Annotated in this window: 59 protein-coding genes and 1 riboswitch (1 of these 60 running past the window's edge); of the genes, 2 read left to right on the forward strand and 57 right to left on the reverse strand. The window is 45.5% G+C overall.

The genetic code is table 11. The annotated features are described in order from the left end of the window. Window positions 1-246 precede the first annotated feature (246 nt). The 36 genes from lysS to pth all read right to left on the reverse strand — a co-directional run bounded on the left by lysS (window position 247) and on the right by pth (window position 38,491). A complete protein-coding gene (lysS, locus tag MKY14_RS30430) occupies window positions 247-1,764 on the reverse strand; it encodes a lysine--tRNA ligase (protein WP_076309074.1) in 1,518 nt (505 codons plus the stop codon). 248 nt (window positions 1,765-2,012) lie between these two features. Continuing rightward, window positions 2,013-2,492, reverse strand: coding sequence for a transcription elongation factor GreA (gene greA / locus MKY14_RS30435; protein WP_036678719.1), 480 nt, complete (start codon window positions 2,490-2,492; stop codon window positions 2,013-2,015). 201 nt (window positions 2,493-2,693) lie between these two features. Beyond that, window positions 2,694-3,710: a tRNA dihydrouridine synthase DusB gene (dusB, locus tag MKY14_RS30440; protein ID WP_076130084.1), complete on the reverse strand. Its 1,017-nt coding sequence runs from the start codon at window positions 3,708-3,710 to the stop codon at window positions 2,694-2,696. 33 nt (window positions 3,711-3,743) lie between these two features. Next, window positions 3,744-3,953 carry a helix-turn-helix domain-containing protein gene (locus tag MKY14_RS30445; protein ID WP_076309069.1) on the reverse strand — a complete coding sequence of 70 codons (210 nt, stop codon included), beginning with the start codon at window positions 3,951-3,953 and terminating at the stop codon, window positions 3,744-3,746. Then, window positions 3,905-4,456: a 2-amino-4-hydroxy-6-hydroxymethyldihydropteridine diphosphokinase gene (gene folK, locus MKY14_RS30450; RefSeq protein ID WP_076186832.1), complete on the reverse strand. Its 552-nt coding sequence runs from the start codon at window positions 4,454-4,456 to the stop codon at window positions 3,905-3,907. The genes MKY14_RS30445 and folK overlap by 49 nt, the downstream gene beginning before the upstream one ends. An 11-nt stretch (window positions 4,457-4,467) precedes the next feature. Continuing rightward, window positions 4,468-4,830 (reverse strand): dihydroneopterin aldolase, encoded by a 363-nt coding sequence (folB, locus tag MKY14_RS30455; RefSeq protein WP_076138480.1) that lies wholly within the window; start codon window positions 4,828-4,830, stop codon window positions 4,468-4,470. A gap of 30 nt (window positions 4,831-4,860) precedes the next feature. Next, the gene (gene folP, locus MKY14_RS30460) at window positions 4,861-5,718 is read right to left on the reverse strand and encodes a dihydropteroate synthase (protein WP_076186830.1); all 858 of its coding nucleotides are present in this window, start codon (window positions 5,716-5,718) and stop codon (window positions 4,861-4,863) included. Further along, a complete protein-coding gene (locus MKY14_RS30465) occupies window positions 5,715-6,596 on the reverse strand; it encodes an aminotransferase class IV (RefSeq protein WP_076130082.1) in 882 nt (293 codons plus the stop codon). Before MKY14_RS30465 ends, folP begins: the two co-directional genes overlap by 4 nt. Next, entirely contained in the window at window positions 6,593-7,174 is a 582-nt protein-coding gene (gene pabA, locus MKY14_RS30470) for an aminodeoxychorismate/anthranilate synthase component II (RefSeq protein ID WP_036678733.1), read from the reverse strand. The genes MKY14_RS30465 and pabA overlap by 4 nt, the downstream gene beginning before the upstream one ends. Beyond that, window positions 7,171-8,784, reverse strand: a complete 1,614-nt coding sequence (locus MKY14_RS30475; protein ID WP_340978083.1) for an anthranilate synthase component I family protein — start codon at window positions 8,782-8,784, stop codon at window positions 7,171-7,173. The genes pabA and MKY14_RS30475 overlap by 4 nt, the downstream gene beginning before the upstream one ends. A gap of 490 nt (window positions 8,785-9,274) precedes the next feature. Continuing rightward, window positions 9,275-10,213 carry a cysteine synthase A gene (gene cysK, locus MKY14_RS30480; RefSeq protein ID WP_036678737.1) on the reverse strand — a complete coding sequence of 313 codons (939 nt, stop codon included), beginning with the start codon at window positions 10,211-10,213 and terminating at the stop codon, window positions 9,275-9,277. A gap of 141 nt (window positions 10,214-10,354) precedes the next feature. Further along, window positions 10,355-11,299: a peptidylprolyl isomerase gene (locus MKY14_RS30485; protein ID WP_081383501.1), complete on the reverse strand. Its 945-nt coding sequence runs from the start codon at window positions 11,297-11,299 to the stop codon at window positions 10,355-10,357. A gap of 9 nt (window positions 11,300-11,308) precedes the next feature. Further along, a complete protein-coding gene (hslO, locus tag MKY14_RS30490; RefSeq protein ID WP_036678742.1) occupies window positions 11,309-12,193 on the reverse strand; it encodes an Hsp33 family molecular chaperone HslO in 885 nt (294 codons plus the stop codon). Window positions 12,194-12,240: 47 nt separating this feature from the next. Next, window positions 12,241-13,008 carry a type III pantothenate kinase gene (locus tag MKY14_RS30495; RefSeq protein WP_036678745.1) on the reverse strand — a complete coding sequence of 256 codons (768 nt, stop codon included), beginning with the start codon at window positions 13,006-13,008 and terminating at the stop codon, window positions 12,241-12,243. Next, window positions 13,005-13,880, reverse strand: coding sequence for a carboxylating nicotinate-nucleotide diphosphorylase (gene nadC / locus MKY14_RS30500; protein ID WP_076220479.1), 876 nt, complete (start codon window positions 13,878-13,880; stop codon window positions 13,005-13,007). Before nadC ends, MKY14_RS30495 begins: the two co-directional genes overlap by 4 nt. Then, complete coding sequence (gene nadB / locus MKY14_RS30505; protein ID WP_076305371.1) at window positions 13,870-15,486, reverse strand: L-aspartate oxidase; 1,617 nt, start codon at window positions 15,484-15,486, stop codon at window positions 13,870-13,872. The genes nadC and nadB overlap by 11 nt, the downstream gene beginning before the upstream one ends. A 39-nt stretch (window positions 15,487-15,525) precedes the next feature. Beyond that, window positions 15,526-16,464, reverse strand: a complete 939-nt coding sequence (gene nadA, locus MKY14_RS30510) for a quinolinate synthase NadA (protein ID WP_036678753.1) — start codon at window positions 16,462-16,464, stop codon at window positions 15,526-15,528. 259 nt (window positions 16,465-16,723) lie between these two features. Continuing rightward, window positions 16,724-18,778 (reverse strand): ATP-dependent zinc metalloprotease FtsH, encoded by a 2,055-nt coding sequence (ftsH, locus tag MKY14_RS30515; protein WP_036678755.1) that lies wholly within the window; start codon window positions 18,776-18,778, stop codon window positions 16,724-16,726. A gap of 109 nt (window positions 18,779-18,887) precedes the next feature. Then, complete coding sequence (gene hpt, locus MKY14_RS30520) at window positions 18,888-19,427, reverse strand: hypoxanthine phosphoribosyltransferase (RefSeq protein WP_036678757.1); 540 nt, start codon at window positions 19,425-19,427, stop codon at window positions 18,888-18,890. A 46-nt stretch (window positions 19,428-19,473) separates the two neighbouring features. Then, a complete protein-coding gene (gene tilS / locus MKY14_RS30525; RefSeq protein WP_340978086.1) occupies window positions 19,474-20,916 on the reverse strand; it encodes a tRNA lysidine(34) synthetase TilS in 1,443 nt (480 codons plus the stop codon). Between the two features lie 36 nt (window positions 20,917-20,952). Then, window positions 20,953-21,891, reverse strand: a complete 939-nt coding sequence (locus MKY14_RS30530; protein ID WP_036678862.1) for a serine/threonine protein kinase — start codon at window positions 21,889-21,891, stop codon at window positions 20,953-20,955. Further along, the gene (locus MKY14_RS30535) at window positions 21,881-22,627 is read right to left on the reverse strand and encodes a VWA domain-containing protein (RefSeq protein WP_038568031.1); all 747 of its coding nucleotides are present in this window, start codon (window positions 22,625-22,627) and stop codon (window positions 21,881-21,883) included. Before MKY14_RS30535 ends, MKY14_RS30530 begins: the two co-directional genes overlap by 11 nt. Window positions 22,628-23,096: 469 nt before the next feature. Beyond that, window positions 23,097-25,604, reverse strand: a complete 2,508-nt coding sequence (spoIIE, locus tag MKY14_RS30540) for a stage II sporulation protein E (RefSeq protein WP_340978088.1) — start codon at window positions 25,602-25,604, stop codon at window positions 23,097-23,099. A gap of 343 nt (window positions 25,605-25,947) precedes the next feature. Continuing rightward, the gene (locus tag MKY14_RS30545; RefSeq protein ID WP_036678766.1) at window positions 25,948-26,448 is read right to left on the reverse strand and encodes a S1 domain-containing RNA-binding protein; all 501 of its coding nucleotides are present in this window, start codon (window positions 26,446-26,448) and stop codon (window positions 25,948-25,950) included. A gap of 124 nt (window positions 26,449-26,572) precedes the next feature. Further along, the gene (locus MKY14_RS30550; protein ID WP_076130075.1) at window positions 26,573-26,908 is read right to left on the reverse strand and encodes an FtsB family cell division protein; all 336 of its coding nucleotides are present in this window, start codon (window positions 26,906-26,908) and stop codon (window positions 26,573-26,575) included. Window positions 26,909-26,932: 24 nt separating this feature from the next. Then, window positions 26,933-27,496 carry a spore cortex biosynthesis protein YabQ gene (yabQ, locus tag MKY14_RS30555; RefSeq protein WP_076186815.1) on the reverse strand — a complete coding sequence of 188 codons (564 nt, stop codon included), beginning with the start codon at window positions 27,494-27,496 and terminating at the stop codon, window positions 26,933-26,935. Continuing rightward, on the reverse strand, window positions 27,493-27,777 hold the full coding sequence (yabP, locus tag MKY14_RS30560; RefSeq protein WP_036678773.1) for a sporulation protein YabP: 285 nt from the start codon (window positions 27,775-27,777) through the stop codon (window positions 27,493-27,495). Before yabP ends, yabQ begins: the two co-directional genes overlap by 4 nt. Before the next feature lie 159 nt (window positions 27,778-27,936). Further along, window positions 27,937-28,215 carry an RNA-binding S4 domain-containing protein gene (locus MKY14_RS30565; protein WP_076130073.1) on the reverse strand — a complete coding sequence of 93 codons (279 nt, stop codon included), beginning with the start codon at window positions 28,213-28,215 and terminating at the stop codon, window positions 27,937-27,939. Next, complete coding sequence (locus MKY14_RS30570) at window positions 28,215-28,487, reverse strand: HU family DNA-binding protein (protein WP_036678778.1); 273 nt, start codon at window positions 28,485-28,487, stop codon at window positions 28,215-28,217. Before MKY14_RS30570 ends, MKY14_RS30565 begins: the two co-directional genes overlap by 1 nt. Window positions 28,488-28,776: 289 nt before the next feature. Continuing rightward, window positions 28,777-30,276, reverse strand: a complete 1,500-nt coding sequence (gene mazG / locus MKY14_RS30575) for a nucleoside triphosphate pyrophosphohydrolase (protein WP_076307262.1) — start codon at window positions 30,274-30,276, stop codon at window positions 28,777-28,779. Between the two features lie 27 nt (window positions 30,277-30,303). Further along, complete coding sequence (locus tag MKY14_RS30580; RefSeq protein ID WP_076280241.1) at window positions 30,304-31,986, reverse strand: putative polysaccharide biosynthesis protein; 1,683 nt, start codon at window positions 31,984-31,986, stop codon at window positions 30,304-30,306. Window positions 31,987-32,134: 148 nt separating this feature from the next. After that, window positions 32,135-32,677 carry a stage V sporulation protein T gene (gene spoVT, locus MKY14_RS30585; RefSeq protein WP_036678783.1) on the reverse strand — a complete coding sequence of 181 codons (543 nt, stop codon included), beginning with the start codon at window positions 32,675-32,677 and terminating at the stop codon, window positions 32,135-32,137. 255 nt (window positions 32,678-32,932) lie between these two features. Continuing rightward, window positions 32,933-33,973: a peptidylprolyl isomerase gene (locus MKY14_RS30590; RefSeq protein WP_340978090.1), complete on the reverse strand. Its 1,041-nt coding sequence runs from the start codon at window positions 33,971-33,973 to the stop codon at window positions 32,933-32,935. After that, complete coding sequence (gene mfd, locus MKY14_RS30595) at window positions 33,960-37,484, reverse strand: transcription-repair coupling factor (RefSeq protein ID WP_038568019.1); 3,525 nt, start codon at window positions 37,482-37,484, stop codon at window positions 33,960-33,962. Before mfd ends, MKY14_RS30590 begins: the two co-directional genes overlap by 14 nt. Window positions 37,485-37,615: 131 nt before the next feature. Next, a complete protein-coding gene (locus tag MKY14_RS30600) occupies window positions 37,616-37,846 on the reverse strand; it encodes an anti-sigma-F factor Fin family protein (RefSeq protein ID WP_036678789.1) in 231 nt (76 codons plus the stop codon). Between the two features lie 84 nt (window positions 37,847-37,930). Further along, window positions 37,931-38,491, reverse strand: a complete 561-nt coding sequence (gene pth / locus MKY14_RS30605) for an aminoacyl-tRNA hydrolase (protein ID WP_340978091.1) — start codon at window positions 38,489-38,491, stop codon at window positions 37,931-37,933. 125 nt (window positions 38,492-38,616) lie between these two features. Between pth and MKY14_RS30610 the strand changes: the two genes are divergently transcribed. Beyond that, the gene (locus MKY14_RS30610) at window positions 38,617-38,817 is read left to right on the forward strand and encodes a hypothetical protein (RefSeq protein ID WP_036678792.1); all 201 of its coding nucleotides are present in this window, start codon (window positions 38,617-38,619) and stop codon (window positions 38,815-38,817) included. A gap of 88 nt (window positions 38,818-38,905) precedes the next feature. Here the strand turns inward: MKY14_RS30610 and MKY14_RS30615 are convergent, their stop codons facing one another. The 13 genes from MKY14_RS30615 to MKY14_RS30675 form a co-directional block, all read right to left on the reverse strand. Continuing rightward, a complete protein-coding gene (locus MKY14_RS30615) occupies window positions 38,906-39,859 on the reverse strand; it encodes a ribose-phosphate diphosphokinase (protein ID WP_036678796.1) in 954 nt (317 codons plus the stop codon). Window positions 39,860-39,946: 87 nt separating this feature from the next. Further along, a complete protein-coding gene (gene glmU, locus MKY14_RS30620) occupies window positions 39,947-41,347 on the reverse strand; it encodes a bifunctional UDP-N-acetylglucosamine diphosphorylase/glucosamine-1-phosphate N-acetyltransferase GlmU (RefSeq protein WP_076138495.1) in 1,401 nt (466 codons plus the stop codon). A gap of 272 nt (window positions 41,348-41,619) precedes the next feature. Further along, window positions 41,620-41,907 carry a septation regulator SpoVG gene (gene spoVG / locus MKY14_RS30625; RefSeq protein ID WP_020425826.1) on the reverse strand — a complete coding sequence of 96 codons (288 nt, stop codon included), beginning with the start codon at window positions 41,905-41,907 and terminating at the stop codon, window positions 41,620-41,622. Window positions 41,908-42,116: 209 nt separating this feature from the next. Beyond that, entirely contained in the window at window positions 42,117-42,944 is an 828-nt protein-coding gene (gene purR / locus MKY14_RS30630; RefSeq protein WP_036678807.1) for a pur operon repressor, read from the reverse strand. A 75-nt stretch (window positions 42,945-43,019) separates the two neighbouring features. Then, window positions 43,020-43,874, reverse strand: a complete 855-nt coding sequence (gene ispE / locus MKY14_RS30635) for a 4-(cytidine 5'-diphospho)-2-C-methyl-D-erythritol kinase (protein WP_076194958.1) — start codon at window positions 43,872-43,874, stop codon at window positions 43,020-43,022. A 140-nt stretch (window positions 43,875-44,014) separates the two neighbouring features. Then, window positions 44,015-44,191: a small, acid-soluble spore protein, alpha/beta type gene (locus MKY14_RS30640; protein ID WP_036678812.1), complete on the reverse strand. Its 177-nt coding sequence runs from the start codon at window positions 44,189-44,191 to the stop codon at window positions 44,015-44,017. A gap of 143 nt (window positions 44,192-44,334) precedes the next feature. Continuing rightward, window positions 44,335-44,610 carry a biofilm formation stimulator Veg gene (gene veg / locus MKY14_RS30645; RefSeq protein WP_019914493.1) on the reverse strand — a complete coding sequence of 92 codons (276 nt, stop codon included), beginning with the start codon at window positions 44,608-44,610 and terminating at the stop codon, window positions 44,335-44,337. A gap of 276 nt (window positions 44,611-44,886) precedes the next feature. Then, entirely contained in the window at window positions 44,887-45,789 is a 903-nt protein-coding gene (yabG, locus tag MKY14_RS30650) for a sporulation peptidase YabG (protein WP_036678813.1), read from the reverse strand. 164 nt (window positions 45,790-45,953) lie between these two features. Next, entirely contained in the window at window positions 45,954-46,838 is an 885-nt protein-coding gene (gene rsmA / locus MKY14_RS30655) for a 16S rRNA (adenine(1518)-N(6)/adenine(1519)-N(6))-dimethyltransferase RsmA (RefSeq protein WP_036678815.1), read from the reverse strand. Continuing rightward, window positions 46,835-47,386, reverse strand: coding sequence for a ribonuclease M5 (gene rnmV / locus MKY14_RS30660; protein WP_036678817.1), 552 nt, complete (start codon window positions 47,384-47,386; stop codon window positions 46,835-46,837). The genes rsmA and rnmV overlap by 4 nt, the downstream gene beginning before the upstream one ends. A gap of 176 nt (window positions 47,387-47,562) precedes the next feature. Continuing rightward, window positions 47,563-48,729: a 3D domain-containing protein gene (locus MKY14_RS30665; RefSeq protein ID WP_076105834.1), complete on the reverse strand. Its 1,167-nt coding sequence runs from the start codon at window positions 48,727-48,729 to the stop codon at window positions 47,563-47,565. Window positions 48,730-49,014: 285 nt separating this feature from the next. Next, window positions 49,015-49,244, reverse strand: a riboswitch (cyclic di-AMP (ydaO/yuaA leader). 198 nt (window positions 49,245-49,442) lie between these two features. Further along, a complete protein-coding gene (locus tag MKY14_RS30670; RefSeq protein WP_036678823.1) occupies window positions 49,443-50,213 on the reverse strand; it encodes a TatD family hydrolase in 771 nt (256 codons plus the stop codon). Between the two features lie 51 nt (window positions 50,214-50,264). Continuing rightward, entirely contained in the window at window positions 50,265-51,548 is a 1,284-nt protein-coding gene (locus MKY14_RS30675; protein WP_076130066.1) for an HD domain-containing protein, read from the reverse strand. A 295-nt stretch (window positions 51,549-51,843) separates the two neighbouring features. Here MKY14_RS30675 and MKY14_RS30680 point away from each other — a divergent pair, with 295 nt between their 5' ends. After that, window positions 51,844-52,098, forward strand: a complete 255-nt coding sequence (locus MKY14_RS30680; RefSeq protein WP_036678829.1) for an AbrB/MazE/SpoVT family DNA-binding domain-containing protein — start codon at window positions 51,844-51,846, stop codon at window positions 52,096-52,098. Window positions 52,099-52,517: 419 nt separating this feature from the next. Here the strand turns inward: MKY14_RS30680 and rsmI are convergent, their stop codons facing one another. The 8 genes from rsmI to tmk all read right to left on the reverse strand — a co-directional run. Then, window positions 52,518-53,429: a 16S rRNA (cytidine(1402)-2'-O)-methyltransferase gene (gene rsmI / locus MKY14_RS30685; RefSeq protein ID WP_036678832.1), complete on the reverse strand. Its 912-nt coding sequence runs from the start codon at window positions 53,427-53,429 to the stop codon at window positions 52,518-52,520. Then, complete coding sequence (locus MKY14_RS30690) at window positions 53,426-54,199, reverse strand: tRNA1(Val) (adenine(37)-N6)-methyltransferase (protein WP_036678833.1); 774 nt, start codon at window positions 54,197-54,199, stop codon at window positions 53,426-53,428. The genes rsmI and MKY14_RS30690 overlap by 4 nt, the downstream gene beginning before the upstream one ends. Window positions 54,200-54,308: 109 nt before the next feature. Continuing rightward, window positions 54,309-54,674 carry a DNA replication initiation control protein YabA gene (yabA, locus tag MKY14_RS30695; protein ID WP_036678835.1) on the reverse strand — a complete coding sequence of 122 codons (366 nt, stop codon included), beginning with the start codon at window positions 54,672-54,674 and terminating at the stop codon, window positions 54,309-54,311. A gap of 30 nt (window positions 54,675-54,704) precedes the next feature. Then, complete coding sequence (locus MKY14_RS30700; protein ID WP_036678838.1) at window positions 54,705-55,505, reverse strand: PSP1 domain-containing protein; 801 nt, start codon at window positions 55,503-55,505, stop codon at window positions 54,705-54,707. A 139-nt stretch (window positions 55,506-55,644) separates the two neighbouring features. Continuing rightward, window positions 55,645-56,619, reverse strand: coding sequence for a DNA polymerase III subunit delta' (gene holB / locus MKY14_RS30705; RefSeq protein ID WP_076099912.1), 975 nt, complete (start codon window positions 56,617-56,619; stop codon window positions 55,645-55,647). 17 nt (window positions 56,620-56,636) lie between these two features. Beyond that, complete coding sequence (locus tag MKY14_RS30710; RefSeq protein ID WP_036678842.1) at window positions 56,637-57,080, reverse strand: YaaR family protein; 444 nt, start codon at window positions 57,078-57,080, stop codon at window positions 56,637-56,639. 51 nt (window positions 57,081-57,131) lie between these two features. Beyond that, window positions 57,132-57,461 (reverse strand): cyclic-di-AMP receptor, encoded by a 330-nt coding sequence (locus tag MKY14_RS30715; RefSeq protein WP_036678844.1) that lies wholly within the window; start codon window positions 57,459-57,461, stop codon window positions 57,132-57,134. Between the two features lie 126 nt (window positions 57,462-57,587). Then, window positions 57,588-57,671: the end of a dTMP kinase gene (tmk, locus tag MKY14_RS30720; RefSeq protein ID WP_036678846.1), read on the reverse strand. Its footprint extends 558 nt past the window's final position; 84 of the gene's 642 nt are visible here — the last part of the coding sequence; its start codon lies off the right edge, out of view — the gene reads right to left on this strand; the stop codon is at window positions 57,588-57,590.

Raw genomic sequence — 57,671 nt, forward strand, 5'->3', positions numbered from 1 at the left:
CTATATCATGTTCGGCTATTTAATGTCAAGCTCTTTTTTCAACTTCTTTTTCGAGCTCGGCATGTGTACTTCTTGGCCGGACTTAGAATATATCATGTATGGAGATGCATTGCAAGAGTTTTTTTGAAACTAATATTAAATCTCTACATTCTATAGGAGCAATTAAGTGAAAGCACCGCTTCTAATCAACAGTAGCTGAGAGAACTGCCCTTAGACAGCTCCCTTAAGCCCTGTGTTCTATAGATACTATTCAGTACGGTTACGCATATGTGGAAACAGCAATACATCGCGAATCGATGCAGAATTGGTAAGCAGCATGATCAAACGGTCTACGCCGATTCCCAGTCCGCCAGTAGGTGGCATACCATATTCCAGGGCGCGGATGAAATCATCATCCATCTCATGAGCTTCGTCATTACCTTGCTCTTTCTCCTGGATCTGTGCCTCAAAGCGTTGACGTTGGTCAATCGGATCATTCAATTCACTAAATGCATTAGCGTGCTCACGACCCACAATAAACAGCTCAAAACGATCGGTAAAGCGTGGATCCTCATCGTTTTTCTTCGCAAGTGGTGAAATCTCAACTGGGTGTCCCATTACAAAGGTTGGCTGAATTAGAGTTTCCTCTACAAATTGCTCGAAGAAAGCGTTAAGGATATGACCGAACGTCATATGTTTCTCAACAGGCACACGATGTTCTTTTGCCAAAGCTTGTGCTTCGTCATCTGTCATGTGAACGCTGAAATCAACACCGGTTACTTCTTTAACAGCATCAACCATAGTTACACGACGCCATCCTGGAGACAGATTTACCTCTTTGCCTTGGTAATCCAGCAGTTGTGTACCTAATACCTCTTGGGCAATATGTGCAATCATATTCTCCGTAAGATTCATGATGTCCTTGTAGTCAGCATATGCTTCGTACAACTCAATCATAGTGAACTCTGGATTATGACGAGTCGACATTCCCTCGTTACGGTAGACACGGCCGATTTCGTACACTTTTTCCAAACCGCCAACGATAAGGCGTTTCAAGTGAAGCTCGATAGCAATCCGCATATACAGCTGCATTTCAAGTGTGTTGTGGTAAGTAATAAATGGACGTGCAGCTGCTCCACCGGCGATCGTATGAAGTGTAGGTGTTTCAACTTCAAGATAACCAAGTGAATCCAAATAACGACGCATCGATTGAATAATTCTTGAACGGGCAATAAAGGTCTGTTGAACTTCCGGATTAATAATCAAATCAACATAGCGCTGGCGATAACGCAGTTCTACATCTTTAAGACCATGATATTTTTCAGGAAGTGGCAGCAGGGATTTGGACAAGACTTCGAGATTATGCACTTTGATGGAGGTCTCGCCTGTTTTGGTTTTGAATACTGTTCCACGAACGCCGATAATATCTCCCAGATCGAGAACATTAAACGCCGCGTATTGAGTTTCAGGAATGCTGTCTTGACGAACATAAAGCTGAATTCTTCCGCTAAGGTCCTGGATATGCGCAAAGCTGGCTTTACCCATAACGCGTTTTCCCATAATACGCCCAGCAATGCTCACTTCAACAGAAAGCTCGTCCAATTCCTCTTTGGAAAGTCCATCATACTTAGCTACGATATCGCCAGCGTTAGCTGTGCGCTCGTATTTTTTGCCAAAAGGATCAATACCAAGTCCTCTTAGCTCGTCCAGTTTGGCACGGCGGATCTGCAAAAGCTCACTAAGTTCGTTCTCTGCATTGTCCACATTGTTCATTTCCTCGGTCATGCGATTCATCCCCTTATAACTCAGTAATATCATATACACAAGAAGAAACGGCTCCGTCTCCATAGTTAGAGGACAGTCCCGTTCCAGCTCAAAATATAAGCAGTTTGTTTTACCTATCGTTTCTGGATGATTTGAAAAAAGCTTCCCTAAGGAAGCTTTCCCAAACATGTTCCCTTATCTACCTATGTACAGTGAAATGACTAATACATATGGCAGCACATCTATTTACAGACATTAAGGTCTGTATATTACTTCATTCTGATATCGAGAATTTTATATTGAATAACTCCTGCAGGTGTAGAAACATCAACTACCGTACCTATTTTTTTTCCGATAATAGCTTTGCCTACCGGACTTTCGTTGGAAATCTTGTTATTCAGTGGATCAGACTCTGCTGTACCTACGATCGTATACTCCATAGTGTCCCCATATTCCAAATCCTCGACACTTACAGTAACACCAATACTTACTACGTCAGTAACGATCTCGTCGCTATTGATGATACGCGCGTTGCGAAGCATCTTCTCCAAAGTGAGAACGCGTCCTTCGATAAAAGCTTGCTCATTCTTCGCGTCTTCATACTCCGAGTTCTCACTGATATCTCCGTAGCCAATCGCTACCTTAATCCGTTCAGCAACCTCACGGCGTTTTACGGATTTGAGGGTCTCCAGCTCATCTTCCAGACGTTTTAGCCCGTCCGGCGTAAGGATGACTTCTTTATCGCTCATCTCAACCGATTCTCCTGTCGTATACAATTATTGAAAACACCATACTATATGCTAATCTAGAAGGATAAGAACCCTCCCTGCTGCATTGCTCTTACTGTAACGGCGATTTTATACTGTGAAATTATATTGGAACCGCTACAAAATGTCAATGACACCACATATAAAGTCAGATGTGTTCAAATATCAGCAGAAAAAAGGCGATTATACAGCAGAAGAAGACATTTCAATGCCCTTGCTCTCTTCTTCATGCTTTAATTGAACGACAAAATCATTCAATATCCTCACCATTCCATCGCGTTTTGTTTCTGTCATAAGGACATCCTTCACTCTAGCGGCAGCCTTCAAGCCTTTTAAATACCAAGCCATATGCTTACGCATCTCACGGACAGCTACAGCTTCTCCCTTAAGAGCTACCAGACGATCCATATGAAGAATAGCAACCTTAATCTTCTCATCCAAACCAGGTTCAGGCATAAGCTCGCCGGTGCTCAAATATTGAATCGTACGATACAACATCCAAGGATTACCTAGTGCTCCACGCCCGATCATTACGCCATCGCAGCCAGTCTGATCCAACATAGCCCGAGCATCTTCAGGTGTATTAACATCCCCGTTGCCAATAACGGGAATGGAAACTGCTTCTTTTGCCATCTTGATGTAGTTCCAGTCCGCATGGCCTGTGTAAAGCTGCTCGCGGGTACGACCGTGTACGCTGACAGCCTTACCCCCGGCACGTTCAACCGCACGCGCATTATCTTCGACAAAAATATGCTCGCTATCCCAGCCAATCCGCATTTTCACGGTTACCGGTTTATCGACAACATCGACAACCGCAGAGACCATTTCATAGATTTTGTCGGGATTCAAAAGCCAGCGGGCTCCCGCATCACATTTAGTCACTTTTGGTACTGGGCATCCCATATTGATATCGATAATATCAGCATTGGTTTCTTTATCAACGACTTTAGCTGCTTGCACCAGTGATGCTCTATCCCCGCCAAAAATCTGCAAACTAAGCGGTTTCTCCCGTTCATCTACAAACAACATTTCGCGAGTACGTGTATTTCCGTGAATAATGGCCTTATCGCTTACCATTTCCGCACAGACCAGACCTGTACCAAATTCCTTAGCGATCAGACGAAAAGCCGGATTGCACACGCCAGCCATAGGTGCCAGAACAACCTGATTTTTCATCTCGATATCGCCAATCTTCAGCATTCGTATCACTTCCTGCCTTTTAATTCTTGGAAATTATGAGTTGGGATCCATAAGCTCTTCTGTTGTAACCCCGAGAACATTCGCAATTTTATCTAAAATTTGATCTTCTAATCGTCTGTTACCCCTCTCGACTGCACCAAGCACAGCCAAGGAAATTCCGGCAAGATCCGCAAGATCCTGTTGAGTATACCCTTTTAGCTTACGGAATGCCCTGACCCTCCGTCCCAAACGCTTGTTGTCCACAACCGAATTCCTTCCTTCCCGTCTATGTCTTGAAGCGCTGCTGTAATCAGCTTGCGAAGTCCGGAAGATTGTTCATTCTGTGGAACGATGTCACTGAGCGGAAACAATACAAAAGCACGCTCTAACATGCGTGGATGCGGTAACGTTAAATGTGGTGTATCGAGCATCTGACCCTCAACCCACAACAAATCCAAATCTACCGTTCTCGGTCCATAGCGGATATCCCGGATACGACCCAACTGCGTTTCAATCCCCAACATCACTTCCAGCAAGGACTCGGGCGCAAGTGTCGTTCGCAAAGCTGCTGCCATATTGAGAAACTGCGGCTGATCTAAATAACCAACTGGCTCTGTCTCGTAAACTTTGGAGCAGCGGACCACCGATATTTCATCATGAGCGTCCAGTCTGTTCAAAGCCTCTGACAGTGTGCCCTCGCGGTCACCCAAATTAGCCCCTAAAGCAATATAAGCCTCTGATTCTTCAGAGGTGGAATGTATATTCATGGACCTTGTTCTCACTTTCTAGTTCTGCGCAGCTCTACAGTCACTCCCTGAAAATGAATGTCGAAAGGCGGATGAGGTTTAGTTACCTTAACCGTTACTGCATTGATAACAGTATAAGTGTCCAGTACGGAGGATGCAATATATTCTGCCAAAGCTTCAATCAACTTAAAAGACTTTATTTCGACAATATTTTTGACTAATTCATGAACTTCAGCATAATTCACAGTTTGATTCAAATCATCATTCAAGCCCGCACCCTGCAAATCAAGCTCAAGCTCTAAATCAATGTAAAAACGTTGTCCCAGCTTACGCTCTTCCTCAAATACACCGTGGTATCCGTAATATTCCATGCGATGCATTGTCATTTTATCCATGATTAATCCGCCCTTTTTCGTAAAATATAGCTATTCACGCACCACTGGAGGTGCAGCATACAACATCGCATCACACATCTTAACCGTTCGTTTAATTAGAGATACATCATGTACACGGACGATCTGGCAACCCTGAGCAATACCAAAAGCTACTGTAGCTGCGGTGCCTTCCACAACATCATCAGACGGCAAATCAAGTACCGTGCGGATGAATTTTTTGCGGGACGTCGCCAGTAACAACGGATAGCCTAACTCAGTCAACCCGTCTAAAAGCATCATTGCCTGCAGGTTTTCATTATAATCTTTAGCAAAGCCGATACCTGGATCCAATATGATATTGGCCGGCTTAACACCTGCGGCTAACGCAAGATCAATACTTTCCTTAAGGTCAGCCGACATATCCGCACTCAGATTCGTATAATTACGGTCCTGCCGGTTATGCATCAAAATAATAGGACAGTCAGCAGCAGCGGCCACTGCCGCCATTTCCGGATCAGCCTTACAACCCCATATATCATTAATGATATGGGCACCCGCAGCCATAGCTTGGCGGGCTACTTCAGCTTTATAGGTATCGATGGATAACGGAAGATGAGGTGCCGCCTTATGAATACTCTCGATCACAGGCAATACACGGGCTAACTCCTCTTCAAGTCCCACCGGTTGATGACCAGGACGAGTAGATTCACCGCCGATATCAATAATATCAGCACCCTCTGCAGCCATACGCAGCGCATGCTCAACGGCTTTGTCCGGATGATCCCAAAGTCCTCCATCTGAAAAAGAATCAGGGGTAACATTAAGGATGCCCATAATCAATGTTCGATTTCCTAACTCCAAGTCTGTATTTCCACAACGGTATGTCCGCTTAAAGAGGACTGGTCTCATTTCGCAATCGCCGTCCTATCTCTATATAATGAAATCAAGCCAGCAGTAATTGTTCCACACTGGCCAGTACCTATAGTAAATCTTGCATCTCCGTGCCACACCCCGGTAACAGGAACAATTTCTTGTACGGAATTGGTAAGAAACACTTCATCAGCAGCTTTCAACTGCTCCCAGTGATATGTTCCTTCTTCAACACTAAGGCCTGCACTAAGAGCCAGCTCCAGCACCATTTCCCGGGTAATTCCCGGAAGAATGCCTGTGGTGAGATCTGGGGTATAGAGCCTGTTGTTTTTAATAAAAAAGATGTTGCTGACAATGCCCTCCGCAATAAATTCTTCTGCCGTCAGCATTAGTCCTTCAGCACCATTTGCCGCAGAAGCATACCCTCTAAGCTCACGCTTAGCCAGAATGTTATTCATATAATGCAGCGACTTGAATCGCACTGTTCCCTCAGGAGTATTACGCCGCAAGGACAACAGCTGCAGCTCTTTGCCTTCACTGTTAAGCTTATCTGGTACTTTCGGCAGCGCTTTGATGTACAACAAATGATTGGGCTTTTGATAATCACCAGCAGGTAATCCGAGAATATCCTCACCGGCTGTTACGGTATAGCGTATATAAGCTTCTTTTAATTCATTTTTGTCCATGACGCGCTTAATCCAGTCAAGTAGATGTGCCGCTTCTGCCTCAAATGGAATGCCCAGTTCCTTGCACCCCTCTGCCATACGCTTCAAATGACGCTCCAGCAAAAAGGGAACTCCCCCATAGGTCCGAAAGGTTTCGAACAAGCCAATGCCGTACAAAAAGCCGTGATCCAAGGCAGAAACCACGGCTTCTCGGGCGTCAATGACACCATTGTTAAATCCTATATATTTCATGCCGTTTCTCCGGCTCTCCGTTTCAAGAAATTACGCAGCATCGTATGACCATGATCCGTAATAATAGATTCCGGGTGGAACTGCACACCTTCAATAGGGTATTCTTTATGGCGCAATGCCATAATCTCCCCCTCTTCAGTCTCAGCCGTAATCTCCAAGCAATCTGGGAGACTCTCCCGCTCTACAATCAGTGAATGATATCGGGTAGCTGTAAATGGAGACTCCAGACCTTCAAAAACTGAGGTCCCGTTATGGTAAATAGGCGATGTCTTCCCATGCATCAAACGCTCAGCACGGATGACATTGCCACCAAATGCTTGTCCAATCGCTTGATGTCCAAGGCATACGCCGAAGATCGGAATGATCCCCTTGAAATGATGCAACAATTCCAGACTAATTCCCGCTTCATTTGGTGTACATGGGCCTGGTGAAATTAGAATATGGTCAGGTGCCAGCTTTTCAATCTCTTCGATGGTAATTTCATCATTGCGGTGCACTTTAACCTCTTCCCCAAGCTCACCTAAATACTGTACGAGGTTATACGTAAAGGAATCATAATTATCGATGACCAAGATCACAGTGCTACTCCCCCTTCGGCTTCGCTGGTAGCTGGCAATTCCTGCTGCAGTTCACTACAGAGTACTGCCTTCACTACCGCTTTGGCTTTATTATGGCATTCACGGTATTCACGGTAGGGATCGGAATCGATCACTATGCCGGCACCTGTCTGAATATATCCGACCCCGTCTTTTACAGCCAGCGTTCTTATAATAATATTTAATTCCATATTGCCGTTATAGTCAATAAAACCCATCGAACCTGTATAGGGTCCACGTCGAACCGGCTCCAGTTCTTCGATAATCTCCATTGTCCTTACCTTGGGAGCCCCTGTGATGGTTCCCCCCGGGAATAAAGCTGCGATAACCGCATAAGCGTCTTTATCCGGCGCAATCTGGCCCTCTACCTGCGAAACGAGATGCATCACATGAGAGTAGCGCTCCACCGTCATCAGCTCCGGCACGCTGACGGAACCGTATGCAGCGACACGTCCGATGTCGTTGCGTTCCAGATCGACAAGCATGATATGCTCGGCGATCTCTTTTTCGCTCCCGCGAAGCTCCGCCTCCATGGCGGCATCCTCCGCGGGAGTGAGTCCCCGGCGCCGGGTGCCGGCGATGGGCCGGGCGCTCACTTTGTCCCCATGCAGCTTGACGAGCAGCTCTGGTGAGGCGCTGGACAGCGCGAAGCCGGGCGACCGCAAGAGCCCCATGTACGGGGACGGGTTGAGCTTGCGCAGCCACTCGTAAACATCCTCCGGCGAGGACTTCAGCTGCGCCTCCTGGCGCAGCGAGAGGTTCACTTGGAAGACATCGCCTTGGCGGATGTATTCCTGAACGTCCACCACTGCCTGCTGAAACTTTTCAGGCGAGAAAGCCGAGGCCATGCCCGGCCACTCTCCTGATGAAACTGTAAGGGCCTCAATGCTGCCCACGGCCTCATCATCCAATCCTGCAGCTGAAGATATCAGCTGCCACTGCTCTACCATTTGTCCAGCCTGTTCTATACTGCCAAGATAGAGATTTTGCAGATCCTCCAGCCCACAGTCTGCTGGAACTGGAACGTGGACAGCACAATACAGCACATGCTCTTCGTGATCATAAATCCATATCTCGTCAAACCTCATAAAAAGATAATCAGGAAAACCAGGATCATCTTGGGCAAGAGACGGCAATCGTTCCAAAGAACGAACCACATCATAACCAAGGAATCCAATACATCCACCAGAGAAAGGAGGAACATCTTCATCCTTTAACTTAGGCGACGTAAAATCCGACATCCATTGCTGCAGTAGCTCCAGCGGTTGTCCATGCAGTGTTGTTGCCTCAGGTGTCCTCTCCTCGTCCACTGATGCTGATTCCAAAGATTCAGTAGGGAAGCTAAATACTTCCGCGTTATCCTCCTTGCCTTTCAATATCGAAACAGGATTTAAGCCCAAGTACGTATAACGGCCACCCTTACCACTTTCTAAAACTACAGAATACTGGGAAGCTAACTCCCAGGCTTGCTCCCAGGACGCGGGTAATTCGTTGGTGCACCGGGGTGATTTTATAATCAAGGGAAACATGCTCCAGTCTTCAGCAGCCCATTGTTCCCACTCGTTCCAGGTTGTTATGATTTCCAAAGCCATCCTCCTAAAAGTTTTATGAAGCCATTACTTCGTAGAAATCACTTCGCAATAAAACTTGCTTCGTAAGCATTTGCTTAAGTTTTGTCTAGCATCATCTTACAGTTTAATCATCGAGACAAAACTCGCTTCGTAAGCATTTGCTTAGTTTTATGAAGCCATTACTTCGTAGACATCACTTCGCAATAAAACTCGCTTCGTAAGCATTTGCTTAGTTTTGTCCAGACTTTAATTATTTTAAATCGTCAGTAGTATATTGCCTGTCAGTATACTGTACTTAAGGCATTATTGAAAAGCCCTCAGCGATAGGAAATTATTATGATTTTTTCGTTTTCTGCAAAAACCAGAGCTTTTTTCAACAATAATAAAATTACCACGTCTAGCCTGCCATATATGCAAAGTACCAAATGCCTTTTAAATCAACGAAAAGAGTCTCCATCACCACCAAAAAAGTGGTATGAAGACTCTTATAGATTTACGTTATTGCAAACAATTACGCTTCGAAATTGTAAAGTGGTGTGCTCAGGTAACGTTCGCCGTTACTTGGGATAATGACTACTACTTTTTTGCCAGGGCCTAAATCTTTAGCTACTTTAAGAGCGGCAAATACAGCAGCACCTGAAGAAATACCAGACAAGACGCCTTCTTCTTTAGCTACACGACGTGCAGTTTCGAAAGCTTCATCATTCTCAACGTGGATGATTTCATCATAGATATCTTGGTTCAAAATCTCAGGGATGAAGTTAGCTCCGATACCCTGGATTTTGTGAGGGCCTGGTTTGCCTCCAGCCAAGATTGGGGAAGCAGCAGGTTCTACAGCATAGATCTTAATATCAGGATATTGGCTTTTCAGCACTTCACCCGCACCAGTGATCGTTCCGCCTGTTCCGATACCCGCAATAAAAGCATCCAAAGGACCGCCGATGGATTCAATAGCGTCAATAATTTCAGGTCCAGTAGTCTCACGGTGAATCTTCACGTTCGCTTTATTCTTGAATTGCTCGGACGGGAAATAGCTTGGGTTCTCTTTCAGAATTTCGTCTGCTTTCTTAACCGCACCATTCATACCTTCCGATCCTGGGGTCAGCACCAATTCCGCTCCATATGCGCGAAGGAGATTACGGCGCTCCAAGCTCATTGTTTCCGGCATTACGATAACTGCTTTATAACCTTTAGCAGCAGCTACAAGTGCCAGGCCGATACCAGTGTTACCACTAGTAGCTTCTACAATCGTACCTCCCGGTTTCAGTAGACCTTCACGCTCAGCTTCTTCCACGATGCTGATTGCAATCCGGTCTTTTACGCTTGATCCCGGGTTCTGATATTCCAATTTCAAATAAATATCTGCGGAGCCTTCCTGTGCCAGACGATTCAAACGAACGAGCGGAGTACCTCCGATCAATTCTGTTACGTTGTTAACGACTTTAGCCATGAGCAAAAACCTCCTTAGAATGATAAATGCGATATAAGAACGTAAATTATGACTTTATGCTTCTGTGTATGGAGTTTAAATTGTTGACCACCGTCAGTTATTTCCGACTAAAACGGTAGGGTTTACGTTAATATCATATTATCAATCTTGCAGGCTGTTGTCAATATTTATTGATACCTCATATTTATTGCGTAAATCGCTTTCCACCTGCTGCAAGGGAGGGGCTTGCTCCAAAGCCAGCTCTTGACGTACAAGCGCCCGAATTTCTTTCTGATCCGGCATTTCTGGAGAGTGAATACTCTCCAAGCGGATAATGGCGAAGTCTTCCCCTGTCTCGATTGGACCGGCTATATCACCCACATCCAATCCAGCGGCAGTCTTTAACATTCCCTCTGGCCAAAAAGGGTCATCTTCCTCTACTTTGCCTAAGCTGCCTCCGTGCTGCCGACTCTCATCATCAATAGACACTTCCCTAGCCAAATCAGCGAAATCCTCACCCTGTTCCAAGCGATCCATTACCTGCTGGCCTTTCTCATAGGATGAGACCTTGATCATAGAAAGCTGCATTTCCTTTTTTGGAATGAAGCGCTCGGCATTTTGCTCTAAATAAGCATCTATATCGGCATCACTGATTGTAATGCCCACCGTGGCTATCGCTTGTAAGGACAGACGATAAGCTGTCTCTGCGAACACTTCCTGACGAGATAATCCGAGCTGAGATTGCATTTGAGCATAATATTGCGCTTCTGATTCGTACCCAACTATAGTGCGTGCCAGTTCCTGCTTAACCTCATCGTCTGTCACGGTAATTCCTAATGCCTTAGCTTCCATGTTCACGACAATATGGTTAAGCATACTGATTAACACTTCTTCTCCATGCTTTTTTTTGAGCTCATCCATCCACTGCTGATCCGTTATCGGTTGTCCGCCTGCAGTCGCTACATCCGGTGATTCATTGTCTGTTGTATCTCCTTTAAGAAGGGCCATGGCGCGCAAACTCCAGAATAATAGACCCCCGAGCATTAAAGTTGCAACAGCTAGAATAATAACCGTATTGCGAAGTGCACGTTCCTGTCTCGTCATCATCCCAATACCCTACGAATTCGCTTGTTCTAAAATGACCTGTAAATCGTCCTTATTGAAAACATAAGCCTCATTGCAAAAATGGCATACGACTTCAGCCTGTTCATCTTCTGCAATTAATCTCTCCAGTTCATCCCGTCCTAAGCTAACCAATGTCTGCTCTACCCGCTCACGCGAACACTGACAAGCAAAGTTAATATCCAGTTCATCCATAACCACTGCATCCGGCAACAGGTAGCGCAGCATTTCTTCTGGCTCCAGCCCCTGATCGAGAAGCGCTGTTACAGAAGGCATCGCCCCTACAGCTTTTTCAATCTCTGTGATCTCCGCATCAGTCAGACCAGGAAGAAGCTGAACAATAAATCCTCCAGCCACAATTACTGACTCATCGGTATCTACCAGTACACCTAGGCCGACCGCAGCTGGAGTTTGCTCAGAAACCGCAAAATAATAGGTAAAATCATCGCCAAGCTCCCCGGAGATAATAGGAATACTACCTCTGTACGGCTCTTTCATACCTAAATCTTTTATAACATCAATGAACCCTTCAGTTCCCACCGCTCCAGCTACATCCAGCTTCCCCATGCTATTGCTCGGTAAATGAATGTGAGGATTATGCACATAACCACGCACTTCTCCCAATGCATTGGATTCTGCAACGATTTGTCCGATCGGTCCATTCCCTTTAACCATAATACTCAGCTTCTCACTACCCTTGAGCATAGCGCCCATCATGGCTGCAGCGGTAACTGTACGTCCCATTGCGGCTGTAGCCGTTGGATACGTATCGTGTCTGCGTCTTAGTTCTTCAACCAATTCAGTTGTGCGGACAGCAAACGCTCTCACTTTACCATTAAGAGCCGTGCCGCGGATTAGTCGATCCTTCTTTTTTTCCATTGGGTGCATAGCCCTCCTATCTCTTCGCCTTTTAGGCTTCTTTATCTTTATTGGTTACGATCGTAAATAATTCTTAATCCTTCTAGCGTTAACATAGGATTTACTTCATCGATACAGTCCGTTTCACCCGCAATTAGCGAGGCAAGGCCTCCGGTCGAAATAACCTTCAGTTCGGGAGCGTTCATCTCGACTTTAATTCGTTTAACAATGCCCTCAACCTGACCCGCATAGCCAAAAATAATCCCGGCCTGCATCGCGTGCACCGTATTACGCCCGATGACCTTTTTAGGCTTCTCCAATTCAATTCGCGGCAGCTTAGATGCCCGCTGGTATAATGCCTCCGTTGAAATGCCTAGACCGGGGACAATCGCGCCACCAAGATAATTAGCACCTGCATCAATGCAATCAAAAGTCGTAGCCGTACCAAAATCAACAACGACAAGTGGACATTTGTATTGTTCAATCGCAGCAACTGCATTAACAATCCGGTCTGCGCCAATTTCACGCGGATTCTCATAACGTAAGTTAAGCCCCGTCTTAATCCCTGGTCCAACAATCAATGGGTCTTTCCCTATATATTTAATACACATATCCTCAATAGTCTTAACTAGTGGCGGAACAACCGAAGATATAATTACACCTTCAACGTCTTTGACAGATATACCTGACATGTGAAAAAGATTGTGTATCATTACTCCATATTCATCCACGGTCGATTGACGCGCAGTACTTAGCCGAAAATGATGCAGCAATTCGCGTTTTCTATATACACCGAGAACAATATTGGTATTACCGATATCGACAGCAAGCATCATGACAAAGGCCCTTCCTTCTTGGCATTAAGGTCTAGACTGATATCCAGACTGGAGAAGGAGTACGTAAGGCGCCCGACAGAAATCACATCCACACCCGTTTCAGCAATCCCGCGTAAGGTTTCTAACGATACATTGCCAGAAGCCTCTGTCTTAACATGCGGAGCTTTCGATTTAATCCTAGCCACGGCTTGCTTCATCATATCGTTAGACATGTTATCGAGCATTATAATATCAGCACCTGCTGCCAGCGCCTCTTCGACTTGCTCTAAATTCTCGGTCTCCACTTCGATGCTCATCGTATGCGGGATGTTCTTCCGGGCACGACCTACAGCCTGCCGAATACCACCTGCGCCTTTGATATGATTATCCTTGATCATAACTGCATCATATAACCCAAAACGGTGATTAAAGCCTCCACCAATACGAACAGCATATTTCTCCAGCATCCGGTGACCTGGTGTTGTCTTACGTGTGTCCACTAGACGAGTTGGTAATCCCTCCAACACCTGCACGAAAGAAGCTGTACGTGATGCCACACCCGAAAGACGCTGCATCAAGTTAAGCGCAAGCCGCTCACCTGTTAGAATCGCATGTGTGCTGCCCTCAACCTCAATAATTACTGTCCCTTTAGTTACAGCTTGGCCTTCTTCGACAAGGGCTGTAAAACTAAGTGCCGGATCCACAATTTCAAAGACCAGCTCTGCAATTGGAATGCCACAAATTATACCGTCTTCCTTGGCATGAATAATCCCTTTGGACTCATGGCCCACTGGAATCGTCATCTGCGTGGTTACATCTCCGGAACCAACATCTTCCCGCAACCAAGCCTTGATAGATTGTACTAGTTCTTCATTGTAACCATTAAACATCATCGCTTAATTCCTCCACTATTCCCAGTTCGCGAATTTGAAGCAGGTGCTTACGCCACTGATCATCATCCCGCTGCGGATAATCCTCACGGTAATGCGCCCCACGGCTCTCTTCCCGTGCCAGAGCAGACTCTGTCACAAGCAAACAGCAGGTCAGCATATTAGCAAATTCATATTCCTCACGTTTGGACAAAGCTGATCCAAAGATTGGCAGCTGTCGTTTTAATTCATCTAGTCCTTTAAGTAACATCTCTTCGTTACGACGCAGTCCAGCATATCGAACCATAATCTTCTGTAGCTTCAAACGACGTTCCACAATGGCTTGAGTTGGCGAATCTACACGTCCCTCGTTACTGTTAACCGATAAAACATCACGGTCCAGCGGGGAAAGCTCATGAATCCGATCAATAATACGCTGTCCGAATACAATGGCCTCAGATAATGAATTACTAGCTAAACGGTTAGCGCCATGCAGGCCTGTGGAGGAAACCTCTCCGCAAGCAAACAGACGTGGGATGGTGCTCTCTCCATTCAGATCGGTCTTAATCCCCCCCATCATATAATGCGCAGCGGGAGCCACTGGGATCCAATCACTTGTAATATCCAGTCCATAGCCCATACATGTCTCATATATTGTGGGAAACCGATGCTTCACCATCTCTGGAGATTCATGTGTAATATCCAAATAAACGAACGTTGATTTAGTATGTTCCATTTCACTTACAATAGCTCGTGCTACAATATCCCGCGGAGCTAGCTCAAGCAGGTCATGATAACGTTCCATGAACCGTTCTCCATTAATATTGCGCAAGACTGCTCCTTCCCCACGCACAGCTTCGGAGATTAAAAATCTAGGAGCTCCCGGGTAACTAAGTGCTGTAGGATGAAATTGAATAAATTCCATATCTCGTATATGAGCCCCAGCGCGATAGGCGATTGCTACTCCATCTCCTGTAGCTACTTCTGGGTTGGTAGTGTATCGATATAATTGTCCTGCTCCACCAGAGCACAGAATGGTCGCATCCCCTTGCAGGAACAACCTTCCACCACCGGGCCGTTGCAATAATGCGCCTACACATTCTCCACCTTCAGTGATGAGATCGATAACATAATGATCATCCCAGACCTCAATATTCTCATGTTCGGCTACCTGTTCCGCCAATGCACGAACAATCTCATAACCTGTAGCATCCCCATTAGCATGTAAAATACGGCGGTGGCTGTGCGCACCTTCCTGAGTCAAAGCCAGTACCCCATCTTCCTTATCAAACAGAGTTCCTAAGCGAATTAACTCATGAACGCCTTCCGGCCCTTCATTAACAAGTGCATCGACAGCTGTTGAGGAGCAAAGACCTGCTCCGGCCATTAAGGTATCCTGCCGGTGGTAAGCAGGGGAATCATCCTCAGCTATAACAGCTGCGATCCCCCCCTGTGCATAGCGAGTATTACTTTCCATTACTGATTTCTTTGTGATCATTATGACACGCCGATCTTCACTGGCTTTAATAGCTGTGAATAACCCGGCAATCCCTGAACCAATAACAATACAATCTGTCTTTACCGTAGGAATATCCCGAAGATCAAAATCAACCAAATATTGTGGAATCATGACCGCTTTTCACCTGTTTCAACGAAAGAGTAGCGCATGCTACCGGACTTGTAGCATGCGCTCTAGGGATGTTCTGGCTTTGTCGGCGACAGCAGGCGGTACATAGATTTGTGGCTTCATCGTCTCCAGGCATTTCACCAGTTTTTTTAGATTATTAACTTTCATATTAGGACAAACAAGAAATTTGGTAGCAAAATGGAATTCTTTATCTGGACTATCCTTACGAAGCTGATATCCGGTACCATCTTCCGTTCCAACGATAAATTGCTTACGATCCGATTTCCGGCAATACTCCAGAATTGATGTAGTGCTGCCTACATAGTCACCCATGGCGACTACTTCAGGACGACACTCTGGATGAACTACAAATTCCGCATCTGGATATTTTGCTCTCATTTCTACTACATCTTTGACGGTCAACATGTCGTGAGTGTTGCAATAGCCTTCCCAAATAATCAGCTTCTTGCCCGTCTGATCTTGTACATATTGACCAAGATTCTTATCTGGGACCCAAATAATCTCTTCGGCGTCAAGGGATTCGATTACTTTCACAGCATTAGCAGAGGTACAACAAATATCGGTTTCTGCTTTAATCTCGGCGGACGAGTTGATATAAGTGACTACTTTAGCATTTGGATGTTGAGCTTTTAGCTTACGCAAACCGTCTACATTGACCATATCTGCCATTGGACAGCCTGCACGTTCATCAGGAATAAGGACGGTTTTGTTCGGGGCTAGAATTTTTGCACTTTCCCCCATGAAATGAACACCGCAGAATACAATAACTTCTGCATCAGTCTCTGCAGCCTTCTGAGCGAGTAAAAAAGAGTCGCCCCGGAAATCGGCAACCTCCTGAATTTCATCACGTTGATAATAATGAGCTAAAATGATTGCGTTTCGTTCCTTTTTAAGCTGTTCAAGACGTATACGAAGTTCTCGATTCTGTTCCTGCTTGCGCTCAAGCGCCAGAGCTTCCACCGATTGTTCTCCCCCTTAAATCCTCGCGGCTTTTCGCCGACATGATGTTATCAAATGGCATGCGCCATCATGGTGAAAAAATGAACATGTTGATATAAATAGTAAGTAATATTAATCACTAATGTACACAACGTTCCAGCCTCTGTCAATGTAACTGGACAGGCTTTAAGGCATAGAATCCCTTAAAAATTAAAATAAAAAATCCGGAGAACAGTTACGTTCTCCGGATAAATTTACATCATATGAATGGTGGACCCAATTAGGTAAGGCTAGTGCCCCCACCTTTGTTGTCATCACCGGAACCGTCATTACCCTCAGAATCAGGGTTATTCGGGATATCCTTCGACAGGTCAGGAAGTGTGGACTGTTCATCCTCAGGCTTGCCTTGAATGCGAACTCGCACATCACCGATATTGTCGATGACAGGCTCGCCAACTTCATGGGCAACACCTTCGCCACCCTCTGGTTTACCATCCTCGGAAAGGAATCCTTGTTCAATCAGTTGTGTGATCTGATCAAGCTCAAGTGTTTCTTTCTCAAGTAATGTATTGGCAATCAAGTGCATTTCTTTGGAGTGTTTGATCAACAGATCTTTACAACGTTCGTAACTCGAAGTAATAAAGTTCTGCATTTCCTGATCAATCTCATAAGCAATGGAGTCACTGTAATTCTGTTCATGCCCAATATCACGACCCAAGAATACTTGACCTTGAGAAGATCCGAACTGCATAGGTCCAAGCTTATCGCTCATACCGTACTCCATAATCATGGCACGCACGATGCGCGTAGCCTGTTGGAAGTCACTGTATGCACCCGTACCGATCTCACCAATAAACAATTCTTCAGCAACACGTCCACCAAGTAATCCAGTAACCTTATCCAAAAGCTCCTGCTTAGTAACGATCATCCGATCTTCCTTCGGAAGCATAATAACATATCCGCCTGCACGTCCGCGTGGGATAATAGTAACTTTATGCACCATATCGGCGTGCTCAAGGAAGTAACCAGCAATAGTATGGCCTGCTTCATGATAAGCTACAATACGTTTCTCGCGGTCACTGATCACACGGCTGCGTTTCTCAGTACCTACGATAACACGGTCAATAGCTTCATCCACTTCAATCATGGAAATATCTTTACGGTTACGACGTGCAGCTAGCAAAGCTGCCTCATTCAGCAGATTCTCCAGATCAGCACCTGTGAATCCGGTTGTGCGTTTAGCAACAACATCCAGTCTTACATCTTTCGTAAGCGGTTTGTTACGAGCGTGAACCTTAAGTACAGCTTCACGGCCTTTCACATCAGGACGGTCAACCGTAATTTGACGGTCAAAACGTCCTGGACGAAGCAATGCCGGATCAAGTATATCAGCGCGGTTAGTCGCCGCTACAATAATAATGCCTTCGTTACCACCGAATCCATCCATCTCAACCAGCAATTGGTTAAGCGTCTGTTCACGCTCGTCATGTCCGCCACCAAGACCGGCACCACGCTGACGACCCACAGCATCAATTTCATCAATGAAGATAATACATGGAGCATTCTTCTTAGCATTCTCGAACAAATCACGTACCCGAGAAGCACCGACACCCACGAACATTTCCACAAAGTCAGAACCGGAAATACTAAAGAAAGGAACGCCAGCTTCACCTGCTACCGCACGGGCAAGCAATGTTTTACCTGTTCCCGGAGGACCTACAAGCAATACGCCCTTAGGAATACGTGCGCCGACAGCTGCAAATTTGCGTGGATCTTTCAGGAACTCAACGACTTCGACAAGCTCTTGCTTCTCTTCGTCCGCCCCTGCAACATCCTCAAAGCTGATTTTCTTCTTCTCTTCATTATATAACCGAGCCTTGCTCTTGCCGAAATTCATGACTTTACCGCCGCCACCTTGCGCCTGGTTAAACAGGAAGAAGAACAAGATGAACATAATTACCAGCGGGATAATTGAAGAAAGGAATGTCAGCCAAATGCTGGTACCTTCCATTTTCTTCTGAGTTAATTCAATCCCATTAACATCACTGGCTTGAATCAGTTCATTGATAGCGGCATCTGTAGGAGGAATATATGTGGAGAAGCTTTTCGATTTAGTATCGGCAGGCAGCTCTCTATACTCGCCTGTGACCAGAAAGGCATTACCCTCAAACTGAACCGTCAAATCCTTCACATTGTTGTTCTTGATCTCCTGCCGTAACTCGTCGTATCTAGGGAAATCGGCGGCTTCATTTCCATTGCTCACAAACTGGACAATACCCACCACGACTAAAAATAAAATCAAATAAAAACCAGAATTCCGGATGAACCGATTCATCCCCTACCTCCTCTCACAACACTCAAGTTATTGTACCATAGCCTCTTGGGACACCTCAAATAAAGGAAGTTGTGGGTATCCGATCCGTATGATCGAGGCAGTCCTTAGTTCAATTGGAATAAATCTCAGGTTTCAGTACTCCAACATATGGGAGGTTCCGATACCGCTCGGCATAATCCAATCCGTAGCCTACTACAAATTCGTCAGGTAACACGAAGCCGGTGTAGCTGGCTTCAAGATTAACAGTGCGGCCTGATGGTTTATCAAACAAGGTAACCACAGAGATAGTAGCAGCATTCCGGTTGCGGAGCAACTCAATTAAATAGCTGAGTGTAAGACCACTGTCAATAATATCTTCAACGATCAAGATATCGCGGCCTTCTACCGATACATCCAAATCCTTAATAATTTTGACTACTCCAGAGGACTTGGTGGATGCTCCATAGCTGGACACTGCCATGAAATCCATCTCAACAGGTACTGTAATGGCTTTAACCAAATCTGCCATAAATATAAACGCACCTTTTAGTACACAAATTACTAAAGGGGTACGACCTGCGTATTCTTCGCTCAGTGTTCGACCGAGCTCCTTAATTTTCTGCTGAAGTTCCTCTTCGGTGATCAATACTTCTTGAATATCGTTTTGCAACTTGCGAAACCTCCTAAGTTATACTATGAAAGACTTACTTCGACCATTACGTGACTTCGTGGTCAACCAGCTCTGCCAGAGACAATAGAAGTACGGAGGTCGTGTGCCGCCCTACTGCGGCATGCATCGAGCGTCTTACGCCCGGAATCCAGACGATATTGCCCAAACCATCACAAACGAGGGGAATCAATGACCGTTCGGAAGCAGGTATTTTATCATCAATATAAATATCTTTTACCTTTTTGCTTCCGTTTAATCCCATGATCCTTATGGTATCTCCAGGCAATCGGGATCGTATCGTCAGTGGAAAGACCAGTTCATCACGGTCAAACCAAGCCGACATCTTCCCATAATCCTCCCCCTGTACAAAAAAGTTTTCTCTCTCCAGTACCGCCATCGACATCACCTTACCTATTTCCTCCAATTTAAGCTCAGAGTCCGGTAAAAACAGACGATATGTATAGCTTGCCTGTGGCGTCGTGGGCTTGGACGAGAACAAGATACTATCATATTGCCGCACACAAGTCAGGCCTCCACCCAAATCCAAGCTCCAGGTGGTGGGATAGCTCTGCAGCGTTCCCCGACGTACAGCTTCAATCTTGGGGAAATCAAGGGCAGATAAATCCGCCGACAGATAATTTAATATTAGTTTAATCAAACGCCGTTGTAAAGCGGAGGGTATGGCAGCAAATGAAGCTCTGTTAAAGGTGTATTTCCCATCCCCTTCCGAAACTAGCTCTTCAAAGCATTTTGCCGCAGACGCTTCCATATACTCATCTTCAGCTCCCGCAATTTCCGCAAGCTGTACGAGGGATTGCCTCACTCTGCCATTATACTTTTCCAGAAAAGGAAGAACTTCCAAACGAATGGCATTCCGCTTATATTTCGTCAGCAGATTGGTGGCATCCTCAGCATAAGTGAAACCTTCATTTTGGCATAACCCTAAAAGTGCTGTTTTGTTAATACGTAGGAATGGGCGAATGAGTTCCACCTTTTTTTCTGTTCTTTTCCACTTGATACCCGACAGTCCAGATAAGCCACTTCCGCGTAATAGACGCATAATTACAGTTTCTGCCTGATCATCAGCATGATGAGCCAGAGCAACAGAACGCGCCCCATATCGGTGCGCCGTATCAATCAGAAATTCGTACCGCTTCTCACGTGCAGTACCCTCAGGACCAAGTCCACTCTCTTTAGCCAAGGAGGGAATATCGAATTCCGCAAACTCAAAGGGCAGTCCCAATTCTTCAGCCATACCACGTACGAGCTCTGCCTCTTCCTTTGACTCCGGCCTAAATCCATGATTCACATGAGCACATATTAAGGTAAGCGGTATAAATTTTAAAGATATTTCATGTAAAACATGCAAAAGAGCCACAGAATCCGGGCCGCCGGAAACTGCGACTACAATGGTGTCATGGGGCGCCCACAGCTCATGCTCGGCTGCTGACTCCAATACAGACTCCACCAGTCCATTCATTTGCTCCATATGCGCCCCCCTCTCTCTCCAACTATATGTATGAGTTCAAAAACGGAATACCCAATAAATCGTAAAGGCGAGCAAAAACAAAGACAATGCGAATGCATTTTTTAACCACCGGGGGGTGTCCATACTATCCGGGCGCTTTCTGCGCGAGTTATAAATATGGTTTCGCCAGACCTCAGTAGCATCCGCAGAGCCTGAGAACCCCCCTTTTAACGCCATACAAATCCAGGAGGATAGTTTCTTATTGGGTAAATTTCTAGCCAGCTTAAATAATTCGTCCACACTTCTCGTCTGCGGCAGCTGTAAGGCTGCCTTTTTGAGCCCTTCTTCATTGAGCAAACGAAGACACAGCACAGCAAATGCGAAAAGATCGTAACCCTCATCGCTGATTCGACTGCCCGCATTCCAGAAACCACGATCATGCCATTCGGTAAACTGCTTCACGCTACGACCAATAGGGCTTGTGCCCCCAAAGTCGATCAGTTCCACTTCACCGTATTTAGATACCATGACGTTCTCGGGCTTCAAATCACCGAACACAAATCCACATTCATGCAGTGTGCGCAGCTTTTCAAGCAGACCAAGACCTACCAGGCCTAACCAATCGGGACCGTTTTTCGATAAAAAATGATGCAGCGGTTTGCCTTCAACATACCTCATCACATAGAAGGGGATATTATCCCCATTCGCAAAATCATCCGCTTCCAAAAAATAAGAAGACAATGGATTCTCACGACGAGCCCGATGTTCATTCCGCTTTCGTCGCGATTGCAGCGAGGTCAGTACATTGATCTCCGATTGAAGTTCAAGTGTATCGTATCCGATTTTTAGCGCGTACCTTTCCCGTCTGCCTTCTCTTTGCACAAGATATACGGTTCCGTTCGCGCCCCTTCCCAGCATCCGCTCAACGACATAACGGTTACCCCGCCATTTGCCGTTAATTAAGGTACCAGTAGGATAGGACGGATTAGACGACATACCCACCAATCATCCCTTCTCTTTCGTCGTGGTCATCGCTTAGTCGGCGTCCACGATGTTCATCCAGTGTATCATAACGATAATGTTCAAGCACCTTGAAAATAGCTGGGCCAGTCGGTGTTGCGCCTCTCATGTGTAATTTAGAGAATAGCGTACGAATACCTGACATGTCATGCGTCCAATCCAGGTCAAGCTTGGCATCTTCACTGCTGTTATTTCCGGGAAAATGAAACACAGCGATCTCACTCTTGCCTTCCCGTGCTTCTAAACTGAGTGCCAAATCGCGGATTGCATCTTCCACAGCACCCAGTTTAGGCTTCATACTGGCACTGGCATCGATAAGAAGTGCAATGCGCAGCGGCGTTGTTTCTGTCAGTTCATCTACAACTGTAACAACCTGTGAACGTTGAACAGGAGGCAGCTGATCCAGTGAGCCGTCGCCTAGTATCTTTTTTACCTCTTTATTAACCGCCTGCTGGATCGTCTGAACCACGGTCTTGCGTGTCATCATCTGAATCGTCTGCGCCAGTTGTGGTGTTCCGACTATTCGGCTAAGGCCTCCCCCGGCCTTGGCAATGTCAGCAATCTCCCGGCTGCCGATTTCACCGATCGTACCATAATCAACTACACCGACCACATTTACGGTGATTCCCTCCTGCAGGGCATGCGCCGCTGCCAACACCGGACTTTCTCCTACATTCGAACAACCGTCAGTAATGAGCATAATTTGCTTCATAACCCTCAACTCCCCCTTTGTTTGAACCTCTGTTTCTAGCATATCCAGAAATGAGAGATTTCAAACGGTCGATATTAAGTGGGGGAATTTCGATCAAATAGGGGGGGTTAGTGAATAGGGGAACTGCGAGAAATGTTTGGGCTTTCGATCGCTGTTGTCCTCAGATTCCTTGATTAGAACCGCCTCTCGCGGTTGGAATCCGAGGACAAAGGCGAACACTCCGCTTCTACAGCTCCAAACTTTCTCTCCGTTCCATACCTTCACTAGTAAACAGTTTAGATCTACAGATTCCGTCCCAAGTCAACCGACCATTGAAACGAGAATAGTAGAGGCCGGCGAGTTACACATCACGGACTCGCCTCGACTGCCTCCATTAGCACGACGCCTTACGCGTGCTACAAACTCACAAGCAACACGACGCTTCGCGCGTGCCCAACATTAAAACCTACTAAACCTAAACCTAAAATAACTAACTTACCGTACGCGGACGCTCCATACGGCCGATGCCCGGCATATGCAAGCTGGACCATTCCGGATGGAAATGATCAAGACGGCTGACGACAATAGTCATGTCATCAAGGATCTCATTGCCCTGATAACGGATCACTTTCTCCAACAGGCTGTCCGCTAAATCCTGAGGATCATCACCCTCAAGCTCTTGGATCATCCGTTTCATCCATATCTCCTTATTAACGGCATATCCAGGCGCATCATAAATACCATCGGTCATCATAATTAAAATATCGCCGGGGCGAAGCTGCATACTGATTAAATCCACATCAATATCTTTAATGATTCCTATCGGCAGATTGCTAGAGGTTATTGGAATGACCTCACTCCCCCTCCGGATGAAGCTTGGTGCTGAAGCAATCTTCATAAACGTTGTCTGCGCAGAATATTGATCGATTAAAGCCATGTCCACAGTAGCATAGAATTCATCAGGGGAGCGTAATAAAAGAATTGAGTTGACCGACTTTACAGCCAGCTTCTCATCCATTCCGGATTGCAGCAGCTTTTCTAACATGCCGAGTGCGGCACTGCTCTCCATCCTTGCCCGCTCACCATTCCCCATACCATCACTAATGGATACTGCAAAGGTGCCATTTCCAAGCTCTACGGTGCTGAAACTATCGCCAGATAGCATATCTCCACCTTTAGAAACAACTGCCACACCCGTGTTTACCTCAAAGGCTTTGGCTGAACCAAAGGTAACCATCGAGAGTCCTTCCCGGGGATGAACCGCCGTCTCACTCATGACAGCAATATTCTCATCCAGAATGTCGGAGAGGAGTGGGGCAATCATTTTACGGCATTCATCAAAACCGCGATTATAAGCGTGCACTACTTCTATTTCTACGCGTCCTGGGTCCAGACTTAAAATTTCAATGCCATGAATAGACAGTCCCAATTTCTCAAGAGCCTCGCGGATTTGCGCTTCCTGCCGATACATGGCCTGTCCCTCACGCTTAATTTCCTTGGCCAAGTCTTCCATAACCTGTGACACGCCTGACAACTGCTCGGCAACAAATTGGCGACTATCGTATATTTGTCTTTTCCACCGCATATCATGTTGGTAGAGATCATATTGTCCCTTCATGACCTCAAGCACTTCTCCGGTTTTGCCACAAATACGGCTCCATTCCGGTGGCAGCTGAGCAGCCGTAATATCAGGGCATTCCTCAACAGTTGTCATCATATCTGTCATGTATCTATATGTCTGATAGAATTTTGCATCCCAGCAGTGGGTACGGCGAATGCATCCAGCACAGGCGCCTTCTGTGACCGTATTCATAAAATCTTCCATTTCACGATCCGATTTGCCCACTTCTCCGGCACGTGGAATCTGACCAAAGCTACTGGAGAGCTGTTGGAATACCTGTGAGAATTGAGTGACCCGTTCTGCAGTCAGATCCCTGACCCTGCGGGCATATTCATGTTGAGATCGGCTATGATCTGACGTGCCCGGTACATATTTTGCAATCGCCGATATCATCGCCTTAGGCGTTATTAGAAACAGCACTATTGCTGCGCAGGTCTCCCATGTTGAGGCCATCATATCACCCGGACCCGTAAAATAGACGGAAAGGATCGTTGATCCTAGCAACATGCCAATAGATACCGCACCCTTTCGCCCACCCTGCATCATTCCCGCTAGCATTCCGGAAAAAGCAAGCAGACTCATCTGATAGATAGCACTGATATCGGCCAGGCTGAGGATCAACCCCGTCACCACCCCAACAGCTGCACCGAGGGGAGCGCCCCCCGCCATGGCAAAGAGCAGAATTAAATAACGAGACAATATATGCTCTAATGACCAACCATTAAGGGTCCAGCCCACAAGGCCTGTCATTACGGAGGCTAACAGAATAATAAGGCATAAAACCTCCTCGTTCCTCAGCGATCTGCTCTTTTGTTTGTAAGTTAGTAGAGGAAGTGCCTGAATGAACACAAGGGTAAGAACAAACCCAAGTAAAGCATCCAGAGTTGTCATCATAAAGGGGTACCAGGAAAGAGACGGTCCGAGAACAATCTTGAACAGGCCAACCATAAACGAGGATACGAATACCATAAGGGGTGCATAAGACAAATCTATTCGTTCGAAACTTTCAAGCCCTCTATAAACAAGAAAAAATATAATTAGTTCAGCCGTAGTAACCAAGGCACCCGGAAACGGAGTGAAGAGACTTCCAGCTATAATAGCACCTGCTACAGGTAACATAGAGTCTCGACGCATAAACACAATGACGGCAAAATATGCGACAGCAAAAGGGGACAGCTCGTCCAGAATCATAGCTCTACCTAGCAGACACCCCATAAAGCTTAACAGAAGCATCCACTTCTTCGCTGTAATAAGCTGAATATATCGCTGCTTCTGACCCCAAGCTATAATACGCGTGCCTAAGGCTTGTCTCTGCTTCTTATCTTCGCTTCCCACTCTTGTCCACTCTGGCAAATTCACCACATTGCTTTTACTCATTTCCCTACACCACCCGTTTAAGAATTTATGGTTCTCATTATATAGCGGGTCATTTGAGAAAGTTTGTCAGAAATGGAGGGACAGTCATAAGAAATTTCCGACAAAAAAGCCTTTGTTCATTATTCCTAAAAAAATAGATCGATCCCTTGCGGCGCAGTAGGTTGCTTCTCCTTAAGCTTGTTTCCAGTGCAGTTTTAGGCGCAAGCCTGGCGGTCATTCGCCAGCGATTGCCCTAGAGTTATGTGAGAATGACATGGATGCTGTCGGCAAGTTTATATGACACGACAAAAAAACCGCAAGGGCGAAATGCCCTTGCGGTTATTTATGATGTACAGGTATTGGATTATACGCGTTTGGCTCCACGGCCTCCGCGCTTTCCTTCTGTGTTCTTCTTAATCGAAGATATCCGTTCTTCGCTGTCTTTCAGGAATCGCGACATTTTATCCTCGAATGAAGGTTTACCGGCTGCAGGCTTAAATGGACGCCCACCCCGTTCACGATTGAATCCACCGCCGCCTCCACCACTGCCGCCACCGCCGCCGAAACGGTCTCCGCCGCTAGGACGTTCTGGTCTTGGAGCTCTAGGCGGACGTACTTCCGATGCTGGCTTGTCAACAGCCTGCTTAATGGAAAGTCCGATCTTGCCGTCCTTATCGACGTTGATCACCTTGACGGTTACTACATCACTAATCTTCAGATGATCGTTAACATCCTTGACGTAATTATCGGCGATTTCCGAGATGTGAACGAGACCTGTGACACCTCCTGACAGATCCACAAATGCTCCGAAATGCGTGATGCCTGTCACTTTGCCTTCTAACTTGGTGCCCACTTCAATTGCCATAGAATAAAATGATCCTCCCTTAAAAATATACAGACGAATATTAAGGTCATCCTGTCTGCGGTGATTTGATTATACAGTAAAGAGCAAAGCAAGGCAACAGAGTAAAAGCCTCTTTTAGCCAGTATTATTGCTCTGATTGCTCTGTTCGAATAGGAGTTTCCCCTTGAGGATAGATATTGTACCATTTACGCGCTAATTGGCCAATATACTCATCATCATTAAGTCTGGACACTTCATATTTCAGTTGATTCAAAGATGCTGTGACACTCTCACTAGTCTTTTGTTTCTTGGCGAGTTGCTCGCCCTTGTCCGTAATTGCCGCACTTTGATTGAAGTAAGTATAACCCGCCCAGCCAAAAAATACTGCCACAAAGAGAATCCACATGACTCTTCTTCTCTTCGCGCCTGCGGCCGAATTTTTGCTGGGATTACTTTTCTCTTCCGCAGTGAATCTGTTCATGCAGCGTACCCCCTAATTCAAAGGTCAGCGTTTCCGCCATTTGGTAATCCATCCAGTAATCTTCACGATCCAGGCGCTATGCTTAAGCCGAGATAACCATGGAGAAATCCACCTTACTGGTAATACCCAAATTGGCTTCGTTAGACGCAGCAGAAGCTTAAGGATGAATAATAGAATACGACCTAGCAGCACTAGCAACCCTATAATAAGGCGCCAAAGCCAGCGAAGAGGTTTACCTATTAGAATCTCCACAAGTCTCCATAGCAATCTGCACATATACTGAACCGATTGAATTAACATTAACACAAAACGCCGCACCGTAACACTGAAGATCAAAAAATAGATCCATATTCCTAGAAATAAACCTAAAAAGACATAAAATCGCAATTGCCCCTGATTTCCGGCATAGAGCATTCTAAAAACAAACAAAGCAGCACAAAGCCAATACAGCAGGTCAAGCATGGCATTCAGCCATTTGGGAAAATTGAACTTGAGCGACAGCACCCGGTAGCTGTCATAGGCCAGTCCCATTGTCACCCCGGCCAATATCATGTAGAACAGCGTCAGCCACTGAACTGCAGGATTCATTTAAATAGCTTACCGAGTAGACCTTTATTTTTGCCCTGCGATCCGGGATCTAGATAAATCAGGGAATGTACATTGCCCTCCAAGGACAACAGTCCATTCTCCAGACTTAAATTTTTGATATGTAAATGATTCCCGCGAATGGTGAGATGGCCGAGTTCTGTACGAAGCAAAAATTCCTCGCTATCAAAGCTCTCCACATTTTGCACGCCCGTCAACTCTAGCTGTTTACGACTGCGCATGTGCAGATCATGCTGTTTATTTACCTTTCCTGGCTCGATCATAGCATGTACCCCTCCTTCTTACCTCTAATCTATGGCAGTAGAAGAAGTTATAGAACATTCCAATCCACTAAAATAAGAGAGATAAAAAAAGAAAAAAGAAGGCACAACTCTACAATATGTAAAGTTGTGCCTTCTTTTTTACTATTAACTATGTTACTCCTACCAGTCCAAGCCGGTGCTTTTGGCAACAGGCTCTTCCCGAAGTAGAGTATACATACCAGCGGCTTCGTCCTTGCGTGTCGTTTCGACTAGCTTTTCGACTTTGACCGTTACAAGCTTTTGTCCAAATTGCACAGTAATCTCGTCACCGATCTTAACTGCACTACTTGGCTTAGATTCCCGCCCGTTAATCAGCACCCGGCCTTGTTCGGACACATCCTTGGCCACTGTACGGCGCTTGATTAATCGGGACACTTTCAGGAATTTGTCAAGACGCATTAGTTAACGGCTTCTTTAAGCTTGTTACCAGCTTTAAATGCCGGTACAGTTGATTCTGGAATTTCAATCGTTGTGCCCGTTTGCGGGTTGCGACCAGTACGTCCTGCACGTTTACGAGTTTCGAATGTACCGAAACCGATCAGTTGAACTTTATCGCCTTTTGCCAAAGCTTCTGTGATCTCACCCAAGAATCCGTTCAATACTGCTTCTACATCTTTTTTTGCCAATCCGTTTTTCTCGGAAATGTTGTTTACCAGATCTGTCTTGTTCATAATTTAAAGTTCCTCCTAGGATACGAAAAAATAAATGAAACGAGATTCACCGCCATATTATGGGGCAAGTCGTCATTTCGTCTTTATGATATTCTTGATGTCATCTTAAAATCCTGCCACGAATCGTCGTTTTTTAAAAAAAGAAACAGTTATTTCTCAGAAATCGTCGCAGAATCTATTCTATAGCACTATTAAACTACTCGCCATAATCTAAATCAGAGATGAATGCTACTTTCACAGCATTGCCTCATCTTAAGGTCCGTATACCGTACATAGTCTGAGAAAATTACTATACTTTTCGTTCCTCAGTCTTTGCCTCCTGCCACAACTCTTCCATCTCTTCCAAGCTACTATCTTCTACACTCATACCCTTGGCTCGCAGACTTTGCTCGATATACTGAAACCGACGCACAAATTTGCGGTTGGTCCGGGTTAAAGCTTCTTCCGGATCTGCGCCAATAAATCGGGCAACATTGGTAACAGCAAATAACAGGTCGCCCAGCTCCAGAATTTGATCCTCGGCGGCTGCATCAGTATCGATGGCTTCTTGCAGCTCTTCTATTTCTTCACGAACCTTAGCTAAGCAATCCGTAGCGTTGTCCCAATCAAAGCCCACCTTGGATGCTTTTTTCTGAAGCTTGTACGCCTTCATAAGAGCGGGCAAATCACGCGGAACCCCACTGAGGGCGGATAATTCCTCTGGCTTCACGCCTTTACGCCGCTTCTCCTCTGCCTTCATGCCCTCCCAATTGATCAGAGCTTCTTCAGCATCATTCGCATTCTTGTCACCAAATACATGGGGATGGCGGAAGATAAGCTTATCATTCAGTCCTTCTATGACGTCAAATACGTCAAACGTGCCCAGCTCCTCTTCCATTTGGGAGTGCAGCATGATCTGCAGCAAAAGATCGCCCAGCTCCTCTTTCATATGGTCTGGGTCATCCTCATCAATCGTCTCAAGCACTTCGTAGGTTTCTTCGATTAGATTTTTACGCAAAGATTCATGAGTCTGCTCCCGATCCCACGGACAACCGTCCGGACTACGCAAAATATCGACAATCTCATGCAAGCGAGCGAAAGTACGATTTCTTAGCTTCTCCTCACGATTCGCAGGTACATAGACCAGAGACAAATTACCATAACCCTCAAGCCGATCCAATTCGTATAGAGGAACAGTCACAATGTTTTCTTCGTTCTCCACGCCAAGGGCATGACCCACCACCACTTCATATTCGGGCGGATACAGCTCCATCAGACATAACTTTGTCTCCGAAGCTGTAAAGCTGTCATAAACCTGGCCAATCAGAGTATGCAATTCAGGTTGAAGCTGAGCGCTGCGAATGCCTGAAGCATCTAATAACTGGAAGCCTTCAATAGGGTCGAACCCCAGTCGCACAAACGCCTCGTCCAGAAAACTCTCCCCGCCTAATATTTGCAGTTCTATTCCTTCTTCCGGGCAACGCTGACGCAGCTGTGAAACAGCTGACTCTGCAACCATGGGGTGCCCCGGAACCGCATAGACAATATCTGTACCGTCTGCGGCGGAGCGAGCCTCTTCAATCAATTTTGAAGTAATTGCAGCATAGACCTCAGGAAACGAAGCTAATGTTTCATACAGTCCATCAAAGGATTGCGTGGCGATTTCAAGCTCGTTGAGAGCAGCCATAACTGGATGCTCTTGGGTACGAACGTAGACAACGGATGCTGCCTTCAGTTTTTTTATAATTCCTAGTGTCAGCCGATCGGGATTACCTGACCCGAGACCAACAACTGTTAATGTTGCACTCATATCTGTTCCTCCTTTTAAGCGGGTTAATTATGGAAATAAACGCAGCTTTTTGAACTTGTCCGCCAGAGACGGGCCGATGCCCGGAAGCTGGCGAAGCTCGCTTTCGCTGAGCAGCCGCAGCACCACCGCGCCTACGGCAAAGACAACGCAGCCTGCGAGTACCCCGAGCAGGCTCTGCGCCAAGCTGGCGGTGCGTCCGCCGCCGATACCAGCGGCCGTAGCCGCGGCGCCAGTGCCCCAGCTGGCAGCTGCGGCGGCAAGAGCCAGGCCCGCTGTGAGCAGCGCGGGCCGTGCCAGGGCATCTGCGAGGCGAAGCCGCAGATGGCCCTGGCGGTACAGCAGCAGCACGTTAAGCGCTGCTGCGAACGAATGCGCGGCCACGCCAGCGATGGCCGCGCCGGTAATGCCCTGCTGCGGAACCAGCAGCAGGTTCAGGGCCGCCTTGAGCAGCGCGGCGGCCAAAAGGTGCAGGGCCGGGGCGCGCACGTAGCCGAGGCCCTGCAGGAGCGCAGCAGAGATGATGCTGACTGTACCGCCAACAGCGGTAAAAGCCAGCCAAGTCATTGTGCTGCTGCCAGCGGTATCGCCGTAAAGAGCCATATTAATCGGCTCAGCAAGCACTGCAAGGCCGGCTGAGGCCGCTAGACCTAACAGCCAGAACCAACGCAGCGACAAGCTGCAGCGGGTCTCAATCAGCTTCATATCTCCCTTGTACTTCGCTTCCGCCAAAGCTGGAATGAACACAACAGACAGTGAGGTGGCAATCATCGTTATAATCTGCACAAGTGGCAAACCCCGATTGTACACACCAAACTGGGCCATCGCAGCTACTTCACTTCCGTCATACGACAGCAGTCGAGGCACAGTGAATACATCTACAAGACCGATAAGAGGCATAGCCAGTGCACCTAGCATTACGGGAATTCCATAAGCCAGCAGTGTACCTGCTTTAATGCCCATAAACCCTTGCTTGGAACCTAGCCCATGTCCTGCATCCAGCGCTCTTACACGCTGACTTTCGACAGCACCAGCTACTTCAGCAGCAGCTTCCTGTTTTACCCTCCGGCGGTGACGTCTCAAGTACAGCAGCATAATTACAAGCCCTGCGGCTCCCCCTCCGGCAGAACCAAGCAGCGCGCCAGCAGCGATACTCTCGGCTCCTGCTCCCTGCGAAGTGAGATATAACAGAAGAATAATCATCACTGTAACCCGTACAGACTGCTCTACAATCTGTGACACGGCAGTAGGAACCATATTATGCAGCCCCTGAAAGTACCCGCGTATGGCCGACATGACAGGGACAACAGCCAGACCCCAGGCGCTTGTCCGCAAGGCAGGCATTACATGTGAGTTACCTACCCATTCGGCAATGATGGGTGCACCTGCATAGGTGATGGCGCCGATAATCAAGCCGCTGATGCCTGTAATTAGCGCGGATAATAGTAGAATCCGGCGGCCTTCTTCATCGCGTCTCCCAGCCGAAGCTTCGGCGACAAATTTGGAGATCGCCGCAGGCAGACCTAGCATAGCTACCGTTAACAGCATTGTATACAAGGGATACACTGTGTTGTATATACCAAATACAGCATCTCCGCCTAGATTTTGCAGCGGAATTTTTTGAAGTGTGCCAATAAGCTTTGAGATAATGGCCGCGGCACTAAGGATAAATGCGCCTTGCAGCAATCGTGATGTTTGTGTATTAGATTTCATATAATACCTGCTTCTACAACTTTGATGGGATGAATTTCTATATTATAACGTATGTATGCCCACAAGTAGAAACGGTTTTGTGTAAACGACAAAACCCCGTTTGCCCTTTGTATATCTTACCAAAAGGAAAGCGGGGTCTAAATTAAGATTACTGCTCCATTTGTTTGCCCAGGAAAGCGGCAGCCGTTTCGGCCATTTTTATTTCCATTTGCGCCATCTTCGCCGAATCATCCTTGCTCACCATCACTACACAACCAATAGGATCTCCACCGGAAATGATCGGTGAGGCTACATATGAGGACACCAAATCCGGATGATCTTTAGCAATTTCATAACTGCCTTCATTGGTTTCTAACACAGTCTTACGGCTGTCCATGACTTTCTCCAGCAGCACTCCTACCTGTTTCTCCAAATAATCTTTTTTGGAGCCGCCTGCAAGGGCAATGAAGGTGTCACGATCAGCAATCATCGTAATGTGTCCAGTACCTTCGAACAATGACTCCGCGTACTCTTTTGCAAAGTCACCCAACTCACCAATCGGAGAATATTTCTTGAGAATGACTTCACCGTCCCGATCGACGAATATTTCCAGTGGGTCTCCTTCTCTAATACGAAGAGTACGTCTAATTTCTTTGGGAATAACCACGCGTCCGAGGTCATCAATACGGCGAACAATTCCAGTAGCTTTCATTTCACATGTGCCCCGCTTTCTTAAGAAGTATGGTCTTACTACTGTCCATTATGGGAAAGGATAATCCCAGTGATTTATCGTAATATCTGACCATAGTATTCATCTCTTCCCAGATCCTTATACATAAGCTGACATGTATTAATATCTGCATCAAGATAAAGGTAGTTCTACAACCGTTTCTGCGAAATAAAAAGCCATCTTCACTTTAAGTGAAGATGGCTTTTCTAAGGTAAGCTTGTCCATATTTACCGATGTTTATTCAGCGGCATCTGTAGCACTTGGGGATGCGCTTGGAGCTGTAGTGGCTTCTGTTCCACTATTTGTTCCGGTTTCATCGGCGGCAGCAGAGCTTTTTGGCAGATTGATGTTCTCAATAATGCCTTCCAGATCCTTTTCCATGAACGTTTCTAGGTTCTTGGATACAATTGAGCTCTTAAGGCCTTCTTTTTGCTCATCCGTTAACTGGTCAAAAGTCTTGTCTGTACGGGACTCCACCTTGATGATGTGGTAACCGTAAGAAGTTTCTACAGGATCACTGATGGTATTTAGAGGCAAGGTCTGAGCAGCCTTCTTAAACTCCTCCACATAAGTGCCTACAGCTTTATCTTTATATTCTCCGCCTGCCTCTTTAGAGCCAGTATCGTCAGAATATTCCTTAGCGATGGCTGCGAAATCAGCACCGCCATCCAGCTTCGCCTTAACTTCTTTCGCTATTTTAAGCGCTTCTTCGCTGGTACGCTCTTTGTTGTCTGCATCTGTCAGACCAATTAGCACATGACGCAGTGTGGCAACCGTAAAGTCGCCTTTAGTCGCTTCGAATTCTTTGACAACTTCATCATCAGTCACTTTAAGCAGCATATCCTGATAAACTGTCAGCACACGCTCCATATAAGTACGAATATCTTTCTCTGTAACGTCAGCATCTTTCAATGTCTTCTTATAGGTATCGCCCAACTGTTCCTTAATGCTTGCGATTTGAGTATCGGCTTCTTTCTCCGCTTGCTTTTTCGCTTCATCCGTTGCTTGGGAAGCCAAATATTCAAAGCCCACTTCTTGCTTCAGAATGGACTCCTTAAACGCATCGATTTCTAAATATTGCGCTTGTTGTGGAGAGAGAAATTTCATGATTTTCTGATCCATTGCAAATTCCTTTTGTGTAATCGTTCCACCTTTATAAGTGGCCACAGCTTGATTATCATCCGCACTATTTCCACATGCTGCTAGCATAGAAAAGGAAACTGCCGCTGCCAATGAAACGAGCAGCACTTTCCATGATTTTGTTTTATTTAACGACATTGTGTAGTTCTCCCTTCGATTTAAAAGACTGTTTAGCTTCCTTAAGAAACTGTTCAAGCAAGTCAAGCAGCTGTTTATCACTTAAATCTTTCGATTTGACCCGGATACTGGCTTTCGCATCCCTATCAAATTGTACACGTCTTTCGAAGCTATTTCCAACTTTGGCGAGTTTCGCTGTGTCTAAAGCGCCGAGACTTCCCTCATAGAAATTCAAGGTAACATCATCTCCGCGTCTAATCATGGAATCAATGCCATACATTTTTCCATACACTTTCAAACGAGCGACCGATAGTAGATTCACCACGGCTTCAGGTAACTCACCGAACCGATCCAAGAGCTCATCTTCAAGCTCGGAAGCATCATCGAAGGAGGTTACTGCCGCCACTTTTTTATAAATTTCAATTTTTTGGATACTGTCGTAAATATACTCTGACGGCAGATACGCGTCAATCGACAAATCAATGACTGTATTGCCTTCTTTCAGGGATGTATCTTCCTCCCCAAGCACAGTAACCTTACGCTTACGAATTTCCTCCGCCAGCATTTGTGAGTACAGATCAAACCCCACGGATGCGATAAAGCCATGCTGCTCTGCACCCAGCAAGTTACCTGCACCGCGAATAGACAGATCTCGCATCGCTATTTTGAAACCAGAGCCCAGCTCCGTAAATTCCTTAATAGACTGCAGACGTTTCTCTGCAACCTCTGTCAGCACCTTGTCCCGTTGATACGTGAAATAAGCGTAAGCGATCCGATTGGACCGGCCTACACGTCCACGCAGCTGATAGAGCTGAGACAAGCCCATTTTATCCGCATCATGCACAATAAGTGTATTAACGTTCGGAATATCTACGCCCGTCTCAATAATACTTGTGCTGACGAGCACATCGTATTCTCCGTCAAGGAAATCGAGAATGGTCTTCTCCAGCTCAGATTCCGACATTTGACCATGTCCGATGCCAACTCTAGCCTCAGGAACAAGCATAGAGATTTGAGCAGCCATTTCTTGAATGCCCTGCACACGATTATAGAGATAATAGACTTGACCACCACGAGCTAATTCCCGCTCTACAGCTTCCCGCGTAAGGGTCTGGCTATGCTCCACTACATACGTCTGTACAGGGAATCTGTTCTCTGGCGGGGTCTCAATGACAGACAAATCCCGCACTCCGAGCATCGACATATGTAGCGTACGAGGAATTGGAGTTGCAGTCAGCGTAAGAACGTCTACATTCGTTTTCAGTTTTTTCAGCTTTTCTTTATGAGTCACGCCGAAACGCTGTTCTTCATCCACAATTAATAACCCCAGATCCTTGAATACAAGGTCCTGAGATAACAGACGATGTGTACCGATAACTACGTCGACAGTTCCTGCCCTAACGCCTTTAATCGTCTCGTTCTGCTCTTTACGGCTGCGGAAACGACTTAAGACCTGAATATTGAGCGGGTAATTAGCGAAACGTTCCCGGAAGGTCTCATAATGCTGCTGAGCCAAAATCGTTGTCGGGACTAGCACCGCCACCTGTTTACCTTCAATCGCTGATTTAAAAGCCGCCCGAATAGCCACTTCAGTCTTACCATACCCAACATCACCGCAAAGCAATCGGTCCATTGGCCGGTTTTGTTCCATATCCTTCTTAATCTCTTCGATAGCCCGAAGCTGATCTCGGGTCTCCTCGTAAGGGAACATTTCTTCAAATTCATGCTGTTCCTGTGTATCCTTTTCAAAACCATATCCTGCGGCACTTTGGCGCTCAGCATATAGCTTTATCAAATCATCAGCAATATTCTGAACGGAGGAACGAACCTTATTGGTCACTCGTGTCCATTCGTTGCCGCCTAGCTTATATACTTTCGGCTCTTTATCTTCGGAACCGACATATTTCTGAATCAGGTCAATCTGCTCAATCGGAACTGAGAGCTTATCGCCGCCAGCATACAGAATATGCATGTAATCACGGTGAATACCGCTGACCTCAAGCGTGCCGATTCCCATATATTTTCCGATACCATGGTTCTGATGGACGACATAATCACCGATTTTCAGCTCTGTGTAACTCTTGATCCGTTCTGCATTATCTATTCCTTTGGAGATCTTCCGTGCCTTCCGCTGCTTCTGAGAGAACATTTCTCCCTCAGTTATAACAGCTAGATGAATAGAGGGCAGCTCAAAACCAGAACCCAGATTTCCTTGTACAATCATCGGCTCGTTAATGCCGTAATCATAAAGAACTCTGCGCACTCGTTCAATCCGTTCCTCACTGCTCGCAAGCATCATTACCTTAACACCGGACTTCTGCCAACGCTCCATTTCCGATTTCAGCACATTCATCTGGCCATGGAAATCCTGCATTCCACGACTGATAAACCCAAGAATGTTCTGAGGCTGAATATGCGGAACCTGACGTAAAAAGATTGACATAAACAGGCTTTGGAACGGGCGCTGATACATAACAACATCCGTATCGACAGAGAGATCTAGATCCGGCAATGATTTGCCGTTTTGCAGCAAATGCAGATTCCATTCCGATTCATCCCGTTCAAGCTGTCTCGCCGTTTCGAGCAGTCTTGTCGGCTCATCTAGAATAAGAATGGTATCCTGGGCCATGTAATCAAATAAATGAGAGCGTTCAGGATATAAAAGACTGATATATTTATAGATCTCCGGGAAATAAGTACCTTCCCGCAGCATTTCCAGCTCACGGCCAATTTCTTCCCGCAGCCTGAGCTTCGCCTGGCGATCCGCCATCTTCTCCAACTGTCGCTCCATCATAGCTGAGGCTTCAGCAGAAGCAGATTCCTGGCGCAATCTACTAGCTATAATCTCTTTGGCCGGTGTAATCTTCACACTACGTACCTTATCAATAGATCGCTGATCCACTGGATCAAAAGTTCTTATGGAATCAACCTCATCGTCAAATAACTCAACCCGATAAGCCAAAGGAGATGTCATTGGATAAAAATCAATTATTCCACCCCGTACGCTCAGTTCACCACGATTCTCAACCCGCTCTACTCTTTCATAGCCCATTTCAATCATGGACATCAAAAATTCATCCAGAGCAAGCGTTCCATCTTGGGAAACGGTGACTTGTGCCTCTGCCATAACCTCTGGGGCTGGCAGCAATCTACGCACTCCTGAGTAAGGAACTACAACAATACCACGGAAGCCCTGAGCACATTTGGTCAGCACATCTATACGCTGAGCCAGTGTCTCTGGGCTTGATACAGCCGCTTCTGCAGCCACTAGTTCATTGGCGGGATAGAGCAGAACCCGGTCAGGAGAAAGCGCTTCCTGCAAATCATCGGCCATCTTCTGGGCCGAAAACATATTATGAGTCACTACAAGTAAGGGACGAGTTGTCTCTTCATGTAATGCTGCAAGCATAATCTGTCTAGCAGAACCTGTAAGCCCCGAAATGAGCTGCTCTTTCATACCTGCAGCAACACCATGGGTGATAGACTGGAAATCGGGATCCTTGGAAAAAGCTTCTATAAGACCTTGTAACAACAGGCGCACCTCTCTTACTAAACAGGCTAACGGTGGCATAGCCACCGTCACCTATTATGATTGGAATCGAAAAGAAGCCTCAGCTGTAACGCCAAGGCTTGCGGATGACGATAGAGACAGGCGCTTCCACCTTACTGAAGCGGACTTGTCAGCAGGCTAAGCTCCGGATTGTTCTCTAAAGCCTCCTTGCAATAGTCGCAAGTAACCTTTACCGTGATTTCACCTTCTGAATTATACGCTATTATATCTCTGCGCTCCGCAGGGGTCAAGGAATGAAGGCCCAACTGCATTTCTGTAACATCACTTCTATTAATACTGCCTAGAGATGTCTTACAGTGCCTACAAACATAGTTTATTGCCATCTATATGCCTCCTGAAGGTACTATATACCTTCAGTATGTCCGGGCAGCTTCATCTTTAGCCTTAAAAACAACAGGGTTTACAGATTAACCATTGAACTTAGCCATCGTCTGCTCGAATGAATGCTGTAAGCTGTATTCCAGTGCATCACAAGTATTAAGGATCATTTGCTTAAGCGGATCGCTTTCCTTCTTAGGAAAAGTAGAAAGAACATAATCGACAATAGCAAAACCTGGATCAGGACGAGAAATACCCATTCGTACCCGATTGAAATTCTGTGTTCCTACATGCTGTATGATGGATTTAATTCCATTATGTCCACCAGCGCTTCCTTGATAACGCAAGCGGATTTTTCCGATTTCTGTATCCAAATCATCATAAACGACGATCATATCTTCAAGTTGAACTTTGTAATAATCCATATAAGCGCGAACGGCCTCACCGGACAAGTTCATAAAGGTCATGGGCTTAATCAATACGGTTTTGACGCCACCAATGACCCCTTCACCGATGACGGATTTACATTTGCTCTGGTTGAAGTCAATTCCGTTCTGGGCAGCAAGCTCATCCAAAGCCATAAAGCCAACATTATGCCTTGTTTTCGCGTACTGTGTTCCGGGATTCCCCAATCCGACAATCCATTTCATTATCGAACCTTTCCTTTCCGTTCGGGCTCTCCGGCAAGAGGAGTCCGTTTTTGGTACAATAGATCTAATCTACATATCTCTGTGCAACCAGAGCGAAATTATACTCCGAAGACAGGTGATAACCCATGCCGCACAAAGGCGAATTATTGACACATCAACGCCATTTTCAGTACCACATCCAATATGCAGTGCCCGTGGAAATATACAAGGGCGACGTGCATATTGATATCGGTGTATTAACAGCGGTAGACGAAGCTTTCGTGGAGCTACAAGGGACACTCTATAACCGCAGTTTATTCACCTTTGTCTCCCGTCCCGGATATTAAATCCAGTAGTTCTACCTGTAGCACGCCGATAAGGGTTACATCTCCGAGAACGGAGGTGTAACCCTTTTGTACTATTCATTCGTTATATTTATTCAATCTCGAACAATTTACTAATCGACAACTCTTCATGAACGCGGATAATTGCCTCACCCATAAGTGGAGCCACGGACAACACCTTGAGCTTAGAGGTTGGATTCGCGCTGCGAATTGGAATGGTATCCGTCACGATAATTTCTTTGATTGGAGAATTCTCCAGACGCTCGTGTGCAGGACCAGACAATACTGGGTGTGTACAGCATGCGTATACTTCCTTCACGCCGCCTTCCATCAAAGCATTAGCACCAAGTACGATCGTTCCAGCGGTATCGATGATATCATCGATCAGGATGGCTGTTTTGCCTTCGATATTACCGATGATGTTCATAACTTCGCTGACGTTAGGTTCTGGACGACGCTTGTCTATAATAGCCAGTGGAGCGTTCAGGAAATCAGCAAGCTTTCTTGCACGTACTACACCGCCATGGTCCGGCGATACGACAACTGGGTTCTCGATTTGCTTGGAACGGAAATACTGAGCCAGAATCGGTACACCAAGCAAGTGATCCACTGGAATATCGAAGAATCCTTGAATCTGCATGGCATGAAGATCCATCGTGATTACACGGTGAGCGCCAGCCTTTTCAATTAGATTCGCTACCAGCTTAGCGGTAATGGGGTCACGGGAACGGGCTTTACGATCTTGACGGGCATATCCGTAGTAAGGGATAACCACGTTGATGCTTTTTGCGGAGGCACGTTTAAGCGCATCTACCATAACCAAAAGCTCCATCAGGTTATCATTTACAGGGCCACAAGTGGATTGAACAATATAAACATGGCATCCCCGAACGCTTTCTGACAGCTTGACCTGAATTTCTCCATCGCTGAAACTTGTGGTGTGTGATTCACCCATCGGAATCCCGATGTAATCAGCAATTTGACTAGCTAGCTTAGGATTGGAGTTACAGGTGAAAATCTTTAACTTGGAATCACAATAAGTCATAAAATATAAACCCTCCGTGACGGAATTTAGCTTTCCAAAGGCGCCGGCGCGGAAATATAAGTCCGTCCGGCGCTTCTTAGCAACGCTTTACGATGGACTCGAGTGGTCTTTCTTCGCTTTTGCACGGGAACGGATCTTCTCTGCATATCCCGGTTTGTTCTCTTGTCTTACTCTAGCTACAGCCAGATCGTTCTCGGAAACGGAACGTGTAATTGTCGAACCTGCTACAACAAAAGCCCCTTTGCCCACAGTAACTGGAGCAATAAGGTTAACATTACTGCCAATAAAGGCATCGTCTGCGATTGTTGTCTTGAATTTATTATACCCGTCGTAGTTAACGGTAATCGCACCGCACCCGACGTTTACATTCTTACCTACAGATGCGTCGCCGACATAACTAAGATGTGACACTTTTGAACCGTCACCAATCGTAGCATTCTTGATTTCGACGAAATCTCCAACCTTAACCTCTTCTCCAAGCACAGAGCCTGGACGCAAATAGGCAAAAGGCCCAACGGTTGTCCGTGCGCCGACTTGAGCTTGATTCAATACGGACTGCTTAATCGTTGCATCATCCATAATCTGACAGTCTTCGATTTCACTAGCCGGTCCGATCACACAATTGTCCCCGATTACAGTCTTCCCTTTCAGGATGGTTCCTGGATAAAGCGTAGTATCTGATCCGATAACTACATCTGCTCCGATATAAGTCGAGGCTGGATCAATGATGGTCACACCGCCCAGCATGTGTTTACGATTAATACGTTGACGCATAAAGGCTTCCGCTTCGGACAAAGCTAAACGATCATTAACGCCGATAGACTCAGCTGCGTCATGGGTCTGATATCCTAATACGGTATCCCCTTGTGAACGAAGAATCCCAATCACATCAGTCAAATAATACTCCTGCTGGTTATTACTGTTCGTTACCTTCTCGAGTGCAGCAAATAATTTAGCATTATCAAAACAATAAGTGCCTGTATTGATTTCTTGAACCGCATCTTCTTCAGTAGTGCAATCCTTCTGCTCTACAATCTTCAGAACGCCGCCATCTTCACCACGAATAATTCTTCCGTAGCCTGTAGGCTTTTCCATAACAGCTGTCAATACGGTTGCAGCCGCATTACGCTGTTCATGAAGCGCCATGAGTCCTTCTAGAGTTTCCGTGGTAACAAGTGGTGTGTCTCCACAAATAACTATAGTTGTTCCTTCTTCGCCAGCAAGTAAATCCTTTGCTTGTTTGACAGCATGGCCAGTGCCGAGCTGAGTTTCCTGCAGAACGTATTCCGCTCCTTCACCTACATAGGCCTTAACTTTCTCTGCGCCATGCCCAACAACAACAACGGTGCGCTGGCATCCGGTCGCTTTTACTGTATCAAGCACGTGCCCTACCATCGGCTTACCGCAAACGGGGTGCAGCACCTTATATAATTTAGATTTCATTCGCTTGCCTTGACCTGCGGCAAGTACTACAGCCATTCTTTTCAAGAATGCCAACCTCCTACTCTTGAACTCACTACTGAATATATCTCATTCCGGGCAAAAAGAAAAGAGAACCATGAAGTCATGGTTCTCTTTTCTATAAACCCCAAGTTAGAAAAGCATTTATCGCTGCCTTTCGAAGATGTCGTCAAATCCTTCACCAGCAATAGCTTTTCTTGCAAGATCAGGCTGCTAATTCATGAAGTGTATGTCGGTGTGATCTTATCAAAAACGGCGGATCCTACGCCACCCAAAAGGTAGCAGTCTTCCGAGGAAGCCTAAGCTCCCTCTTCAATAACTTCTTCTTCTTCCGTAGCGGCGCGATCGTACTCGGCCAGAACCGCGGATTGAATCTTCTCGCGTGTTCCCGAAGAGATCGGGTGCGCGATATCGCGGAATTCGCCGTCCGGTGTACGCTTGCTGGGCATTGCAACAAACATCCCATTATTGCCATCGATGACGCGAATGTCATGAACAACAAACTCGTTATCGATGGTAATGGATGCGATTGCTTTCATTCTCCCCTCAGAGTTAACGCGGCGGAGTCTGACATCCGTAATTTGCATGTGTGTGTTCACCACCTTTTTCCATCAGAGACTTGGTGTATAATTCCACACAGCAAAGCGAATTCCTTCTTTTTGATTCCATAAAATACCTAAAAAAGAAATATATTTTTTGGGATATGTTGTTTTCGACATACATCGAGTAGTTTTCTTAATATTCCTTACGTTTTCGACAATTTCCACGCTTTTTGAAAATGTAAGAGAATGGCTAATCAAGAGGAAAAGTAGTTGCCCGGATGCGCCGAAATTCTCCGCTCTTTCGAGTCTACTTCACTTAGTTTTACCAAGGACACGTAATCGTGCAACAGACGCTCTTCCGTCTCTACAGCGCCTGATTCCACTAAAACGCCTACCCCTGCAACCTCGGCATTAAATTCACCGAGCAGATCGACCATACCACGTACAGTCCCTCCCGCCTTCATGAAGTCATCTACGATAAGTACTCGCGATTTCTCCTTGAGTGCACGTCTGGAGAGAGACATTGTGTGTATGCTTTTATGAGATCCTGATACGTAGTTAATACTTACTGCTGATCCCTCTGTAACCTGATGGTCACGTCGCACAAGCACTACCGGCAAGCCTAGCTGTGCTGCTGTTGCATAGGCTAGTGGAATGCCTTTCGTTTCAACGGTCATCACCACATCGATTTCCGATCCGTAAAAGGCCGTTGCGATGATCTTACCCGCCTGTTCCATCAAAGACGGCAACCCAAGTAGATCCGACATATACAAATAACCGCCAGGCAATATCCGGTCAGTCTGCTCTAGCTGCACACATAAGCGCTGCACAAAGGTAAGCGCCATATCTTTAGGCATAACCGGGATATAACGTACTCCACCCGCTGCACCAGCTAAAGTCTGCAGCTCTCCGATGCCTTCACCTTCAAATACTTCTTTTATGATTGCCAAATCTTCACTAATGGAGGACTTAGCCGCTCCATAGCGATCGGCAAATATAGACAGCGGCAGTAGTTCATGCGGCCGCTCAAGTAAAAACTGAGTCATGTCTACCAAACGTTGGCTTCTTTTTAATTTCTTCACGGAATGCTCCTCGCCAAAACCGAATATTTTAGAAAAATATATCACTTTTGTACGGGTTTACACAAGAGAAGCAGACTAATTCAGTGATCTCACTGCGTAGACTTCCTTGCAGAACCCTCGCAGTCCGTTGTAAATCCTTGCTACTTTAGACTGCTTGGACACTAACCCGAATACGGTAGGTCCGCTGCCTGACATCAGTACGCCATCTGCTCCAAGCTTTATCATCGCTTCCTTGAGCTGCTGAACCTCTGGATGCAGCTTTAAGGTAACATCCTCAAGCACGTTGCCCAGATGGTTGCAAACGCCCCCAAAGTCTCCAGCTTCTATCGCTTGCTGCATCTTTCGAGCAGAAGGATGAACCGCTATATTATTGCTCCGAACGCGTCCATACACTTCTGCAGTCGATACATTGATCGGTGGTTTCGCCAACACAACCCAGCATTGTGGCGGGTTATTGATTGGTGTCAGCTTTTCGCCTCGTCCTGTAGCCAAGGCTGTGCCGCCTGTGACGCAGAAAGGTACATCAGAACCCAGCTCAGCGCCAAGCTCCTGTAGCTCCTGCGCAGGAATACCCAGACGCCACAGACGGTTTAGACCGCGTAGCGTAGCTGCGGCATCACTGCTGCCGCCAGCCAGGCCAGCCGCAACCGGAATTCTTTTATCCAGATGGATATGTACCCCATTCTTCACGTTATAACGGTCTTTAATAAGCCTTGCCGCCTGGAAAGCTAAATTTTTCTCGTCCAGGGGAATATAACCAGCCTGACTTGATATTATAATAGTATCCCTTGGCAGCTCAGACAGCTCTAAGCGGTCTGCTAAATCTACCATGGTCATAATCATTTCCACCTCATGAAAACCGTCAGCACGTTTGTGCAGCACATCCAGCATCAAATTAATTTTAGCTGGTGCCTTTTCATACATTTTCAAGGCGTTCACCCACCTTCAGCTTTTCCCGTAAAAACAACTTAACATATTATATGAGAAACTTCTAATGAAGTCCAATAATAAAAGGGTGTCGCCATTTAGACGCACCCTTTTTCAGTAATATTCACTTTATAGCCTAAAATTTAAGATTTCCGCGCAGCCTGTTCAGCAAGCTGTATCGCTTTTTTCACCATGTTGCCAGCGTCTTGAGTTGTAATTCCACCCCAGCCCTCACGTTCCACGGTTTCATAAAAACCCAGCTCCTTGGCTAACTCTGTCTTCAGTTCCTCCGACATCATGCCTCGTTTTCTGCGGCTCATTACGGAATTCCTCCCTTATGAAAATAAATGATTAACCCGTTGCCCAATTAGTATGCTTGCTTAGCACACGGATCATGCACCAAATATTTGTCCCAAAAAACGTAAACAAAAAACAGCCTCCAAGGGAGACTGTTCGTGAAACATTAAGCTTTAATATACATAATCCGCATCTGCCCATCGTCTTCACAAACTGTGATTTCCACAGATTCAGTAAGTATATCGGCATAGCTATAGGAGACTCGCTTAAAAGTTTGCTGCTCCTGATCCAGTTTGACAATAAATACAGAAGGGTACGTTTCTTCCAGGACACCTGTGCGTTCAACGGTTTTACGACGACCTCCGTTTGCACGCAATGTGATCTTATGACCGACGTGAGCTTCAAGACTGCGTTTGATTTCCAACAGCGCGTTATTAGCCATTACCTGACGACCACCTCTTTTCTTGTCCATTATACAACTTTTTCAGGACAATGTCAAAGCAAATAAATAATTAATTATAGTTGATGCATATTTCGTTGTCAACGGAATTTTTTTGCGAGAAATCAGCGCCGGACTAATATCCTTGTTATCTGTAATATAGGCATTACAAAGAAAAAAAGAAAGGGTTAAGCTCAGCGCTCACCCTTTCTTTCGGATATTCTATTCAACCCATTCAAATTACCTATATTCCTGACACCATAGACCTATCTCTGCCGCTTAAATGGCTGATGGTGTCACTTTTAGCGCCGACAGATTCTGCAGTCGCGGCATTCCGATGCGGAAGCTGCCACGGGTCTCAACACCACCAATACCCTGATTACCGCTGATGGTATTATTCAGAACATCGCTAAGATTTACAGTATCCCTGATGGAAGTAAAGGATGATTTTGCTGCTACATACACGGGATCCAGAGCATGGATCAAAATTCGACCAGGTGAACTGGCAAAATTAGCTCCAGCTCCAAGTAAGGCCTCGAAATGAGATTGACAAGCACCGGCAACAATAGTCAACGCATCAAAATTCCGCTCATACTCCCTAGCTACCCTAATAGCAGCTATAAAGTTTTGCGAATTTTTATAGCTATTCAGACTATACAGATCGTAAGTATGCTGTTGCTTCAGTACCCCATCATGACCAGTGATCACTACAATATCTGGGCGTACACGGGGCAACAGCCGGTATAACGTATCAGCCATTGCAGATTCATGAACATGATGCCCTTCAGCGGGAATCCGCAGCTGCTCGTATAAGCTAAGGCTCTTATTCAAATATGCCGGATCGCCATCCAGATGCAGTACTTTACCTGGCACTTCAAAATAAGGAGCTTCCTTGGACGGTGGAGCCCATGTCCCCTCTGTTAGGGTTCCCCCGCTCCGCTGACTTTGCTCCTGACGGTCCTTCCGCAGCTGTGTCAGTGATTCCTTCGCTTTGATCTGTGCTTGCTGTCCCCGTTCCGTTATTCGGGTAGGAGGCACTTGAACCAGGTCATCCAGAGGAGAATCCGCCAACAGGCGGAAATCTGTGCCTTTAATGACGGCTCTATCCTGCACAATATTATCTACACGAAATGTTAAATCACCGCCATAAGATTTGCGAACGACCAAGTCTCCTAAATTCATTACAACCACCACCTCTACCCCATCGTATGGGCAAAGGCCTCAGTTGGTTCATAACTCAACATATTTTTAAAATATAAGAATGTATAATGCTCCACCAGAATAACATCCTTATATTTCTACGAGAAACGGTTTTCGTCCTTAAGACAACAACCGTTTCCTATTGCTTATTCAATTCCAGCGGCTAGCAAAACACCGCTTAAGCGGGCGTATTCTTCAAGACTGAGTGTTTCTCCGCGACGGGTCGGTTCAATACCCGCTTCTGCGAGTAAAGCCTCCAGCTGCTCACGTCCTTGTTCAGGGAAGTAACGAGCCTTCAGATTGTTAGCAATCGTCTTGCGGCGCTGTGTGAAAGAAGCGTGAACCACTTCAAAGAAATGCTTCTCACTCTCCACCTTTACCGGAGGATGCTCTCTAACCTTCAGACGGATAACAGCAGACTCCACATTAGGTTGAGGGATGAATACCGTACGTGGCACGATACAGACGAGCTCAGGCTCGCTGTAGTACTGCACGGCAATGCTAAGACTTCCGTATTCCTTTCCACCTGGAGATGCAGCCATACGCTCCGCAACCTCCTTCTGAATCATTACAACGATGTTATCAAGGGGAAGCTTCTCTTCGAGCAGCTTCATCAGAATCGGAGTAGTCACATAATAAGGCAGGTTAGCAACCACACTGACCTTGTTCACAGTGGTGAAATCTTCCTTGAACATTTCCTGCAAGTTCACATTGAGGACATCATCGTTACGAACCTTAACATGGGGATAGGGGGAAAGTACGTCTTTTAATATTGGAATCAGTCTACGGTCAATCTCTACGGCAGTTACAGCACCCGCTGTTAGTGCCAGACGCTCCGTCAGCGCTCCAATTCCCGGCCCGATCTCCAGCGCCCCAGAATCGCTATCTAGTCCAGCAGCGTCTACAATCTTGTCCAAAATATTCTGATCAATCAAAAAATTCTGTCCCAGGCTTTTCTTGAACTTGAATCCATAACGTTGAATAATCTCTTTGGTCCGTTTTGGAGTCGAAATTTCCTCTCTACCACTCATGAAGTAATGCCTCCCTGATCAATTTGGGCGAGAGCCCCGGCAAATTCCTCCCGCGTAATCCCAAACATCGCCAGCCGCTTGTACAGCTGTTTGCCGTTACAATATCCGATTCCAAGCAAATTACCAAGTGCCATACGTCTTTCAGCAGCCCGAGGGTGTACAAGCATTCCAGCGGCCATAAGATCATCAATACCAATCAAAGCAGGTGCTCCTTCAAAAGAGGTATGTACATTACGCAGCGCATGACGAATCGCCTCTGGCGATGCATTCTCTACACCGATATCCCCTTTTCGAGTTGCGTCCTTCTCTGGAATAAAAGCATGCTTGCAGCCCGGCACCTTCGCTGAAACGATTTTACGAATTCGCTCCCCAGCATGGTCCGGGTCCGTAAGAATAATAACCCCTCTACGTTCCATAGCAAGCGCGATCTTAGCAATTACAGTCCGGTTTACAGCAGAGCCGCCTGTCTCAATGGTATCCGCTTCTACAGCACGCTTAATGGCTACGGTATCGCTTTTGCCTTCAACGACGATTAATTCCTTAATCATATTTCTTGACTCCTTCCAAAAAAAGCAAAAAGAAGAGGATTCGCTCCTCTTCTTTTGGTTAAAGAATGTATAAGTGATGAGCGGTTGCTCTGCGATCAACGAAATGATCATCCAGCGTTCCTTAACGGTTATCATCACTATAGCTTATCAAAGGATTTTTTGCAAAAGCTTCAGTTCTAGTTAAGCTCTGGTTTCACAGGTCCAATCACATAAACGGTACGTGATTTACGGCCGAAATTACGAGCATGGCTCAGGGAATCATAATAGACATCCACTTTATTGCCTTTAATGGCACCGCCAGTATCCTCTGCACGGCGGAATCCAAGCCCATCGATATAAACCCACCAGCCAATAGGAATTACATTCGGATCTACTGCAATTGTACGACCTTCCGTTACGCGTGTTCCGGAGGCAGTTTTAGTACCTATCCCTGGCTCTTCTGACGAATAAGCTGTCATGGAGACGTTCTTAATCATCTTCTTGTACTCAAAGTCTACGCCAGCCTTGCTTGTGACGTTCTTAGTCTTAGCGCTAACTTTAGTCGTTTTGGAGGTAGTGCTTGATTTGGAAGTTGTTGTAGCTTTAGCAACTACAGTAGGCTTAGGAAGTGCTTTAGTACCAACGGCAATGATCTTATCTTTTGTTACCGTTTGTACTTCCTTGCCGATCATGCGCATAGAGGCCAGTTCTCCGTCTTGATAGATCTTTTCAATATGCTGAACCATGACGCCTGGTTTGCCTGCCTGTGCCACTCTAACTGTTCCCACAGTAAGGGAGGGATCTGCTGTCTTAATAACACGGAAAGGTAAGTTAGTTGTTCGCTGTACCGTTTGCTTGTTGATACGAACGATCTTAATCTCCATGTCAGCAGAGATGGTGGTGTCTAACGAAGGAAAAATCTTATCATAGCCTTCTAGGTTGATACCCAGTTTGTCAATCGCTTGACCGATAGTGTCTTCGGTCGTATATAACGTTTTTGTTGCTCCGTCCGCAGTAAGGCTAAATTTCTGCGCACGATTGATAACGACACGGTCACCGTCTTTTATTTCATCACTCAGACCTAAAGATAATTCATCATGCGGCTGCAGCGAAATTTGCTCTTTCTCCAACACATCACCAAGAAGTGCTTCTCGCGTTTCAAGTGTCTGTGTTTGCCCGTCTATTACTAAAACTAATTGTTTATTACTTTGACCGTGTACGTACAGCAGAATTAACAGCGCGATTGCGATTGAAATCACACCTGCAAGTAAAAGTACGCGAGTATTTACTTGCTCCCACCGTAATGCGAAAGACCTGCTGGATGACTGCGAATCATGGGATACCTCTGGTTGGAATAAGCCCATTCTCTCCATCCTCCTTACATAGCCTCGTCGTCAATTTGTATATCATGAGGACTGAATTTCTTTGACGAAACTATTTGAGATTGTCACAGGATACGCACGTATTAACTTAGCGTCTCCTGCTCATGGATCGCCTGCTCGGCACAGCTACTCCCACACCTGTTATATAACAGTATGCGGGCAACATTCAGTTTATTCAAAAATAAAGAAGCCTAAAAAGAGTTCTCTTGAGGACTCTTTCGTGGCTTCTCCGATGTCAGAATACGCGGGAATGTTTGTGCACGAGGTTGCCTCTCTTACTTGCGCTTACGGGGTTAGCTGTCGGGTTCGGACGAAAGAGAGACGCCCTATTTCAGGTCACCCGCTCACGGCGGTTGCCCTTAAATTCACCCCAAAGACCACGTGAAGAAATCAAATATTGTTCTGCGGCAATTCCTAGTCGTATTCAAGATACAGGCATGCGGCAGTTCAATATTGGTTCCCCCGTTCTCCATACGGAGACTCAGCGAGACGATCCATGAATCAATGGCTGTCACAATAACAACAGCTCACATCACTGAAAAGATGATATCCTGTTTTGATGCATGTTGTAAAGGACGATTCAACCACGTTTACGCAAATATATGGTTAAAATATTGTAATAATCAGCCGTTTTTATATTAAAAAAGTTTAATATATCGGCCATTCTCTATTTTTCACCCGTTTTACTCCTGTTTTCAGACAATCCCAAATCGTTCCAGTGCGTTCGCATACGTAATTTTAGCCAATTCTTCCCATGTTAACCCTTTAATTTCAGCCGCAGCCTCTGCTACTAACTTCACATGAGCACTCTCATTTCGCTTGCCTCGGAAGGGGTGTGGAGTCAAATATGGAGCGTCTGTTTCGATCAATAATCGGTCCAATGGCGTCTGTGCAAGCACCTCTTTAGGCACTCTGGCATTTTTGAACGTGATCGGTCCTCCAAATGACAAATGAAATCCTAGGTCTAGACACATTTTTGCGGTTTCCCAGCTGCCTGAGAAAGAATGCATTACGCCACCAATTTCATTTGCTTTTTCCTCCCGTAAAATCCGTACGACATCTTCATGGGCATCACGGTCATGTATACAGATTGGCATTTTTAGTTCACGGGCTAGTCCAATTTGTTTGCGGAAGACCTCCTGCTGCACATCCTTGGGAGAGGTATCCCAATAATAATCCAACCCAATCTCTCCGATGGCCACCACTTTCTCATGGCTGCAAAGAGAGGCGATCCAATCGAGGTCCCCCTCTTTCATATCAATCGCATCCTGTGGATGCCAGCCCACCGCTGCATAAATATAATCATAAGATTCAGCCAGCTTCATCGTTGAAGGGATCGTTTCCCGATTAAATCCAATATTGATCATCTTGCTAACTCCGGCCTCTACTGCACGAGCTATAACTTCCTCGCGATCCTCGTCGAATTGAGGCGCATCTAAATGTGTATGTGTGTCGAACAGATACATTTTAAAGCTCACTCCTTGTTGTTTTTATCAATAGTTCCATAAATATTTGTATTATTTTGCAAAAATCTCTGCTACAGAAAAGGGCAACCGTGTAAGGGCTTTTTTCAGCTTATCCTGTGGGAAATATAGGTGATATCTGCCACGATGAATTCCGCTTATTGAGCGCACAATATCCGATACCTCTGAAATTTCCCGCAATTGCTCATTGCGATCAAGCAGTAAAATTTGATTATTGTCGAAGGCTGCTCCTGGACGGAACACATCATAAGGCAAATCTGTCGGATAATCAATCTCTAAGTCATATTCTGGGTTAAGTCCCGCTCCCGCAAAACTGCTGCGGATTTCCGTAATCATATCTGTATCCAAATTCTCGATCTCTACATATTTATACAGTTTACGATGAATAAAACGGGTACACAAGTCGCTTAATAACTCATCTTCTTCAAGTGTCCATTGCATAAAAGCAGTCTGTACCAGTGCCTCATCAAGCATTAAATATTGCTTCACTGTTACTTCTCCTCGAAAGAGATCTTCCAGCGGAGCGATCATAAAGCGAAATTTGTACTCCTCTTGGAACAATTCTTTAGCTCTACGGAAGATTTGACGCAAAATAATTTCAGAGCTGCGCGTCACCGGATGAAAATATACCTGCCAGTACATTTGATAACGCGACATTAAATAATCTTCAATGGCATGCATACCTGATTCTTTTACTACAATCCGCCCATTATAAGGACGAAGCATTCTCAAAATCCGATCAATATCGATGGTTCCATAGTTTACACCTGTATAGTACGCATCACGCAGCAAATAATCCATACGATCAGCATCCAGCGGACTGGAAACCAAATTGACAACAATTTCATGCTCATATGTCTTAGAGATAACTGAGGCTACTTTACGAGGAAAATCTTCCTCCACATCACGCAATATTTCGGTGATCTCCGTGTCCTCCAAAATAATTCGGCAGGTCCAATCCTCATGGTTCATTTCAAAAGCTTCTTCTATAGAATGTGAAAATGGACCATGCCCTAAATCATGCAGCAAAGCCGCACACAAAGTAAGCAAACTTTCTTCAGGAATCCAATCCTTATACCCGCTGCGCTCAAATTGCGAAATGATTCTGCGTGTAATTTCATATACTCCTAAAGAATGAGAAAAACGACTATGCTCTGCACCATGAAAAGTGAGATATGAGGTACCTAACTGGCGAATCCGGCGTAAACGCTGAAATTCTTTTGTATTAATTAGTCGCCAAATAATCGTATCCTGTACGTGAATATAATTATGAACGGGATCCTTGAAAACTTTTTCTTCCGTGAGCGGCTGCTTCATGAGATCAACTCCTTCTAATAATTTAATATGATTTTAACTAATATCAGTATATAATAAGTAATTATGTCGTACTTTGTCGAAAAGTATCATTTTTGGTCTTGGTAAATCGACAAAATGCTTTCAGGGTAATTCTTAATTTTTATAGGGACATTCAAAGTTCTTATGGAAATTTTCTTATTCAGCCTATGAAAAAAGGTTGACTGATTTGGGAATCGTTGGTATTATAAGTATCATAAAACAGTGAACAATGTCGAATAATGACGTTTTTGGAACATTGAGAGGAGTAACGATTGTTATGATGAAATCAACAGGAATTGTAAGAAAAGTAGACGAACTTGGACGGGTTGTTATTCCTATTGAATTACGCCGTACACTTGGCATTGGCGAAAAGGACGCACTGGAAATTTACGTTGATGGCGAACGGATTATGCTTAAAAAGTATGAGCCTGCCTGCATTTTCTGTGGCAACGCTGAGAACGTAACTTACTTTAAAGGAAAAATAGTTTGTCATGAATGCATATCTTCCATCCCTACCCCTGTGACAAACTAAATTAAATAGTATATAATAGAACTAATCAAATTGTTAATTCTAACCTTTTCATATCTCCTTGACCTCCCGTGACCGCGGGAGGTATTTTTTATGTCTGGGTTTGCCCTCCTGGTTATCCCCTCCCTAAGGGCAATGTGCTTCAAGACGGAACTAGTAATACTTAGTTGTATTTCTTACAGTTATTTTAAATGCTTTTTACCATTAAACGAATTAATTGTATTTTGTACACTTATATTTCCTATATCTCCGTGAAATCAATCCTTTCCACCTTTATAACTGTATGAAGTACAACTAAACGAACAAATACATAAAAAAATTCAAAAATAACTGTACAAATTACATTTAACCCACAGATAAATCACTCAAGCTCGAAACGGCTCCGAAAATCCTTAGTTATTCTAGGAATTCGTCTATAACACTTACTCTTCTGCTCTATCAAGCAACGCATTATAAATATCCCGTTTGGCTACACCCCGGTCTGATGCCGCTTTTTTCATAGCCTCTTTCCGTGGTACATCCTGTGCTTCGTAATGAGCTACATGATCTTCAATGCTTAACTGACGCCACCACGCCGATTCTGCGATTTCTGCATCTTCCTTGCTCTCCCCTTCTACGACAATAACATATTCGCCTAGCGGAGGATGTTCAGCCAGCCATAGTGTACATTCCTCAATCGAACCGCGTAGAAACTCCTCATATCTTTTCGTTAATTCACGTGCCAACACAATCTGGCGATTACCGAATGCTTCTTGAAGATGAGCAAGTGTCTTAACTACGCGATGGGGAGATTCGTAGAACAACAAAGTGCCTTGAGCCGAACGAAGTGGACTTAATACTGCTCGGATGTCCTTACGCTCTCGGGGAAGAAAGCCGATAAAGGTGAACGTATTCGTAGATAGACCAGAAGCGATCAAAGCTGACAACGCTGCGTTAGCTCCAGGGATAGGAATCACCGGAATTCCATGACTTATTGCAAGGGCTACAAGATCCGCTCCAGGGTCAGAAATCGCTGGTAAACCGGCATCGCTGACGAGTGCCAAATTTTTTCCTTCTATTATATAGCGTACAAGCTCAGGTCCACTGGCGGCCTTATTATGCTCATGATAACTAAACAACATCGAAGGTGAAATCTCAAAGTGGCTGAGTAATTTTCGGGTCTGTCTCGTATCTTCCGCGGCAATAATATCACATTCCTGCAATGTACGGACTGCACGATAGGTCATATCCTCCAGATTACCGATAGGTGTAGCCACCAGAAAAAGCGACCCTGTTGTCTCCTGAGTACTGGTATTAGTCTTGTTTTGAAAACTGCTTTGGCATGATATCGTCATGATTTACCCTCTTTAGCACCATAGTAGATGTCCATAATCTCTGGACAGTATTGATTGTCCTCATTATATACGATGAGCGGTGGTTGTAAACGAACCTCAGGCTTTCCATCACGTGCAGCTTCGATTAATACCATATTTGCCTCCAGATGGGCACGTGGATGTACAAACCGAATAATCTTTGGCTCGAGTCTATATTGTCTCATAAGACTGATAATATCAACCAACCGTTGTGGTTTATGAACCATACTTACCTTTCCGCCCGTCCGAACCAATCGCACACAAGCCTGAATGACCTCCTCCAGTGTACAGCCTATCTCATGGCGAGCCATAGCTTGATGGTTGTTCAGCTTCAGATCACTGCCATTAAGCGGCATATAAGGAGGGTTGACCGTTATTGCATCATACACCCCATGTCCTGCGGTAGTATATAACTCGCGCAAATCACCTTCATGAATTACAACCTGATCCTGAAGGCCATTTAGAGCCACGCTACGACGAGCCATATCAGCTAAACGAGGTTGTATTTCAATGCCTTCTATAGAAGCTTTTGTCCGGGTAGTCATTAAAATCGGTATTACACCATTTCCCGTACAAAGATCTAGAACTCTTCCACGTGGCGGAACACTGGCGAAACGAGCAAGCAATACAGCATCCATAGAAAAACTAAATACTTCATCACTTTGAATAATGCGCAGGTCATGTGTTAGTAAATCATCCACCCGCTCCGTCGGTAACAAGGGGACAGATATATCATTAAAAGAATTCGTCATGTAATAATCTCCTAAAGGTTTTGTTGAGAAAAACTTGCTTCAAAGGCATATGTCTATGGGCTAAAATTCAAAAAAAACCGTAGGATTAATCTCCTACGGCTGGATATCCTCATTTATTAAGAAAAGAAAGACAGAACAGACAGTCACCTTCCGTGCGTAAATGTCCAAAATAAACATTACAGATGTGAAAGCCTTCGTGGTAAAGTCGAGCCAAGTTGTCATAACCTTCCCCGACAACCTCTTCTGTTCCCTCTCCGGTAGCTAAAAGAGCTTCCGCCTCCGCAGAATCTACGGTAGGATCCAAAGGTGCATCCCGCTTTAAAATTTTGCGAAGCTGTTCATTCTCCAGAGTTAACCTCTGGTTAGCTTCCATCAGTTCTTTTACCGTCTGTTTCCATTCTCCAAGATTGGCGCGCATCGTTTCCATCTGCGCTTCCATATCCTGCATGTGTGCAAATATATTTTTCTTCTCCAAGTTTCCACCCCGAAAGTAACCTTATATGGTTTACTTGACGACAACATCATCCATTGGAAGTTCCTTAACTTTGCCCACTTCAAACAACTGTACATGAACCGTACGGTTTCCGGCATTGATTCCTACTACTTTGCCATCCCCCAATGAGGTCACGACAATCTTGCCGACCGCTGGCATTTCTTCCTTTACACTCTCATAATTGTCATGCTCAAATTTCAAACAACACATCAGACGTCCACAAAGTCCGGAAATCTTGGTCGGATTAAGTGAAAGGTTCTGATCCTTGGCCATTTTTATGGATACGGGTTCAAAATCCCCTAACCAAGAGGAGCAGCAAAGCACTCGTCCACAAGGTCCAAGTCCACCTAGCATCTTAGCTTCATCACGTACCCCAATTTGCCGAAGCTCAATGCGGGTCCGAAAAATACTTGCCAGATCCTTAACCAATTCTCTAAAGTCAACGCGTCCTTCGGCCGTAAAGTAAAATATAATCTTATTACGGTCAAAAGTAAACTCTACATCTACGAGCTTCATTTTGAGACCGTGGTCGCGTATTTTATTTAAACAGGTGGTAAAAGCCTCCTTAGCGGCGCTTTTGTTCTCCTCAACAACGCGTGCGTCGGTTTCTCCGGCAATACGCATCACTTTTTTGAGGGGTAGTACAACATCGGACTCCTCCACCTCTTTTTTGCCTACGACAACCTTACCGTATTCCACCCCACGTGCTGTCTCAACAATAACACATTGATCTCGTTCAATCGGAAAATCAAGTGGATCAAAATAATATATTTTACCCGCTTTTTTAAAACGGACACCTACTACGCTGTACAAAAATTAACCCCCTTGTTTGCCGGTAAAAGGAACCTATGGGCATGTCCGCTCCCTGATGATCCATGCTTGTCCTTCCTCGTCTGTTAAAACGATACTTCCAGGTAAAGCGACATCCGGAGGATATATCATTGCTAATCCTTTAACTTTCCAGTCGGATTAAGAACTGCTCCAGACACAACTGGGCATTGGCATTGGAACGCAGCTTCTTAGTACTCTCTGCAGCATATCCCATATAAGCCACCCATTGTTCCGCACTGCGCCCACGGGCATGCCTGGAAATAAAGTCTAACTGATCTATAAAAACGATACTTTCGTGCTTGCGGTACAGGAAGTAGAGCATATCTTTAAACCATAGATGGAACATGCTGAAAAGGATATCCAAATGTTCAGCGAGCCCAGTCTTGAACAGCTTCTGCCCGGCAGTTGCTACCGTGGAGCTGCCCTTGCTTAAGGACTCCTTAGCTAATTGTAACACTAGATTTCTCATTTCTGCAAACCAATTCTGTTCCAAAAGTTCCCTGCAACCATCAAGTCCCGAACTAAGTGATACTGCACATCGAGCTAAGGGGATCGGCACACCCTCACTTGCTAGCGCTTGAAGCATAATATCCGGATTTAACGGACTAAATGGGATCCGCTGAGTCCGTGACTGAATCGTCGGCAATAAAGAACGACTATTATCAGATATTAGGATTCCTACTGCCGGAGCTGGCGGTTCTTCCAGAAACTTCAACAAACTATTGGCAGCTTGTACCGTCATTTTGTCTGCCCCATCTATAATATAAACCTTTGGATTCACACCCTCAGATCGATAGGAAAAGACACGCTGCAGCTCACGGATCTGGTCTATTTTTATGCTTGCACCGTCGGGCTGCAGCAATGACAAATCAGGATGGTTTCCATGCTCAACCTTTCGGCACTCTAGACATTCGCCACAGGCGTCATCCTTGCTTTCCGTGCAAAAAATTGCTTGGGCAAACATCAGCGCCGTCTTCATTTGTCCACTGCCTGCTGGTCCTGTAAATAAATAAGCATGGCTCACAGCATCCTTGCGCAAGGCATTTTGGAGTAGCCGTTTAGCATGCTCCTGGCCTACTATATCATGAAAAGGCATAATTTCCTCCCAAAACTTTAAAAAGAAAGGTTGATTAACAACCCACGAATTTCTCCAACACGTCCCAACAGATCTATTCGGCCCTGCTCACTATTCAGCAGATCGTCTGCCATAGATAGCAAAGCCGCATCAATTTCCTCAAGCAGCTTGTAACGCTTACCCCGCCCACGTCTATCCCATCCACGTGTCTCTTTCAGTATAACGCCTCTACGAGCGGTTTCTTCCAGAAACCTTTTGATCATCATCCGGTAAATGGTGAGTTCACGAATGGTCATAGACTTAGATAAACGGTCGCCTTGTGACTGTATTTCTTTGATCTGGCGGTTTAGTTCATCTTTGGTTTTCTGTTCACCTTGCTGCTGAAAAACGTCAGAGAACGATTTCTGCTGAACAGGCTTATTAGCCCCTTCTGCATTTGGAAGCTCACTCTTTAAGGGCCTATATCCCGGATTGATCTTCAAAGGTTATCTACCGCCCCTTTTTTGTAAATGACTTACTCATTTATATTATACTTAATAATGTTCGAAACGATCTACAGGAAGCACGAATACAGTAGCGCCACCGACCTGTACTTCAACAGGGAGCGGTAAATAGGAATCCGTCGTGCCACTCATCGGAGTTACTGGAGTGACTAGTTGTTCACGCACTTTACAGCTGTTACGGATAACGTTCAATACAGCTTCGATCTGACTGTCTTCTACCCCAATCATAAATGTCGTATTTCCCGCCCGCAGAAATCCACCTGTACTTGCGAGTTTGGTAGCACGGAAATTGGCTTTTACTAGCTCACTGGATAACCGGTTACTGTCTTTATCCTGGATAATTGCAATGATCAACTTCATCTTCGCATTCCCTCCCAAAAAAGTTTTATGGAGTATTACTACTTAATGTGTTCTTAGTAGCAACCTCACTTCATAAGCAAACGCTTAGTTATATGCCACTTCTCTTATTATATTAGACAAAACACCCTAAAAACCCTTTAATACTCTCTCTTCAAGAGTTCTCACGATATCTTGTTCTACCAGATGAATAGGGCGGTTTGCATCAAGAAC

Origin of the sequence: Paenibacillus sp. FSL R5-0887 (genome assembly GCF_038002305.1) — a bacterium.
Lineage (GTDB): Bacteria > Bacillota > Bacilli > Paenibacillales > Paenibacillaceae > Paenibacillus_AQ > Paenibacillus_AQ odorifer.

Excerpts from the sequence above, each read along its gene's own strand:
- rnmV (WP_036678817.1), bottom strand. The coding sequence starts at position 47,386 with ATGATTAAGGAATTAATCGTCGTTGAAGGCAAAAGCGATACCGTAGCC.
- MKY14_RS30580 (WP_076280241.1), bottom strand. The coding sequence starts at position 31,986 with ATGAAATCTAATACACAAACATCACGATTGCTGCAAGGCGCATTTATC.
- folB (WP_076138480.1), bottom strand. The coding sequence starts at position 4,830 with ATGGATAAAATGACAATGCATCGCATGGAATATTACGGATACCACGGT.
- greA (WP_036678719.1), bottom strand. The coding sequence starts at position 2,492 with ATGAGCGATAAAGAAGTCATCCTTACGCCGGACGGGCTAAAACGTCTG.
- folK (WP_076186832.1), bottom strand. The coding sequence starts at position 4,456 with ATGAATATACATTCCACCTCTGAAGAATCAGAGGCTTATATTGCTTTA.
- MKY14_RS30550 (WP_076130075.1), bottom strand. The coding sequence starts at position 26,908 with ATGAACAGATTCACTGCGGAAGAGAAAAGTAATCCCAGCAAAAATTCG.
- nadB (WP_076305371.1), bottom strand. The coding sequence starts at position 15,486 with ATGATTCCACAATATTTGGTTGATTTTGATCTTCGGGATATTCCTACG.
- MKY14_RS30465 (WP_076130082.1), bottom strand. The coding sequence starts at position 6,596 with ATGAAATATATAGGATTTAACAATGGTGTCATTGACGCCCGAGAAGCC.
- yabG (WP_036678813.1), bottom strand. The coding sequence starts at position 45,789 with ATGAATTTAGGAGACTTGGTCGTTCGCAAATCTTATGGCGGTGATTTA.
- spoVG (WP_020425826.1), bottom strand. The coding sequence starts at position 41,907 with ATGCAAATTACGGATGTCAGACTCCGCCGCGTTAACTCTGAGGGGAGA.
- MKY14_RS30610 (WP_036678792.1), top strand. The coding sequence starts at position 38,617 with ATGCCGCACAAAGGCGAATTATTGACACATCAACGCCATTTTCAGTAC.
- spoVT (WP_036678783.1), bottom strand. The coding sequence starts at position 32,677 with ATGAAAGCTACTGGAATTGTTCGCCGTATTGATGACCTCGGACGCGTG.
- tilS (WP_340978086.1), bottom strand. The coding sequence starts at position 20,916 with ATGGAGCAAATGAATGGACTGGTGGAGTCTGTATTGGAGTCAGCAGCC.
- MKY14_RS30640 (WP_036678812.1), bottom strand. The coding sequence starts at position 44,191 with ATGAGCCGCAGAAAACGAGGCATGATGTCGGAGGAACTGAAGACAGAG.
- veg (WP_019914493.1), bottom strand. The coding sequence starts at position 44,610 with ATGGCTAATAACGCGCTGTTGGAAATCAAACGCAGTCTTGAAGCTCAC.
- MKY14_RS30615 (WP_036678796.1), bottom strand. The coding sequence starts at position 39,859 with ATGACTTATTGTGATTCCAAGTTAAAGATTTTCACCTGTAACTCCAAT.
- lysS (WP_076309074.1), bottom strand. The coding sequence starts at position 1,764 with ATGACCGAGGAAATGAACAATGTGGACAATGCAGAGAACGAACTTAGT.
- dusB (WP_076130084.1), bottom strand. The coding sequence starts at position 3,710 with ATGCTGAAGATTGGCGATATCGAGATGAAAAATCAGGTTGTTCTGGCA.
- MKY14_RS30665 (WP_076105834.1), bottom strand. The coding sequence starts at position 48,729 with ATGGGCTTATTCCAACCAGAGGTATCCCATGATTCGCAGTCATCCAGC.
- MKY14_RS30535 (WP_038568031.1), bottom strand. The coding sequence starts at position 22,627 with ATGAAGCAAATTATGCTCATTACTGACGGTTGTTCGAATGTAGGAGAA.
- pth (WP_340978091.1), bottom strand. The coding sequence starts at position 38,491 with ATGAAATGGATTGTCGGATTGGGGAATCCCGGAACACAGTACGCGAAA.
- MKY14_RS30495 (WP_036678745.1), bottom strand. The coding sequence starts at position 13,008 with ATGATGCTTGCTGTCGATATCGGTAATACCAATATTGTTCTCGGTGTA.
- ftsH (WP_036678755.1), bottom strand. The coding sequence starts at position 18,778 with ATGAATCGGTTCATCCGGAATTCTGGTTTTTATTTGATTTTATTTTTA.
- holB (WP_076099912.1), bottom strand. The coding sequence starts at position 56,619 with ATGCCTTTTCATGATATAGTAGGCCAGGAGCATGCTAAACGGCTACTC.
- MKY14_RS30570 (WP_036678778.1), bottom strand. The coding sequence starts at position 28,487 with ATGAACAAGACAGATCTGGTAAACAACATTTCCGAGAAAAACGGATTG.
- MKY14_RS30690 (WP_036678833.1), bottom strand. The coding sequence starts at position 54,199 with ATGACGAATTCTTTTAATGATATATCTGTCCCCTTGTTACCGACGGAG.
- MKY14_RS30675 (WP_076130066.1), bottom strand. The coding sequence starts at position 51,548 with ATGAAGCAGCCGCTCACGGAAGAAAAAGTTTTCAAGGATCCCGTTCAT.
- rsmI (WP_036678832.1), bottom strand. The coding sequence starts at position 53,429 with ATGACGATATCATGCCAAAGCAGTTTTCAAAACAAGACTAATACCAGT.
- MKY14_RS30670 (WP_036678823.1), bottom strand. The coding sequence starts at position 50,213 with ATGTATCTGTTCGACACACATACACATTTAGATGCGCCTCAATTCGAC.
- yabP (WP_036678773.1), bottom strand. The coding sequence starts at position 27,777 with ATGATCGAGCCAGGAAAGGTAAATAAACAGCATGATCTGCACATGCGC.
- MKY14_RS30565 (WP_076130073.1), bottom strand. The coding sequence starts at position 28,215 with ATGCGTCTTGACAAATTCCTGAAAGTGTCCCGATTAATCAAGCGCCGT.
- MKY14_RS30600 (WP_036678789.1), bottom strand. The coding sequence starts at position 37,846 with ATGGCAATAAACTATGTTTGTAGGCACTGTAAGACATCTCTAGGCAGT.
- cysK (WP_036678737.1), bottom strand. The coding sequence starts at position 10,213 with ATGGCTAAAGTCGTTAACAACGTAACAGAATTGATCGGAGGTACTCCG.
- MKY14_RS30680 (WP_036678829.1), top strand. The coding sequence starts at position 51,844 with ATGATGAAATCAACAGGAATTGTAAGAAAAGTAGACGAACTTGGACGG.
- nadC (WP_076220479.1), bottom strand. The coding sequence starts at position 13,880 with ATGATGTTTAATGGTTACAATGAAGAACTAGTACAATCTATCAAGGCT.
- yabQ (WP_076186815.1), bottom strand. The coding sequence starts at position 27,496 with ATGAATCCTGCAGTTCAGTGGCTGACGCTGTTCTACATGATATTGGCC.
- MKY14_RS30715 (WP_036678844.1), bottom strand. The coding sequence starts at position 57,461 with ATGAAGTTGATCATTGCAATTATCCAGGATAAAGACAGTAACCGGTTA.
- MKY14_RS30485 (WP_081383501.1), bottom strand. The coding sequence starts at position 11,299 with ATGATGACGAGACAGGAACGTGCACTTCGCAATACGGTTATTATTCTA.
- MKY14_RS30530 (WP_036678862.1), bottom strand. The coding sequence starts at position 21,891 with ATGTCGTCTAATCCGTCCTATCCTACTGGTACCTTAATTAACGGCAAA.
- folP (WP_076186830.1), bottom strand. The coding sequence starts at position 5,718 with ATGAGACCAGTCCTCTTTAAGCGGACATACCGTTGTGGAAATACAGAC.
- hslO (WP_036678742.1), bottom strand. The coding sequence starts at position 12,193 with ATGGAAAAAAAGAAGGATCGACTAATCCGCGGCACGGCTCTTAATGGT.
- spoIIE (WP_340978088.1), bottom strand. The coding sequence starts at position 25,604 with ATGAGTAAAAGCAATGTGGTGAATTTGCCAGAGTGGACAAGAGTGGGA.
- MKY14_RS30545 (WP_036678766.1), bottom strand. The coding sequence starts at position 26,448 with ATGGCAATTGAAGTGGGCACCAAGTTAGAAGGCAAAGTGACAGGCATC.
- MKY14_RS30475 (WP_340978083.1), bottom strand. The coding sequence starts at position 8,784 with ATGGCTTTGGAAATCATAACAACCTGGAACGAGTGGGAACAATGGGCT.
- MKY14_RS30590 (WP_340978090.1), bottom strand. The coding sequence starts at position 33,973 with ATGTCGTTAAATAAAACAAAATCATGGAAAGTGCTGCTCGTTTCATTG.
- rsmA (WP_036678815.1), bottom strand. The coding sequence starts at position 46,838 with ATGAGTGGTAGAGAGGAAATTTCGACTCCAAAACGGACCAAAGAGATT.
- mazG (WP_076307262.1), bottom strand. The coding sequence starts at position 30,276 with ATGAGTGCAACATTAACAGTTGTTGGTCTCGGGTCAGGTAATCCCGAT.